General features: G+C 54.4%; 52 protein-coding genes, 1 tRNA gene and 1 pseudogene (2 of these 54 cut by a window edge). 36 read left to right on the top strand and 18 right to left on the bottom strand.

Features of this window, described 5'->3' with window-relative positions:
• From gcvT to G9X48_RS15200, 4 genes are all read left to right on the top strand, one after another.
• On the top strand, window positions 1–840 hold the 3' portion of the coding sequence (gene gcvT, locus G9X48_RS15185) for a glycine cleavage system aminomethyltransferase GcvT (RefSeq protein ID WP_105536293.1). Its footprint begins 258 nt before the window's first position; 840 of the gene's 1,098 nt are visible here — the last part of the coding sequence; the start codon falls outside the window, past its left edge; its stop codon occupies window positions 838–840.
• Between the two features lie 23 nt (window positions 841–863).
• A complete protein-coding gene (gene gcvH, locus G9X48_RS15190) occupies window positions 864–1,253 on the top strand; it encodes a glycine cleavage system protein GcvH (RefSeq protein ID WP_004385667.1) in 390 nt (129 codons plus the stop codon).
• A 129-nt stretch (window positions 1,254–1,382) separates the two neighbouring features.
• Window positions 1,383–4,256 carry an aminomethyl-transferring glycine dehydrogenase gene (gene gcvP, locus G9X48_RS15195; RefSeq protein ID WP_097647252.1) on the top strand — a complete coding sequence of 958 codons (2,874 nt, stop codon included), beginning with the start codon at window positions 1,383–1,385 and terminating at the stop codon, window positions 4,254–4,256.
• Window positions 4,257–4,424: 168 nt separating this feature from the next.
• A complete protein-coding gene (locus tag G9X48_RS15200; RefSeq protein ID WP_097647254.1) occupies window positions 4,425–5,168 on the top strand; it encodes an SDR family oxidoreductase in 744 nt (247 codons plus the stop codon).
• 141 nt (window positions 5,169–5,309) lie between these two features.
• On the opposite strand, the gene G9X48_RS15205 is transcribed toward G9X48_RS15200, so the two are convergent.
• Complete coding sequence (locus tag G9X48_RS15205; RefSeq protein ID WP_007892604.1) at window positions 5,310–6,743, bottom strand: 6-phospho-beta-glucosidase; 1,434 nt, start codon at window positions 6,741–6,743, stop codon at window positions 5,310–5,312.
• Between the two features lie 151 nt (window positions 6,744–6,894).
• On the bottom strand, window positions 6,895–7,623 hold the full coding sequence (locus G9X48_RS15210; protein WP_097641552.1) for a MurR/RpiR family transcriptional regulator: 729 nt from the start codon (window positions 7,621–7,623) through the stop codon (window positions 6,895–6,897).
• A gap of 176 nt (window positions 7,624–7,799) precedes the next feature.
• Here G9X48_RS15210 and yqfB point away from each other — a divergent pair, with 176 nt between their 5' ends.
• Both yqfB and G9X48_RS15220 read left to right on the top strand, forming a co-directional pair.
• On the top strand, window positions 7,800–8,114 hold the full coding sequence (yqfB, locus tag G9X48_RS15215) for a N(4)-acetylcytidine aminohydrolase (protein WP_097569878.1): 315 nt from the start codon (window positions 7,800–7,802) through the stop codon (window positions 8,112–8,114).
• Between the two features lie 142 nt (window positions 8,115–8,256).
• Window positions 8,257–8,910: a hemolysin III family protein gene (locus tag G9X48_RS15220; RefSeq protein WP_007777939.1), complete on the top strand. Its 654-nt coding sequence runs from the start codon at window positions 8,257–8,259 to the stop codon at window positions 8,908–8,910.
• 104 nt (window positions 8,911–9,014) lie between these two features.
• Here the strand turns inward: G9X48_RS15220 and ygfZ are convergent, their stop codons facing one another.
• Complete coding sequence (ygfZ, locus tag G9X48_RS15225; RefSeq protein ID WP_007892600.1) at window positions 9,015–10,004, bottom strand: tRNA-modifying protein YgfZ; 990 nt, start codon at window positions 10,002–10,004, stop codon at window positions 9,015–9,017.
• A gap of 277 nt (window positions 10,005–10,281) precedes the next feature.
• Here ygfZ and sdhE point away from each other — a divergent pair, with 277 nt between their 5' ends.
• Together sdhE and G9X48_RS15235 are read left to right on the top strand one after the other, a co-directional pair.
• Window positions 10,282–10,548 carry an FAD assembly factor SdhE gene (gene sdhE / locus G9X48_RS15230; RefSeq protein WP_007892598.1) on the top strand — a complete coding sequence of 89 codons (267 nt, stop codon included), beginning with the start codon at window positions 10,282–10,284 and terminating at the stop codon, window positions 10,546–10,548.
• Window positions 10,529–10,945 carry a protein YgfX gene (locus G9X48_RS15235; RefSeq protein ID WP_029039029.1) on the top strand — a complete coding sequence of 139 codons (417 nt, stop codon included), beginning with the start codon at window positions 10,529–10,531 and terminating at the stop codon, window positions 10,943–10,945. The genes sdhE and G9X48_RS15235 overlap by 20 nt, the downstream gene beginning before the upstream one ends.
• A gap of 13 nt (window positions 10,946–10,958) precedes the next feature.
• Here G9X48_RS15235 and fldB read toward each other — a convergent pair whose 3' ends face one another.
• The gene (gene fldB, locus G9X48_RS15240) at window positions 10,959–11,480 is read right to left on the bottom strand and encodes a flavodoxin FldB (protein ID WP_004385676.1); all 522 of its coding nucleotides are present in this window, start codon (window positions 11,478–11,480) and stop codon (window positions 10,959–10,961) included.
• A gap of 101 nt (window positions 11,481–11,581) precedes the next feature.
• Between fldB and xerD the strand changes: the two genes are divergently transcribed.
• The 9 genes from xerD to G9X48_RS15285 all read left to right on the top strand — a co-directional run bounded on the left by xerD (window position 11,582) and on the right by G9X48_RS15285 (window position 22,119).
• Entirely contained in the window at window positions 11,582–12,478 is an 897-nt protein-coding gene (gene xerD / locus G9X48_RS15245) for a site-specific tyrosine recombinase XerD (RefSeq protein WP_007892593.1), read from the top strand.
• Between the two features lie 22 nt (window positions 12,479–12,500).
• Entirely contained in the window at window positions 12,501–13,220 is a 720-nt protein-coding gene (gene dsbC, locus G9X48_RS15250) for a bifunctional protein-disulfide isomerase/oxidoreductase DsbC (RefSeq protein ID WP_004385678.1), read from the top strand.
• A 3-nt stretch (window positions 13,221–13,223) separates the two neighbouring features.
• Window positions 13,224–14,957 (top strand): single-stranded-DNA-specific exonuclease RecJ, encoded by a 1,734-nt coding sequence (gene recJ / locus G9X48_RS15255; RefSeq protein WP_097641553.1) that lies wholly within the window; start codon window positions 13,224–13,226, stop codon window positions 14,955–14,957.
• Window positions 14,958–15,053: 96 nt separating this feature from the next.
• Window positions 15,054–16,152 (top strand): peptide chain release factor 2 gene (prfB, locus tag G9X48_RS15260; protein WP_097564053.1). Its coding sequence is split into 2 segments (ribosomal slippage): window positions 15,054–15,128 and window positions 15,130–16,152, totalling 1,098 coding nucleotides; the frame shifts between segments, so codons are not numbered across the junction.
• A gap of 9 nt (window positions 16,153–16,161) precedes the next feature.
• On the top strand, window positions 16,162–17,679 hold the full coding sequence (lysS, locus tag G9X48_RS15265; RefSeq protein ID WP_007870695.1) for a lysine--tRNA ligase: 1,518 nt from the start codon (window positions 16,162–16,164) through the stop codon (window positions 17,677–17,679).
• 201 nt (window positions 17,680–17,880) lie between these two features.
• Window positions 17,881–18,579 carry an amidase activator ActS gene (gene actS / locus G9X48_RS15270; protein WP_234451457.1) on the top strand — a complete coding sequence of 233 codons (699 nt, stop codon included), beginning with the start codon at window positions 17,881–17,883 and terminating at the stop codon, window positions 18,577–18,579.
• Window positions 18,580–18,686: 107 nt separating this feature from the next.
• Window positions 18,687–18,760, top strand: a tRNA-Gly gene (locus tag G9X48_RS15275).
• A gap of 89 nt (window positions 18,761–18,849) precedes the next feature.
• Complete coding sequence (locus G9X48_RS15280; RefSeq protein WP_097641555.1) at window positions 18,850–20,799, top strand: site-specific integrase; 1,950 nt, start codon at window positions 18,850–18,852, stop codon at window positions 20,797–20,799.
• A 162-nt stretch (window positions 20,800–20,961) separates the two neighbouring features.
• The gene (locus G9X48_RS15285) at window positions 20,962–22,119 is read left to right on the top strand and encodes a Shedu immune nuclease family protein (RefSeq protein ID WP_097641556.1); all 1,158 of its coding nucleotides are present in this window, start codon (window positions 20,962–20,964) and stop codon (window positions 22,117–22,119) included.
• An 87-nt stretch (window positions 22,120–22,206) separates the two neighbouring features.
• Here G9X48_RS15285 and G9X48_RS15290 read toward each other — a convergent pair whose 3' ends face one another.
• On the bottom strand, window positions 22,207–22,533 hold the full coding sequence (locus G9X48_RS15290) for an NIPSNAP family protein (RefSeq protein WP_097641557.1): 327 nt from the start codon (window positions 22,531–22,533) through the stop codon (window positions 22,207–22,209).
• A 1,348-nt stretch (window positions 22,534–23,881) separates the two neighbouring features.
• Here G9X48_RS15290 and G9X48_RS15295 point away from each other — a divergent pair.
• Window positions 23,882–24,691 carry a DUF6602 domain-containing protein gene (locus G9X48_RS15295; RefSeq protein ID WP_097641560.1) on the top strand — a complete coding sequence of 270 codons (810 nt, stop codon included), beginning with the start codon at window positions 23,882–23,884 and terminating at the stop codon, window positions 24,689–24,691.
• A gap of 140 nt (window positions 24,692–24,831) precedes the next feature.
• Window positions 24,832–25,389 (top strand): recombinase family protein, encoded by a 558-nt coding sequence (locus G9X48_RS15300; RefSeq protein WP_097641582.1) that lies wholly within the window; start codon window positions 24,832–24,834, stop codon window positions 25,387–25,389.
• Between the two features lie 152 nt (window positions 25,390–25,541).
• Here the strand turns inward: G9X48_RS15300 and G9X48_RS21525 are convergent.
• Window positions 25,542–26,037 (bottom strand): annotated as a pseudogene (locus G9X48_RS21525) (hypothetical protein).
• A gap of 239 nt (window positions 26,038–26,276) precedes the next feature.
• Between G9X48_RS21525 and G9X48_RS15305 the strand changes: the two are divergent.
• The 6 genes from G9X48_RS15305 to G9X48_RS15330 all read left to right on the top strand — a co-directional run bounded on the left by G9X48_RS15305 (window position 26,277) and on the right by G9X48_RS15330 (window position 32,469).
• Window positions 26,277–26,741, top strand: a complete 465-nt coding sequence (locus tag G9X48_RS15305; RefSeq protein ID WP_097641561.1) for a helix-turn-helix transcriptional regulator — start codon at window positions 26,277–26,279, stop codon at window positions 26,739–26,741.
• A gap of 314 nt (window positions 26,742–27,055) precedes the next feature.
• A complete protein-coding gene (locus G9X48_RS15310) occupies window positions 27,056–27,973 on the top strand; it encodes a toll/interleukin-1 receptor domain-containing protein (protein ID WP_097641562.1) in 918 nt (305 codons plus the stop codon).
• A gap of 725 nt (window positions 27,974–28,698) precedes the next feature.
• Window positions 28,699–29,319 (top strand): LysE family translocator, encoded by a 621-nt coding sequence (locus G9X48_RS15315; RefSeq protein WP_097641563.1) that lies wholly within the window; start codon window positions 28,699–28,701, stop codon window positions 29,317–29,319.
• A 121-nt stretch (window positions 29,320–29,440) separates the two neighbouring features.
• On the top strand, window positions 29,441–30,100 hold the full coding sequence (locus G9X48_RS15320; protein ID WP_097641564.1) for a helix-turn-helix domain-containing protein: 660 nt from the start codon (window positions 29,441–29,443) through the stop codon (window positions 30,098–30,100).
• 147 nt (window positions 30,101–30,247) lie between these two features.
• On the top strand, window positions 30,248–31,426 hold the full coding sequence (locus tag G9X48_RS15325) for an acetyl-CoA C-acetyltransferase (protein WP_076726201.1): 1,179 nt from the start codon (window positions 30,248–30,250) through the stop codon (window positions 31,424–31,426).
• A 362-nt stretch (window positions 31,427–31,788) separates the two neighbouring features.
• On the top strand, window positions 31,789–32,469 hold the full coding sequence (locus G9X48_RS15330; protein WP_004385686.1) for an oligogalacturonate-specific porin KdgM family protein: 681 nt from the start codon (window positions 31,789–31,791) through the stop codon (window positions 32,467–32,469).
• 238 nt (window positions 32,470–32,707) lie between these two features.
• Here G9X48_RS15330 and G9X48_RS15335 read toward each other — a convergent pair whose 3' ends face one another.
• Window positions 32,708–33,886 carry an oligogalacturonate lyase family protein gene (locus G9X48_RS15335; RefSeq protein WP_014728119.1) on the bottom strand — a complete coding sequence of 393 codons (1,179 nt, stop codon included), beginning with the start codon at window positions 33,884–33,886 and terminating at the stop codon, window positions 32,708–32,710.
• Window positions 33,887–34,496: 610 nt separating this feature from the next.
• Here G9X48_RS15335 and kduD point away from each other — a divergent pair.
• Complete coding sequence (gene kduD / locus G9X48_RS15340; protein ID WP_097641565.1) at window positions 34,497–35,258, top strand: 2-dehydro-3-deoxy-D-gluconate 5-dehydrogenase KduD; 762 nt, start codon at window positions 34,497–34,499, stop codon at window positions 35,256–35,258.
• A gap of 252 nt (window positions 35,259–35,510) precedes the next feature.
• Here the strand turns inward: kduD and G9X48_RS15345 are convergent, their stop codons facing one another.
• The 4 genes from G9X48_RS15345 to G9X48_RS15360 are packed head-to-tail and all read right to left on the bottom strand — an operon-like array spanning window position 35,511 to window position 39,751.
• Window positions 35,511–36,800 (bottom strand): ABC transporter substrate-binding protein, encoded by a 1,290-nt coding sequence (locus tag G9X48_RS15345; protein ID WP_097641566.1) that lies wholly within the window; start codon window positions 36,798–36,800, stop codon window positions 35,511–35,513.
• Between the two features lie 13 nt (window positions 36,801–36,813).
• Window positions 36,814–37,941, bottom strand: coding sequence for an ABC transporter ATP-binding protein (locus tag G9X48_RS15350; RefSeq protein ID WP_014728122.1), 1,128 nt, complete (start codon window positions 37,939–37,941; stop codon window positions 36,814–36,816).
• A gap of 12 nt (window positions 37,942–37,953) precedes the next feature.
• Entirely contained in the window at window positions 37,954–38,868 is a 915-nt protein-coding gene (locus G9X48_RS15355) for a carbohydrate ABC transporter permease (protein ID WP_004385691.1), read from the bottom strand.
• Window positions 38,861–39,751: a sugar ABC transporter permease gene (locus tag G9X48_RS15360; RefSeq protein ID WP_004385692.1), complete on the bottom strand. Its 891-nt coding sequence runs from the start codon at window positions 39,749–39,751 to the stop codon at window positions 38,861–38,863. Before G9X48_RS15360 ends, G9X48_RS15355 begins: the two co-directional genes overlap by 8 nt.
• A 608-nt stretch (window positions 39,752–40,359) precedes the next feature.
• Here G9X48_RS15360 and wzz(fepE) point away from each other — a divergent pair.
• Entirely contained in the window at window positions 40,360–41,502 is a 1,143-nt protein-coding gene (gene wzz(fepE), locus G9X48_RS15365) for an LPS O-antigen length regulator Wzz(fepE) (protein WP_012123873.1), read from the top strand.
• A 56-nt stretch (window positions 41,503–41,558) separates the two neighbouring features.
• Here the strand turns inward: wzz(fepE) and G9X48_RS15370 are convergent, their stop codons facing one another.
• Window positions 41,559–41,882, bottom strand: a complete 324-nt coding sequence (locus G9X48_RS15370) for a cupin domain-containing protein (RefSeq protein ID WP_097641567.1) — start codon at window positions 41,880–41,882, stop codon at window positions 41,559–41,561.
• A 152-nt stretch (window positions 41,883–42,034) separates the two neighbouring features.
• Here G9X48_RS15370 and G9X48_RS15375 point away from each other — a divergent pair, with 152 nt between their 5' ends.
• A complete protein-coding gene (locus G9X48_RS15375) occupies window positions 42,035–42,736 on the top strand; it encodes an aspartate/glutamate racemase (protein WP_097641568.1) in 702 nt (233 codons plus the stop codon).
• Here the strand turns inward: G9X48_RS15375 and G9X48_RS15380 are convergent.
• A complete protein-coding gene (locus G9X48_RS15380) occupies window positions 42,714–43,652 on the bottom strand; it encodes a LysR family transcriptional regulator (protein ID WP_097641569.1) in 939 nt (312 codons plus the stop codon). The genes G9X48_RS15375 and G9X48_RS15380 overlap by 23 nt on opposite strands.
• Before the next feature lie 276 nt (window positions 43,653–43,928).
• On the opposite strand from G9X48_RS15380, the gene lysA reads away from it, so the two are divergent.
• Window positions 43,929–45,191, top strand: a complete 1,263-nt coding sequence (lysA, locus tag G9X48_RS15385) for a diaminopimelate decarboxylase (RefSeq protein ID WP_097641570.1) — start codon at window positions 43,929–43,931, stop codon at window positions 45,189–45,191.
• Here lysA and G9X48_RS15390 read toward each other — a convergent pair.
• Window positions 45,168–46,205 (bottom strand): LacI family DNA-binding transcriptional regulator, encoded by a 1,038-nt coding sequence (locus G9X48_RS15390; protein WP_029463832.1) that lies wholly within the window; start codon window positions 46,203–46,205, stop codon window positions 45,168–45,170. The two genes, lysA and G9X48_RS15390, sit on opposite strands and share 24 nt — an antisense overlap.
• Before the next feature lie 274 nt (window positions 46,206–46,479).
• On the opposite strand from G9X48_RS15390, the gene G9X48_RS15395 reads away from it, so the two are divergent.
• The 5 genes from G9X48_RS15395 to G9X48_RS15415 all read left to right on the top strand — a co-directional run bounded on the left by G9X48_RS15395 (window position 46,480) and on the right by G9X48_RS15415 (window position 50,887).
• Window positions 46,480–47,817 carry a PTS transporter subunit EIIC gene (locus G9X48_RS15395; RefSeq protein ID WP_007700846.1) on the top strand — a complete coding sequence of 446 codons (1,338 nt, stop codon included), beginning with the start codon at window positions 46,480–46,482 and terminating at the stop codon, window positions 47,815–47,817.
• 7 nt (window positions 47,818–47,824) lie between these two features.
• Window positions 47,825–49,252, top strand: coding sequence for a glycoside hydrolase family 1 protein (locus tag G9X48_RS15400; protein WP_097641583.1), 1,428 nt, complete (start codon window positions 47,825–47,827; stop codon window positions 49,250–49,252).
• Window positions 49,253–49,261: 9 nt separating this feature from the next.
• Window positions 49,262–49,579 carry a PTS sugar transporter subunit IIB gene (locus G9X48_RS15405; RefSeq protein ID WP_097641571.1) on the top strand — a complete coding sequence of 106 codons (318 nt, stop codon included), beginning with the start codon at window positions 49,262–49,264 and terminating at the stop codon, window positions 49,577–49,579.
• Window positions 49,580–49,640: 61 nt separating this feature from the next.
• Complete coding sequence (locus G9X48_RS15410; protein ID WP_004385941.1) at window positions 49,641–50,414, top strand: FCD domain-containing protein; 774 nt, start codon at window positions 49,641–49,643, stop codon at window positions 50,412–50,414.
• Window positions 50,411–50,887: a GNAT family N-acetyltransferase gene (locus tag G9X48_RS15415; protein ID WP_097641572.1), complete on the top strand. Its 477-nt coding sequence runs from the start codon at window positions 50,411–50,413 to the stop codon at window positions 50,885–50,887. The genes G9X48_RS15410 and G9X48_RS15415 overlap by 4 nt, the downstream gene beginning before the upstream one ends.
• Here G9X48_RS15415 and galR read toward each other — a convergent pair.
• Window positions 50,848–51,864, bottom strand: a complete 1,017-nt coding sequence (gene galR, locus G9X48_RS15420; RefSeq protein ID WP_007870557.1) for an HTH-type transcriptional regulator GalR — start codon at window positions 51,862–51,864, stop codon at window positions 50,848–50,850. The two genes, G9X48_RS15415 and galR, sit on opposite strands and share 40 nt — an antisense overlap.
• Before the next feature lie 493 nt (window positions 51,865–52,357).
• On the opposite strand from galR, the gene aas reads away from it, so the two are divergent.
• Entirely contained in the window at window positions 52,358–54,517 is a 2,160-nt protein-coding gene (gene aas, locus G9X48_RS15425; protein ID WP_014728131.1) for a bifunctional acyl-ACP--phospholipid O-acyltransferase/long-chain-fatty-acid--ACP ligase, read from the top strand.
• The gene (gene lplT / locus G9X48_RS15430) at window positions 54,510–55,703 is read left to right on the top strand and encodes a lysophospholipid transporter LplT (protein ID WP_004385946.1); all 1,194 of its coding nucleotides are present in this window, start codon (window positions 54,510–54,512) and stop codon (window positions 55,701–55,703) included. Before aas ends, lplT begins: the two co-directional genes overlap by 8 nt.
• 50 nt (window positions 55,704–55,753) lie before the next feature.
• Here the strand turns inward: lplT and G9X48_RS15435 are convergent, their stop codons facing one another.
• From G9X48_RS15435 to G9X48_RS15445, 3 genes are all read right to left on the bottom strand, one after another.
• Window positions 55,754–56,794 (bottom strand): NADP(H)-dependent aldo-keto reductase, encoded by a 1,041-nt coding sequence (locus tag G9X48_RS15435; protein ID WP_032971157.1) that lies wholly within the window; start codon window positions 56,792–56,794, stop codon window positions 55,754–55,756.
• 136 nt (window positions 56,795–56,930) lie between these two features.
• Window positions 56,931–57,149 carry a YgdI/YgdR family lipoprotein gene (locus G9X48_RS15440; protein ID WP_004385948.1) on the bottom strand — a complete coding sequence of 73 codons (219 nt, stop codon included), beginning with the start codon at window positions 57,147–57,149 and terminating at the stop codon, window positions 56,931–56,933.
• Window positions 57,150–57,277: 128 nt separating this feature from the next.
• Window positions 57,278–57,671, bottom strand: partial view of a TerC family protein gene (locus G9X48_RS15445; RefSeq protein ID WP_007894426.1) — the 3' portion only. The gene runs 320 nt beyond the window's last position; only the last 394 of its 714 coding nucleotides appear in the window; its start codon lies beyond the right edge, outside the window; it ends in the stop codon at window positions 57,278–57,280.

Raw genomic sequence — 57,671 nt, forward strand, 5'->3', positions numbered from 1 at the left:
GCCATGCTCAACGCCTCCGGCGGCGTGATTGACGACCTGATTGTCTACTTCATGACCGAAGACTATTTCCGCCTGGTCGTGAACTCCGCCACCCGTGAAAAAGACCTCGCCTGGATTAACGAGCACGGCGAGCCGTATGGCGTGTCCGTCACGGTGCGCGACGATCTTTCCCTTATCGCCGTCCAGGGGCCGAACGCGAAGGCGAAAGCCGCCACGCTCTTTACCGACGCGCAGCGTAAAGCCACAGAAGGCATGAAGCCGTTTTTCGGCGTGCAGGCGGATGACCTGTTTATCGCCACCACTGGCTACACCGGCGAGGCGGGCTATGAAATCGCGATGCCGAATGAAAAAGCGGCCGGGTTCTGGAGCCAGCTTGTGGAAGCGGGCGTCAAACCGTGCGGGCTTGGCGCGCGCGATACGCTGCGCCTTGAGGCGGGCATGAACCTTTATGGCCAGGAGATGGACGAAGGCGTTTCGCCGCTCGCCGCCAATATGGGCTGGACGATCGCCTGGCAGCCGGAAGACCGCGCGTTTATCGGTCGCGATGCGCTGGAAGCCCAGCGTGAGAACGGCACGGAACAGCTGGTTGGTCTGGTGATGACAGAAAAAGGCGTGCTGCGCGGCGAGCTGCCGGTGCGTTTTACCGATGATCAGGGCAACGCCCGCGAAGGCATCATTACCAGCGGCACCTTCTCGCCAACGCTTGGCTACAGCATTGCGCTGGCTCGCGTTCCTGCGGGTATCGGCGATACTGCCATTGTGCAGATCCGCAACCGCGAAATGCCTGTGAAAGTCACTAAACCTATTTTCGTGCGCGCCGGTAAGCCGGTCACGCAGTAAGTTTTGTTATCAGGAGAGAAGCAATGAGCAATGTGCCAAACGAACTGAAATACAGCAAAGAACACGAATGGCTGCGTAAAGAAGCTGACGGCACTTACACCGTCGGGATCACCGAGCACGCGCAGGAACTGCTGGGCGACATGGTGTTTGTCGATCTGCCGGACGTCGGCACGACCGTTAACGCGGGCGATGACTGCGCCGTCGCGGAATCCGTCAAAGCCGCCTCCGACATCTACGCGCCGGTCAGCGGCGAGATTGTGGCCGTCAACGACGCGCTGAGCGATTCACCGGAACTGGTTAACAGCGAGCCGTACGGCCAGGGCTGGATCTTCAAAATCAAAGCCAGTGACGAGGCCGAAGTGGCTGCGCTGCTGGATGCCAGCGCGTATGAAGCGCTGTTAGAAGACGAGTAATTCACGGACCTCGCCCCTGCGTAACGTCAGGGGCAGGCGCGGGCGCGCTTCGCCAGCGCCGCTCCCGCCGGGAGCACGACTGACCATCGCATTTATTTGCCTCACTGCACGTTTCAGGAAATATCGCCCATGACCCAGACCCTGAGCCACCTGGAAAATCGCGACGCTTTTATCGAGCGCCATATCGGACCGGGTGTTGACCAGCAGCAGGAGATGCTGCGCACCGTTGGCGCGGACTCGCTGGATGCGCTGATTTCGCAAATCGTTCCTGCGGATATCCAGCTTGCGACGCCGCCTGATGTCGGCGATGCCGCCACCGAATTCGCCGCGCTGGCGGAGCTCAAAGCCATCGCCGGGCGCAACAAGCGCTTTAAAAACTATATCGGCATGGGCTACACCGCAGTCCACACGCCGCCGGTTATTCTGCGCAATATGCTGGAGAATCCGGGCTGGTACACGGCCTATACGCCGTATCAGCCGGAGGTGTCGCAGGGGCGTCTGGAAGCGCTTTTGAACTTCCAGCAGGTGACGCTGGATCTGACCGGGCTTGATATCGCCTCCGCCTCGCTGCTCGATGAAGCCACCGCGGCGGCGGAAGCCATGGCGATGGCCAAACGCGTCAGCAAACTGAAAAACGCCAACCGTTTCTTCGTAGCCGCGGATGTGCATCCGCAGACGCTGGATGTGGTTCGCACCCGCGCAGAAACGTTCGGCTTTGAAGTGATCGTCGATGACGCGCCAAAGGCGCTCGATCATCAGGATCTCTTCGGCGTGCTGTTGCAGCAGGTCGGCACCACCGGCGAAGTGCATGACTACCGCGAACTGATTAGCGAGCTGAAATCCCGCAAAGTGATTGTGAGCGTGGCGGCCGATTTTATGGCGCTGGTGCTCCTGACCGCGCCTGGCAAACAGGGTGCGGATATCGTTTTCGGCTCCGCCCAGCGTTTTGGCGTGCCGATGGGCTACGGCGGCCCACACGCCGCGTTCTTTGCCGCCAGCGATGAATTTAAACGCTCTATGCCGGGGCGCATTATCGGCGTGTCGAAAGACGCCGCCGGGCGCACCGCGCTGCGTATGGCGATGCAGACCCGCGAGCAACACATTCGCCGCGAGAAAGCGAACTCCAATATTTGTACCTCTCAGGTGCTGCTGGCCAATATCGCAAGCCTCTACGCCGTGTTCCACGGCCCGGCAGGGCTGAAGCGCATCGCCAGCCGCATTCACCGCTTCGCCGATATTCTGGCGGCGGGCCTGCAACACAAAGGGCTGAAACTGCGTCACGCGACCTGGTTCGATACGCTGTGCGTCGAGGTGGCGGATAAAGCCACTGTTCTGGCGCGCGCCGAGGCCAGTGAAATCAACCTGCGCAGCGATATTCCGGGCGCAGTGGGCATCACCCTTGATGAAACCACAACCCGCGCCGATGTGCAGGCGCTGCTGCGCGTGGTCACGGGCGAGGACGCGACGTTTGATATCGACGCGCTGGATAAAGAGGTGGCGCATGACAGCCGCTCCATTCCGGCCGCAATGCTGCGTGATGACGCTATCCTGACGCATCCGGTCTTTAACCGCTATCACAGCGAAACCGAGATGATGCGCTATATGCACAGCCTCGAGCGTAAAGATCTGGCGCTGAACCAGGCAATGATCCCGCTTGGCTCCTGCACCATGAAACTCAACGCGGCGGCGGAAATGATCCCGATCACCTGGCCGGAATTCGCCGAACTGCATCCGTTCTGTCCAGCGGATCAGGCGGAAGGGTATCTGCAGATGATTGGGCAGCTCTCCGACTGGCTGGTGAAACTCACTGGTTATGACGCGCTCTGCATGCAGCCGAACTCCGGCGCGCAGGGGGAATACGCGGGCCTGCTGGCGATTCGCCATTATCACGAGAGCCGCAACGAAGGCCATCGCGATATCTGCCTTATCCCGAGCTCCGCCCACGGCACCAACCCGGCTTCTGCACAGATGGCGGGGATGCAGGTGGTAGTGGTCGCCTGTGATAAACAGGGCAACATCGATCTCGCCGATCTGCGTGCCAAAGCCGAAACGGCGGGCGATAAGCTCTCCTGCATTATGGTGACGTACCCGTCCACCCACGGCGTGTATGAAGAAACCATCCGCGAGGTGTGCGACATCGTGCATCAGTACGGCGGCCAGGTTTACCTCGACGGTGCCAACATGAACGCCCAGGTAGGCATTACTTCGCCGGGTTACATCGGGGCGGATGTGTCGCACCTTAACCTGCATAAAACGTTCTGCATTCCGCACGGCGGCGGCGGCCCGGGCATGGGCCCGATTGGCGTGAAAGCGCATCTGGCGCCGTTTGTGCCGGGCCACAGCGTGGTGCAGATTGAAGGCATGCTGACCTCGCAGGGCGCGGTTTCCGCCGCGCCTTTCGGCAGCGCGTCGATTCTGCCGATTAGCTGGATGTATATCCGCATGATGGGCTCGCAGGGGCTGAAAAAAGCGAGCCAGACGGCCATCCTCAACGCGAACTACATCGCAAGCCGCCTGAAAGACGCCTATCCGGTGCTCTACACCGGCCGTGATGGCCGCGTGGCGCACGAATGTATTCTGGATATTCGTCCGCTGAAAGAGGCGACCGGTATCAGCGAGCTCGATATTGCCAAGCGTCTTATCGACTACGGTTTCCACGCGCCGACCATGTCCTTCCCTGTCGCGGGTACGCTGATGGTTGAACCGACCGAATCGGAAAGCAAAGATGAGCTGGACCGCTTTATCGACGCGATGCTGGCTATTCGTGGCGAAATTGACCGCGTGGCGCAGGGCGAATGGCCGCAGGACGACAACCCGCTGGTGAACGCGCCGCACGTGCAGCGCGAACTGGCGCAGGAGTGGGAGCACGCCTATAGCCGCGAGCTGGCAGCTTTCCCGGCGGGCTTTGAGAATAAATACTGGCCGACCGTGAAGCGTCTTGATGACGTCTACGGCGACCGTAATCTGTTCTGCTCCTGCGTGCCGATGAGCGAGTATCAGTAACGTCAGGTATTAAAAAACAGACCACAGAGGGCGCTCCGGCGCCCTTTTTTATTCTGTAGCACCCGTTTTTATAGCCACACTACCTGATTGGTAGAGTGTTCCTGTGGCGCGCGGATGGGTAAGGTACCGCAAGCTTTCTGTATCCCATACCATGAAAAGGAGAGAAGTATGTCCGTTGCACTTATCACCGGCGCGAGCCGCGGCATTGGCAGAGCGACGGCGCTTCTGCTGGGCGCGCAGGGCTACACCGTGGCGGTCAATTATCTGCATAACGCCGCGGCGGCACAGGAGGTGGTTGAGCGCATCGTGGCGAGCGGCGGGCGTGCGTTTGCCATTCAGGCCGACATCAGCGACGAGCCGCAGGTGATGGCCATGTTCCGAGAGATTGATGAGCGGGGCGAGCCGCTGGGTGCCCTGGTCAATAACGCGGGCGTGCTGTTTACCCAGTGTATGACGGAGAACCTGACGGCGGAGCGTATCAACAAAGTGCTGACGACCAACGTAACGGGCTACTTTCTGTGCTGCCGTGAGGCCGTGAAGCGTATGGCGCATCATCACGGCGGGCAGGGCGGCGCGATTGTCAATGTGTCGTCCGCCGCCTCGCGGCTTGGCGCGCCCGGCGAATATGTCGATTACGCGGCATCAAAAGGGGCGGTGGATTCGCTGACCATCGGGTTGTCGCTGGAGGTGGCGGCGCAGGGTATCCGCGTCAACGGCGTGCGTCCGGGCCTTATTTATACCGATATTCATGCCAGCGGCGGCGAGCCGGGGCGCGTTGACCGTGTGAAATCCGCCCTGCCGATGCAGCGCGGCGGTCAACCGGAAGAGGTGGCGGAAGCGATCGCCTGGTTGTTGAGTGATAAAGCCTCGTACGTGACGGGGAGTTTTCTCGATCTCGCTGGCGGGAAATAGGGGCGTTTAAGGCGGGTGCGCTGCGCTTACCCGCCCTACGTTCGGCCAAACGCTATTGTAGGGTGGGTAAGCGCAGCGCACCCACCGGGATAGCTGTGCCACGGCTGCAAACCTGGCGCAACTCTCCGCGGTAACATCACATCAAAGCGTCTCGCCGTTGCTCGCAATCACCGCTTTATACCAGGCAAAACTCTTCTTGCGCGAGCGCGACATATCGCCCGTACCGTCGTCGTGCTTATTCACATAAATAAAGCCGTAGCGTTTGCTGTACTGTCCGGTGGTAAACGACACGCAGTCGATACAGCCCCACGGCGTATAGCCCATCAGATCGACGCCATCATACGTCACTGCTTTCATCATCTGCTCAATGTGGGCGCGCAGATAATCGATGCGGTAATCGTCATTAATGCTGCCATCCGCTTCCACGTTGTCATACGCGCCGAAGCCGTTCTCCACAATGAACAGCGGCTTCTGATAACGCTCGTAAAGCTCGCACAGCGCGTAGCGCAGGCCCACAGGGTCAATCTGCCAGCCCCAGTCGGAGGCTTTCACATGCGGGTTCGGCACGCTGCCCTGGAAACCGCTCAGCGCATCGCCGCTGCCGCCGTCGGCTTTCACTGCGTTGGTCATGTAATAGCTGAAACCCAGGTAATCGCAGCAGCCTTCGCGCAGGATTTGCGCGTCGCCTTCTTCCATTTTGATATTGAAACCACGGCGCTCCCACTCGTTCAGCACGTAAGAGGGGTAGTAACCGCGCAACTGAACGTCGGTAAACACATAACGCTCGCGCATCGATTCCTGCGCATACATCACGTCTTCCGGTTTGCAGGAGAACGGATAGAGCGGCACCATCGCCAGCATGCAGCCGATTTGCATCTCCGGGTTGATGCGATGGCCGATTTTCACCGCCATAGCGCTCGCCACGAACTGATGATGCAGCACCTGATACATTGTCTCTTCCGGGTTGTCGTGCTCGGTGTAAACGACGCCGGAACAGCAGTAGCCGAACAGCGGCGCGCGCCAGTTGCGCTGGTTGTTGATCTCGTTAAAGGTCATCCAGTATTTGACCTTATTCTTGTAGCGCTCAAACACCACTTCGGCGAAGCGGACAAAGAAATCCACCACTTTGCGGTTGGTCCAGCCGCCATACTGCTTCACCAGATGCAGCGGCATTTCAAAGTGAGAAAGCGTAATCACCGGTTCGATATTGTATTTCAACAGCTCATCGAACATGTCGTCGTAGAACTGAAGGCCCGCTTCGTTAGGCTGCGTCTCGTCGCCGTTGGGGAAAATGCGCGTCCAGGCGATCGATGTGCGGAAACACTTAAAACCCATTTCGGCGAAGAGCTTAATGTCTTCTTTGTAATGACCGTAAAAGTCGACGGCTTCATGGTTCGGATAATATTTGCCCGGTACAACCTCCTGCGTAATTTCACGCGGTACGCCATGCGCGCCGCCGGTCAGGACGTCACAGATACTTGGTCCTTTGCCGCCCTGATCCCAGCCGCCTTCTACCTGATGCGCCGCGACCGCGCCGCCCCATAAAAAGTCTTTCGGTAATTTAAGCTGTTTCATCGTGTCATCTCATTAACAGAAATAGTAAAAGGGAATAATAACGATAAAGTTATTGAGGCTGATTGCGAGTCTAACAAAGGAAAAAGAAATGTCACGCTATAACAAATAGCGTATGGCGTGATTTGTTACAAATGAAAAACAGTGTGTTTTTTTATGCGATTTTTTTCGCCAGCTTGCGGCCGAGCGTTTCGAGAATATAAATAACAGGGATTTGCGTCGTAATGTCATACACGCCCGCGATACGCGTTTGCGGAATATGCCAAGAGAGATTAAAGTCCGCGAGTTTCGCCAGCGATGAGTTCTCGTGGCTGGTCACAGAGAGCACTTTGCAGTGATGCAGGCTAAACTGGCTGGCAAAACGCAGGATCTCTTCTGTCTCGCCAGACACTGAAAGCACAATCGCCAGCGCATTTTTCGCCATATCACTGGTCACCGGGAAATAGGGATCATCGATATGGTTACTGAATTTACCCACGTTTGAGAAGAATCGTGCACCATATTTAGCAAGCGCGCCGGAGGTTCCTGCACCAACGAAAATAATACGCTCAGACTGTAAAATAATGTCGGTCGCCCGATCCAGTAGCGCGTCAAATTCATCATTATTTACGCTGCGGAAAAAGCTAATTATTTCGCTGGCACCAAAATTGGCCTGCTGCGGTTCATTTTGTTCCAGATATAATTTAAAGCGTACGCGGAATTCAGAATATCCATCGCAATTCATCTTGCGGCAAAAACGCAGCACGGTGGTGGTGGAGACGCCTGCCGCATCCGCCAGTTCGCGAATGGTCATGTACATGACCTTATCACGGTTTTTGACCACAAAATTGTAAACCATCATCTCAAGATTATTGAGGCTGGCGACAGCGGAATGGGTAAACATCGTCACGGCGCAACATCCTTTGGTCAAAGCGTTCGGGCTCCGGCACGGGCACTCTCAGCCGCATCGGTTCGCTTATGCTGCCATAATTTACGCAGGCGCGCGTCACTCTTTGCGCCGCGAATAGCGCCTGCGCGCCATCAGACTTATCATAGGCCGTTACTTTTGAGAGAGAGACAATGAAAAACGACATCACGTTTTATACCCGTTTCCAGCAGGACATCCTGGCGGGCACGAAGACCATTACCATCCGTGACGGGAGCGAAGCGCACTTCACGCCAGGCCAGCGGCTGCGCACCGGCCGTTATGAAGATAATGGCTACTTCTGCACGCTTGAGGTTCTGAGCGTGACGCCGGTCACGTTAGCACAGTTGGATGAGGAACACGCGCGGCAGGAGAACATGACGCTGGCTGAACTCAAAAAAGTTATCACTGACATTTATCCGGGAATAAATGAGCTGTATGTGATTGCTTTTAAAAAGGTTGAAGGGTAACGCCCGGCGTTGCGGCGAACGTTGAACAAGACGGTAACGGACTGTCACAGATTTATTTTAGCGAACAGGTGTTCACTGGAATCATTCTCAGTTAGGCTATGTGGGCTGCGTTTTTTTTATTCAGTTTTACCGGAGTCGCCACATGGTTCGTAAACCATTACTTGCGCAGGGATATTCACTGGCTGAGGAGATAGCCAACAGCATCAGTCACGGGATTGGACTGGTGTTCGGGATAGTCGGACTTGTTCTGTTACTTGTTCAGGCCGTGGACAGCAATGCCAGCGCCACCGCCATTACCAGTTACAGCCTCTATGGCGGCAGCATGATTTTGCTGTTTCTCGCCTCGACGCTGTACCACGCCATACCGCATGCGCGCGCCAAAACCTGGCTTAAAAAGTTTGACCACTGCGCGATTTATCTATTGATTGCAGGCACTTATACGCCGTTTTTGCTGGTAGGGCTGAAATCCTCACTGGCACACGGCCTGATGATTGTCATCTGGAGCCTGGCGCTGCTTGGCATCCTGTTTAAGCTCACAATCGCACATCGCTTCAAAGTGCTGTCGCTGGTCACTTATCTGACGATGGGCTGGCTGTCGTTGGTGGTGATTTATCAGATGGTGATGAAACTCGCGCCTGGCAGCGTCACGCTGCTCGCGGCAGGGGGCATTATCTATTCGCTGGGCGTCATTTTTTATGTCTGTAAGCGGATCCCGTACAATCACGCCATCTGGCACGGCTTCGTGCTGGGCGGCAGCGTTTGCCATTTTCTGGCCATTTACCTCTACATTCGCTGAGGATTGCGCGCTGCGCAAATCGCTTCACTCACTCCCTCGAAGACCCACCGCCAGGCGGCAGATGCCCCTGGCGGCGTGACTGCTTTTATAAAGCCATCAGACGGTTACGCTTCTTCAAGCGAGTAGGGCAGCGGTTCGATGTGCAACGTATGCGCACCGCTCTCTTCGCGAACGCGGAAGAGCGTACCGGCTTCCAGATCGTTATTCATCACTACCTGCGCCAGCAGACGCCCGTCATCCAGCTGTACAGCGGCAAGCACGGTGCCGGTGCGACGCCAGTTCTCACCCATCTGCATTTCGATATCTTCGCCAGGCTGCGGCACACGGCTGCCGTGGCCTGCCAGATACCAGAGCGCGCGTTTATTCGCACCGCGGAATTTTGCCCGTGCCACCATCTCCTGGCCTGCATAACAGCCTTTTTTGAAGCTGATGCCGCCCAGCGCCTGAATGTTGGTTGCCTGTGGAATAAACTGATTGCTGTTCGGCGCGTCGATCACCGGGAAACCGGCTTCGATATCAAGCGCCAGCCACTGCGCGCTGGCGTTGAGCTGCGCTTCGCCATGGAGTTTGTCACTCAGCTGGCTTGCGGTTTCAGCATCAGTAATCACCATAAAACGCTCTGCCGGCAGGCCGAACCACAAAAGTGTGGTGGCACCGTCCACGACACGCGGATTCTGCTCATCCGGTAGCGTAGCGAAATGGTTCGCCAGCGCCGCACGCGCCTGGAAACCGGCTACACCCAGCAGCACGGCGTCGTCGTTCGGCGCGATGGTGACTTTTGAGAACACCGCATATTTTTTCATTTCCGCGAGCTGCGTGTCACGCACGCTGCGGCGTTCAATCCAGGCGAAACCGTCGCCATGACGGAACAGGCGCAGGTTGCTCCACATTTTGCCTTTGGCATCGCAGTGCGCCACCAGCAGATGCTGATTCTCGCCAAGCTCGGTAACGTCCGCCGTCACCTGGCCCTGCAAATATTTTTCGCTGTCCGGGCCCGTTATCGTCGCCAGCGCCCAGTCTTCCAGCGAAATGAGCGTCAGCGGCAGGCGCGCGCTGGCGGCTGGCTGACGGGGAGGAAATGGAGTAAATGCCATAAATAAAGTCCCAGTGTGCTATCGCAATAATGCTCCACATGAGTGGAGAGATAGCTTCATATTGTTAAAGAGCGGGCGAAGTTTGCAAGCCTTTTAGCATTCCCTTTTGTGCCGTTAATGCATTCTTCGAGACGGCTCGAAAGAAAAAATGTCGATTGCATCAGAGACGTCATATTCAGGATAACGCCTCGCAAATACGCACATTCGGCTGAAGGATGGATGAAAAACGGGTTACACTAGCAGCCGTCATCCAATGGTGGTTTAGCAGGTAAAAGACATGGATATTAATAATAAAGCCCGTATTCACTGGGCATGTCGCAGAGGTATGCGCGAGCTGGATATTTCCATCATGCCTTTCTTTGAATATGACTATGACTCCCTGAGCGACGAAGACAAACGCGTTTTTGTCCGCCTGCTGGAGTGTGACGATCCTGATTTATTCAACTGGCTGATGAATCACGGCAAGCCAGCTGATTCGGAGCTGGCGCGAATGGTGGAATTAATCCAGCAGCGGAATCAGGCACGTGGTCCTGTGGCACTCTGATCTTCGCGTTTCATGGCGCTCGCAGTGGCTATCGCTGCTGCTGCACGGCGCCGTGGCCGTTATTATTTTGCTGCTCCCCTGGCCGCTGCGGTATCTGCCCGTGTGGATGCTGTTGCTGTCTCTGGTGGTGTTTGACTGCGTACGTAGCCAGCGGCGTATCAATGCGTTCCAGGGCGAGGTCAGCCTGACGGCTGATTATCACCTTCGCTGGCAGGGCGTTGACTGGCAGATTTGCGCCACGCCCTGGATGCTGCGCAGCGGAATGATGCTGCGGCTGGGTCATCCTAAAACGACACGCCGCCATCATGTCTGGCTGGCGGCGGATAGCATGACGGAAGCAGAGTGGCGCGATTTGCGTCGCCTTCTGTTGCAACAGCCCGTAGGCGACAAACGCTAATGAAGCCCTGAAATCAGGAGAAGTGCGCCGCCATTTCGCCGAGGATTTGCTCGCACCAGCTTTCGATACGGGCGTCGCTCAGGTCATACTGGTTGGTTTCATCCAGCGCGAGGCCGACGAAAAGCTCACCATCGGCGATAACGGGTTTGGCGCTCGTGAACTCATAGCCTTCTGTAGGCCAGTAGCCGACAAACTTCACGCCCTTAGGGCTCAGTTTGTCATGTAGCATGCCGAGCGCGTCGAGGAACCATTCGCCATAGCCTAACTGATCGCCCATGCCGTACAGCGCCACGATTTTTCCGTCGAGGTTTAGTGCGTCCAGCTGTTCCCAGATGGCTTCCCAGTCTTCCTGGAGTTCGCCGAAATCCCAGGTAGGAATGCCGAGGATCAGCACATCATACTGTTCCATGAGCGTCGGCGAGTCGTCTTTAAGGTTATGCAGCGTGACCAGTTCGGGACCAATAATATCGCGGATTTTCTCAGCCGCCATTTCGGTGTAACAGGTGCTGGAACCATAAAAAAGACCAATGTTCATAACGATAACGTCTCATTTCCTATTCTGCAGAAGCGTCAGTGTATCAGATCCCGCTTCCTGTCAGGCATAATGCAGCGACCGGGAGCGTAAGAGAGGTGGCAGTGGAACAGGATTTAGTCCGTATCGAACAATTTCTCGATGCGCTCTGGCTTGAGCGCAACCTGGCCGAGAACAGCCTGAGCGCGTACCGGCGGGATCTCAGCATGGTCGTGGAGTGGTTGCACCATCGCGGGTTATCCCTGGTAACGGCACAGAGCGGCGATCTCCAGACGCTGCTGGCAGAGCGCGTCGAAGGCGGTTATAAGGCGACCAGCACTGCGCGTATGCTCAGTGCAGTACGTCGGTTGTTTCAGCATCTCTACCGTGAAAAAATTCGCGACGACGATCCGAGCGCGTTGCTGGCGTCGCCTAAGCTGCCGCAGCGTCTGCCAAAAGATTTAAGCGAAGCGCAGGTGGAAAGACTCCTTCAGGCGCCGACGGTCGAAGAGCCGATTGAGCTGCGTGATAAAGCCATGCTGGAAGTGCTCTATGCCACCGGTTTGCGCGTCTCTGAACTGGTCGGGTTGACCATGAGCGATGTGAGCCTGCGCCAGGGCGTGGTACGCGTTATCGGTAAAGGCAACAAAGAGCGGCTGGTGCCGCTTGGCGAAGAGGCCGTTTACTGGCTTGAACAGTATCTCACGCACGGCCGCCCGTGGCTGCTTAACGGGCAATCGCTGGATATCCTCTTTCCAAGCAACCGCGCCCGGCAGATGACCCGTCAGACCTTCTGGCATCGCATCAAACATTATGCTCAACTGGCGGGCATTGATAGTGAAAAGCTTTCGCCGCACGTTCTACGCCATGCGTTCGCCACGCATCTGTTAAATCATGGCGCCGATTTGCGCGTGGTACAGATGCTTTTAGGCCATAGCGATCTTTCCACCACGCAGATCTATACGCACGTGGCGACGGAACGGTTGCGGCAACTTCATCAACAGCACCACCCCAGAGCGTGAGTGCCGAATTTAAGGACATGCTATGAAAAAAACTATTGCGCTGCTCTCCGTTACGCTGGCGGCTTTTTCAGGATTTGCCCAGGCGGATGACGCGGCCATCAAACAGTCACTCACCAAACTGGGTGTGGCAAATGCCGAAATTCAGCCCTCTCCGCTGGCAGGCATGAAAACCGTACTGACCGAAAGCGGCGTTATCTATGTCACCGAAGACGGCAAACATATCATTCAGGGCCCGCTGTATGACGTCAGCGGCGGCCAGCCGGTCAACGTGACCAATCAGATGCTGATGACCAAACTCAACGCGCTCGAAAAAGAGATGATTGTTTATAAAGCGCCGCAGGAAAAACATGTCATCACCGTCTTTACCGATATCACCTGTGGCTATTGCCATAAGCTGCACGAAGAGATGAAAGACTATAACGCGCTGGGCATCACGGTGCGCTACCTGGCTTTCCCGCGTCAGGGGCCGCGCAGCGAAACAGCGAAAGATATGCAGGCTATCTGGTGCGCGAAAGATCGCAATAAAGCCTTCGATAACGCGATGAGCGGCGGCAAAGTTGAAGCGGCAAGCTGCGACGTCGACACCGCGAAACATTACGAGCTTGGCGTACAGTTTGGCGTCCAGGGCACGCCGGCGATCGTGCTGAGCAACGGCGCGATGGTGCCGGGCTATCAGGGGCCAAAAGAGATGAAAGCGTTTCTTGATGAGCATCAGAAACAGCTTCAGGCGAGCGGAAAGTAACGGGTGAGCAGACAGACACAACTTCGCAGGCGTTCTCCGGATGAGTCTATAATGCTGCCGGATACCCTGCCGCCGCTGCTGCGCAGGCTCTATGCCAGCCGCGGCGTGCGCGGCGCGCAGGAGCTTGAGCGCAGCGTAAAAGGCATGCTCCCCTGGCAGCAACTCTGCGGCATTGATAAAGCCGTTGCGATGTTGCATGACGCGCTGCGCGAAGGGCTGCGCATTATTGTTGTCGGCGATTTCGATGCGGACGGTGCCACCAGTACCGCGCTCAGTGTGCTGGCGCTTCGCGCGCTTGGCGGCAGCAACGTGGCGTATCTGGTGCCTAACCGGTTCGATGACGGTTATGGCCTGAGCCCGGAAGTGGTCGATCAGGCCCACGCGCGGGGCGCGCAGATGATCCTGACCGTTGATAACGGCATTTCATCCCATGCGGGTGTCGCGCGCGCGCATGAACTGGGCATTCCGGTGCTGGTTACCGATCACCACTTACCCGGCGATACGCTTCCGGCGGCGGGCGCTATCATCAACCCGAACCTGGCGGAGTGTACGTTTCCGTCGAAATCGCTCGCAGGGGTTGGCGTCGCGTTTTACCTGATGCTGGCGCTGCGCGCGCATTTGCGAAGCGTCGGCTGGTTTACGGAAAAGGGTATTCCGGAGCCGAATCTCGCGGAGTTTCTCGATCTGGTGTCGCTTGGCACCGTCGCAGACGTGGTGCCGCTGGATGCCAACAACCGCATTCTTATCTGGCAGGGGCTGAGCCGCATCCGGGCAGGCAAATGCCGCCCAGGCATTCGCGCGCTGCTGGAGATAGCTAACCGCGAGGCGCACCGACTGACCGCAAGCGATCTCGGTTTTGCGCTGGGCCCGCGTCTTAACGCGGCAGGCAGGCTGGATGATATGTCTGTCGGCGTCGCGCTGCTTCTGTGCGACAACATCGGCGAAGCACGCATGCTGGCAAACGAGCTGGACGCGCTGAACCAGACCCGCAAAGAGATTGAGCAAGGGATGCAGGCGGAGGCGTTAACGCTCTGCCAGCAGCTTGAGCGCAGCGGGGAAACGCTGCCGAGCGGAATTGCGATTTTTCATCCTGAATGGCATCAGGGCGTGGTCGGCATTCTCGCCTCGCGTATCAAAGAGCGTTTTCACCGCCCGGTTATCGCGTTCGCGCCCGCGGGCGAGGGGATACTCAAAGGCTCAGGCCGTTCGGTGCAGGGGCTACATATGCGCGACGCGCTGGAGCGTCTCGACACGCTTTATCCCGGTATGATGCTTAAATTCGGCGGCCATGCGATGGCGGCAGGACTTTCGCTTGAAGAAGCGCGTTTCCCGGAGTTTCAGGCGCGTTTCGCACAGCTGGTTAACGACTGGTTAGATCCGGCGATGTTGCAGGGCGAAATATGGTCTGACGGCGCGCTCGCGCCACAGGAGATGACGCTGGAAGTGGCTGAGATGCTGCGCGACGCGGGCCCGTGGGGGCAGATGTTCCCGGAGCCGCTGTTTGACGGGCGTTTTCGCATTCTGCAGCAGCGTCTGGTCGGCGAGCGTCATCTCAAGCTGATGCTGGAGCCGGTCGGCGGTGGGCCATTGCTTGACGGCATCGCGTTTAACGTCGATACCACCTGTTGGCCCGACCCCGGCGTGCGTGAAGTAGAGCTTGCCTATAAGCTTGATGTGAATGAGTTTCGCGGCAACCGCAGCCTGCAATTAATTATCGACCATCTCTGGCCCGTTTAGCGCCAGGATAAACTATAAAAGGCGGCGTAAATCCGGTAAACTTTCCGTTTTACGACCGCATTTTGCCCATCTTCATCACTAAAAGATTCTACAGCCATGTTTGAAATTAACCCGGTAAAGAACCGCATTCAGGACCTCACGGAGCGCTCAGACGTTCTTAGGGGGTATCTTTGACTACGATGCTAAGAAAGAGCGTCTTGAAGAAGTAAACGCCGAGCTGGAACAGCCGGACGTCTGGAACGAGCCCGAGCGCGCACAAGCGCTGGGTAAAGAGCGTTCATCCCTTGAAGCTATCGTCGAGACGCTGGATCAAATGTCCCAGGGGCTCGATGACGTCGCGGGCCTGCTTGAGCTTGCCGTTGAAGCGGACGATGAAGAAACCTTCAATGAAGCGGTAGCCGAGCTGGATCAGCTTGAAGCCAAACTCGCGCAGCTCGAATTCCGCCGCATGTTCTCCGGCGAATATGACAGCGCCGACTGCTACCTGGATATTCAGGCTGGCTCCGGCGGCACCGAAGCGCAGGACTGGGCCAGCATGCTGCTGCGCATGTATCTGCGTTGGGCCGAAGCGCGCGGCTTTAAAACAGAAATCATTGAAGAGTCCGAAGGCGAAGTGGCTGGCCTTAAATCCGCCACCATTAAAATCTCCGGCGATTACGCCTTCGGCTGGTTGCGCACGGAAACCGGCGTACATCGTCTGGTGCGTAAGAGCCCGTTTGACTCCGGCGGTCGTCGCCACACCTCCTTCAGCTCCGCGTTTGTCTACCCGGAAGTGGAAGACGATATCGATATCGAAATCAACCCGGCGGATCTGCGTATCGACGTGTACCGCGCGTCAGGCGCGGGTGGTCAGCACGTTAACCGTACGGAATCCGCGGTGCGTATTACCCACATTCCGACCGGTACGGTCACACAGTGTCAGAACGACCGTTCGCAGCACAAAAACAAAGACCAGGCCATGAAGCAGATGAAGGCGAAGCTGTACGAGCTGGAAATGCAGAAGAAAAATGCTGAGAAGCAGGCGCTGGAAGATAACAAGTCCGACATCGGCTGGGGCAGCCAGATCCGCTCCTACGTGCTGGACGATTCCCGTATCAAAGATCTGCGCACCGGCGTTGAAACCCGCAACACACAGGCGGTGCTGGACGGCGATCTGGATAAATTCATCGAAGCAAGTCTGAAAGCAGGGTTATGAGGAACCAACATGTCTGAACAACAAGCACAAGGCGCAGAAGCGGCGGTCGATCTTAATAACGAACTGAAAACGCGCCGCGAGAAGCTGGCTGCGCTTCGCGAACATGGCGTCGCGTTTCCGAACGATTTTCGTCGCGACCATACCTCAGACCAACTGCACGCTGACTTCGATGGTAAAGAAAACGAAGAGCTGGAAGCGCTGAACATTGAGGTCTGCGTGGCAGGCCGTATGATGACCCGTCGTATTATGGGTAAAGCGTCCTTCGTTACGCTGCAGGATGTTGGCGGCCGTATTCAGCTGTATGTGGCGCGCGACGATCTGCCGGAAGGCGTCTACAACGAGCAGTTCAAAAAATGGGACCTCGGCGATATCCTGGGTGCCCGCGGTAAGCTGTTTAAAACCAAAACCGGCGAGCTTTCCATTCACTGCACCGAGCTGCGCCTGCTGACTAAAGCGCTGCGCCCGCTGCCGGATAAATTCCACGGTCTGCAGGATCAGGAAGCGCGCTACCGCCAGCGTTACCTCGATCTCATCGCGAACGATGAATCCCGCAAAACCTTTAAAGTGCGCTCGCAGATCCTGGCGGGTATCCGTCAGTTCATGGTTGGCCGCGGCTTTATGGAAGTGGAAACCCCGATGATGCAGGTGATCCCGGGTGGTGCGTCCGCGCGTCCGTTCGTGACGCACCACAACGCGCTGGATCTCGACATGTATCTGCGTATCGCGCCGGAGCTGTACCTCAAGCGTCTGGTGGTTGGCGGTTTCGAGCGTGTATTTGAGATCAACCGTAACTTCCGTAACGAAGGCATCTCTGTGCGCCATAACCCTGAGTTCACCATGATGGAACTCTACATGGCGTACGCGGATTACAAAGATCTGATCGAGCTGACCGAATCCCTGTTCCGTACTCTGGCGCAGGATGTGCTCGGCACCACGCAGGTGCCTTACGGCGAAGAGACGTTTGATTTCGGCAAGCCGTTTGAAAAACTGACCATGCGCGAAGCCATCAAGAAATACCGCCCGGAAACCGATTTGGCGGATCTGGATGATTTCGAGAAGGCCAAAGGCATTGCGCAGGCAGTCGGCATTAAAGTTGAGAAAAGCTGGGGTCTCGGCCGCGTTGTGACCGAAATCTTCGAGGAAGTGGCCGAAGCGCACCTGATTCAGCCGACCTTCATCACCGAATACCCGGCAGAAGTCTCTCCGCTGGCGCGTCGTAATGATGAAAATCCGGAAATCACCGACCGCTTTGAATTCTTCATCGGCGGCCGCGAAATCGGCAACGGCTTTAGCGAGCTGAACGACGCGGAAGATCAGGCGCAACGCTTCCAGGATCAGGTTGCCGCGAAAGACGCTGGCGATGACGAAGCGATGTTCTACGACGAAGACTACGTCACCGCGCTGGAGCACGGCTTGCCGCCGACGGCGGGTCTCGGCATCGGGATCGACCGTATGGTGATGCTGTTTACTAACAGCCACACCATACGCGACGTTATCCTGTTCCCGGCGATGCGTCCGGTGAAATAAGCCATCCGGCTTCATCGTGAAAGCCGCGCGCTCCTTCGGGACGCGCGGCTTTTCTTTTAGGGTTACGGGTTTGGGTCATCCGGGCGTAGCTGCTAAGATAACCGCCGTTATTTCAAGGTGTCACTGAATTAAGGAGCCGTTTTGAACACGGACTGGCTGGCCGCCCGCACAATTCTGAAAACGCTGTGTTTACTGTTTTGCCTGTTTCTGACTGCCTGTTCCAGCAACAAAGCGGGCGTCTCAGATGCGACAAAAGGCGGCTATAGCGGCTCTGTCTATACGGTCAAACGAGGCGACACTCTCTATCGCATTTCCCGCATTACCGGATCCAGCGTCAGCGAACTGGCGCGCCTGAACGGCCTCTCTGCGCCTTACACGATTGAGGTTGGGCAGCGGCTGCGCGTGAGCAGCGCTTCTGGTTCAGCCTCTTCACGGAAGACCGCCTCCCGCCAGACAACGGCCGCACGCAAAACCGCCTCATTAACGAAAGTGGATGCGCCACCGCCGGGTCAACGCTGCTGGCGCTGGCCGACCAGCGGTAAAGTAGTCATGGGGTATTCAACCGCCGATGGCGGCAATAAAGGCATTGATATCGCCGGCCGCCGCGGACAGCCGATTTACGCCTCGGCAGCAGGCAGGGTGGTCTATGTCGGCAATCAACTGCGCGGTTACGGGAATCTCATCATGATTAAACATAATGAAGAGTACATCACCGCCTACGCGCACAACGACACGATGCTGGTGAACAATGGCCAGCAGGTGAAAGCGGGGCAGAAAATCGCGACGATGGGCAGCACCGGCTCCGATTCCGTCGGCCTGCATTTCCAGTTGCGCTATCGTGCGACGGCCATCGACCCACTGCGCTACCTGCCGCCGCAGGGCAAATCGCCTTCCTGTTAACGTTATACCGCCCGCCTGCGCGGGCGGTTGCTTATAAATCCGTCAGTTAACGTGCCGGGGGCTTGTCAGCCATGGGTGAAGGCCTATAATGCTTATCGCACCTCATCGCGGGCGTAGTTCAATGGTAGAACGAGAGCTTCCCAAGCTCTATACGAGGGTTCGATTCCCTTCGCCCGCTCCAAAAACTACCTAACGTATTCATTCCTAAGCTTTTTTCTGATTCATACGTGACGGCGCTCGTGATGCTCCTACAAAGAGGTCATACAGCCGATGGCGCAGCGTGATAATCTTTATCGACGTCCAAGCGGTATCTATGTTCTGCGGATCACCGTTCCGGTTCGTTATCGCGCCCTGATAGGGCAGCGTGAAATTCATGCATCTACCCGCACAACCCACCTTGCAGATGCCAGAGCTATTGCCGCGCGTTTGCTGGATAAGTGGTATGCGTCTCTGGAAGAGTTCAGGCAAGTGGATAAAGAGAAGATCAGGGGCAATGCCCCATTGTTGACTGGCGCAGGCAAAATCAGCCTGACGCTATTTTGCGAGTCATTTGGGGTTGGGGTTGAGACTGTCATCCAGCATCTTCTGACAGACAATGTGCCGCTGTATGCCCTTGTGTCGAACCAGCGTGGCTTTCTGATTAATGATTTCAGCACGCTTGAGCGTGATCCTGATACCCATGGGTTCGTTTTGAATAACATTGCGTATGACGGTGCTGAGGCTGCTGTGAACGGCTATATGCAGCTTTACCAGCCGCAGTTTGCCCTTATTGAATTGCTGAACGGGCGAGAGGTTGAGGTTACGGCATTCAGGGCTAACAACGGCAATCCACTTTCTCTCTGGTTGTTGGATTTGCCCGGGGTGACGCTGGATGCAAGCTCTTTGTTCATCAACAACGTGCAGGCTGAAAAACTACGTAGCGTCTGGGATAGAGCGCTTGCGAAATCGGAACCGTCAACCACCCCACCAACATCGCCGACAGTGCTAACAGCGGCGCTTTCTTCGGCCGCTATCATGAACCCGTATTGCAATCCGATGCATGCAAGCATGACGGTTTCAGCAGTGCTGGAAGAGTTTCTGGCCTATAAAAATACGGGCGATATCAAGTTAGCCAGTGAGGAGAAAATTCGTTCCAGAATCGAGCACTTTACGGAAATTATGGGTGACATATCCTTAGGTGAGCTGGATCGTGAGGTCGTGAAGGATTACGTCACCAGAATGCAAAGTATGCCCGGCAACTTGTATCTGATGCGGCGGAAATACAAGATCTCTGACACGCACAAGTTGATTGAAAAGGCGCTGGCTGATGGTCAGCCAGTAATGAGCCGAGATGCGATTGGCAGACATATTGAGTCTCTGGGTTCAATGCTTAAATGGGCAAAGAGCGAGCGTTACCTTCTTGATAACCCAGCCGAGAATATACTTGCCCAGAGCCGTCCTACGGTGCGGGAGCAGGATCGCCGCGACCTCTTCACCGAGGATGAGCTATTGCGTATTTTCTCTGCTGACTGGTTCAAAAACGGTGCAGGGACACCTAATCAATACGGACGTTATACGAATTTTCGCCCGTTTCACTACTGGTTGCCCCTGCTGGCATTATATGTAGGCGGGCGCATTAATGAGCTTTGCCAGCTTTATCTGGCGGATATTCGCGTGGATAAAAACGGCGTTGCCTACATTGATTTTAACCTTGATGCGCCAGATAAGATGATGGATGAAGAGGCGCTGGCTGGCGGCGATAAATCCTTGAAAACGGTGAATGCGATCCGTCAGGTTCCAATTCATCCACGACTTATCGAATTAGGGCTGCTGAAGTATGTAGATGCATTGGAAGCTGCCGGGTATGATCGTCTTTTCCCTGAGTTGAAGCATAATAAAATCAAAGGATATCGCGCCGCAGCCTCCAAATGGTTCAACGAAAACTACTTTGGCAAAGTCCTCGGTTTTCCCCGTGACGGTAAGAAAACGTTCCATTCGCTGCGGCATACTTTCATCAATGCCGTAGACGAGTTTGAGAGCAACAAACGCACGATTGCGCAGCTTGTTGGACATGTTCGGGGCAGCACCACCGCGATGACAACCTATCGTAAGGATGCTGATGTGGGAGAGCAATTGGGCGTGATTGCGCAGCTTCGCTACAGTTTGCCTGATATTGCGCAGTTCGACTCGCAAGCGGGTATCAAGGCGGTCATCGACGCACGGCGCAGACATAAATCATAGGATGTGCCAAACGCGCCAGGAAGCTCTGTGGCGCGTTTTTATCAGAGATAGTGTCTATCAGAGCAAAAGTTACATTAGCCCTCGCTTGTGCAATCAGTATCTGTAACCAACCAAATCGGCTAAAATAATTTTATTAGATAACTTTATATAGAGGATGAATTAATGGACAGCTACATGGAGCCAGATCCGGAGAAAACTTATATAAGCCCCAGCTTGCCATCTTTTGGTAACAAAGATTTGAAAATACGAATTGCCTCAAAAGCGATAGTTAGTAATGAAGGATATGAGTTCGCAAAAATTAAGGATGAAATTATACTCAGGCACAAGCTAGATGCATCAACTTATATAACAGCGAAGTTTTTTGAAAGTAGTAAGAAAATATTTGTTCTATCTATTCAAAAGTTCTCCACGCAAACTGGACAGCCTTATGGTTCTGGTTTTTCTTTTATAGGTGATGAGATTGGTAAGTTTATTGAATTTCTAGCTAACATTAATTCAATGGGCTTTAACGGCAATGGTCCCATGAAAATTACGGATGAGGAGCTTAGGGAAATCGTTTTAACTAATAACCAAGCTTCACAACTTTTAAATGGGAATGAGGTGGCTATCGCTGAGGCGCTTAAAACACATGTAACTAAAAAGGATATTATATCAATAGCATACCGTAAAAAACAACTTGATACATTTAATAGGCTTCTTAATGATGAAGCATTTTTTGAATATGCTAAGAAAGAAAAAAACTGCTCGAATGAGGCTTTGTGGCAAAAGTTTTTTGAAAAAAATCCTTGGATCTTTGGATATGGATTAAGTTATATCTACTTATCAAGTTTGAACGATAAGAAAATAGAGCAGGTTGTTCAGGGAGCGCAGATTGGTCAACATGGAAAACGAGTTGATGGATTGCTGAAAACAAGAGGTGCAATTTCTAATCTATGTTTCGTTGAAATAAAAACAAATACAACTGGCTTACTAGCTAATACTCCATATCGCTCAGGTTGTTGGGCCCCATCAAGTGAATTAACTGGTGCTGTGGCACAAATTCAAGGGACAGTTTCTTATGCTATGGATTCAATAAAAAGGAATTTAAATTTAACAGATTCTTATGGGGATCCAACGGGAGAGGAGCTATTTAATTTTAATCCAAAATCATTTTTGGTTGTAGGTAATCTCTCTCAGTTTTCATCTGATAATGGTATCAATCATGATAAATTGCGGTCGTTTGAAAATTTTAGAAGCAATTTGATCCGTCCAGAAGTTATCACTTTTGATGAGCTGTATGAAAGAGCTCGATTTATTGTTGCATTTAGCGAAAACATATGATCTATTTTTTATATGAAAACTATAAATAGCCCATAATGATCAATGGGATACAAGTATTGTAGCGCCTTGAATCGTATCCCTAATTATTTATTTTCGAAGCCCGTCCACGCTTTCCAGTGGTAGGTTCATCACTGTTTTGCTGGCGGTTTCGATGTTGCCAACGATGTCTTCGCGCGGGCCGCTGCGCCAGTCATCGCTTGCGTAAAAAGCGTCGAGAATCGTAGCCATGCTTTCAGGACTGACAAAGGCGCGAATGAGGTAATAGCAGTCCGGGTCATGCAGCGAGTTACCAAACGACACGACATCGATCCCGTGGCGTTGGTGTAGAGGAACACTGATTTCCTGCATAATGGCGTGAAAAGCGGCACCGCTGCCTTTGCGTAAGGTGTATTGCAGTATCTCGACAGTTTTCAAGCGTTATCTCCGTGTCGCTTCTGGGCGGCTCCTGGTTGATAGCAATAAAGTAAACCGGACTGGACCATGAAGCTACCACTAATCAGACAATCATCCGTAAGCAGAAGCCGCGATATGCGGTTCAAACGCGCTGTAAGGCTCTCTGGCGAGTTTTTTAAAGCAGGTAGTGAAATCATGGTGCAGAATTCACTGCGTTCTCATAGAGGGGCTGACGAAGCTAGTTCAAACAAGCGTAGCCTTGCCACTGGCTGAATATGCAGGCTCATACAGAAAAATATGAACCAGAGGAGCAAGGACATCTATGGCGACCTACCGACAAATTGCCGATGATGTTAAATCCCGGACGGGGAAAGCTGTCAAAACATGCTGGATCGCTCATGTTAAGTCATTGCATGGGCTAACCCGCGGCGTATCACTGAACCGGATCAGCGCCGAAAGCCGGGTTTATCCTTGCCCTGATCAATGGGTTGCGGAGATCGAGCAATCAATGAGAAATCTGGGCGAGCTTTAGCTTTGCCGCGCCGCTTAACTTTGGAGGCTGTTTGCCTCTATAAGGAAAAGCCTACAGCCGAGGAGATTTTCGGATGCAATGCCTGAGAGGGGCACTTGCCGATCTAGGACATCCACTTTTTCGCGCCCAACTTATCCGGCTGCATTTACACCGCGAACACGTTGAAGGTTAACAGCTTCTGGTTTGTGTTTGGTTGTTGCAAAAGTGAGGCAAAAACGGCAGGTTTACTTTTGATGGGAAAGGCTTAATACAACGAGCATGAGAAAAGCGTAATTGTTAAAAATGTTAAAACAATAGTTGTTCTTTAAGATGTTAACCCTTCCTCGGGGGGGAAGCCGGACATATCAACCCTAAAGCCATCTGAGAAGATAGCCTGTAGGTTTGCTCGGTTCCCCTTGCCAGATGAAGATTAAGTCTTCCTCGTGGTGTGACGACCTTTCTTGAAAGATGCATTATGCGCAAAAGAAGCTACTCAAGAATCCGCCGATAGCTACTCTCACCCTCTGCTTGGCTGCATCAAACGCTTGAGCGCCCTACCTACCACAATCAACGTTACGCAGAGTTCCCATCCTGACGTTTTCCGCAAAAGAGCGGTAATGCTCCACCTATCCGGACCGGTTTACCGCATGAGATAGATGTCACGACCAAAATAGCATAGGCTTAACTTCAATAAAAGTGTTATATATCAGTGAAGTGCGTTCATATTTTGAAAGCACTTCACTGATGTAGAACAACACATAGCATCAGTATCGGTATAATTGATTGTCGACACCGTAGTCGGTTTGGCTTGCCATTATAATTAATTAACATTAATACAACAGGTTAACAGGTGGCTCAATGTTATTAGCTCATATGTCGGCAGTGGAAGAACAACTTCTTGCCACTTCTAAAATCCCTGCAAACTCTGGTCACTCTTTGCACAAAGGAACGCCGAGAGAAGCTTTCATCAGAGAATTTTTAGAGGCCCACTTACCTTCGACACTTGCCATTGGCACAGGTGAAATAATCGACAGTGAGTCCTCGCCAAATTCGGCACGACGGCAGTTTGATATTGTGATTTATAAACGTAACCTTCCTAAGCTTGATTTTGGTGGTGGTGTGAGTGGCTTTCTTGTGGAGTCAGTGATCGCAACGATAGAAGTTAAGTCCACCCTTGATAAAGCGGGAATGGAGCAAGCTATTACTGCTGCCTACCAGGCGAAGAAGCTTAAAAAAAATGAACAGTGGTCTTTCAGTAGTGGTTATATCCCTCCAGCCATTCTCAACTTTGTTGTAGCTTATGATGGGCCTCAGCAGATGGATACGGTTCTTGGTTGGATTATCGAAATAGAGAATAAATTAGGTTTTGCTGGAAACGATTTACCTCTAGGAGAGCAGAGAATACGCGTCCCAAGTGAATCGATTGATGGAGTATTTTTACTAGATAGAGGCTTTGTTACATTCGATAATTTTCCAATCGGATTTTTGAATGATGAAGCTCGAGGAAAGATGCCGAAAGCTAAGTGGGTCGCTGCAACTGTGCAGAGAGGAAGCTTGCTATGGCTTTTCCAAATGTTGACTCAAGCTTCTATGAATATCAGCGGAACTTTTTTGAATTTAGTTCCGTATATGGAAAAGCTGAAAGTTGATATCCGCATTGGTGGGTAAGTTAGTGCCAACAAACGACCGTTTTCTGGCATCCTCCAACCGCACGCTTTCTCACTGGTGGAAAATTAGCCTTGGCTTTTCTGGCAGGCCATCCTATTTTCATCACCGTTTTCTGGCAGGGGCCGGATGAGGAGATGACTATGGCGATTTTTGGCTACGCACGTGTTTCGACATCGCAGCAGGATACTGAGAACCAGCGTCTGGAGCTTGGGCAGGCTGGGTGGCAAATTGACTACTGGTTTGCCGATGTTGTTAGCGGGAAGGTTCCAGCAATGCAACGTAAAGCGTTTTCCGAAATGCTCAGCAAAATCCGCGATGGTGAAACGCTGGTGGTGGCAAAACTCGACCGTCTGGGACGTGATGCGATTGATGTTCTCCAGACGGTCAGGGCACTGGCAGAGCGTAATATCAAGGTAATTGTCCACCAGCTTGGCACGACTGATCTCACCTCCGCAGCGGGTAAACTTCTGTTATCGATGCTAGCAGCAGTTGCGGAAATGGAGCGTGACCTACTTATTGAACGCACTCAGGCGGGGCTGTCACGAGCAAAAGCTGAAGGCAAGAAGCTGGGCAGACCGTCGAAAATTGCCCCTGAAGCCCGTAGGGCGATTATAGAGAAAAAGAATAGTGGAACCAGTGTCAGTGCTTTAGCGCGTGAATACGGCGTTTCCAGAGCTACTATAACCGCGTTGCTTTAAACGTTTCTGGCCTTTCATTGCAACCTCGAGCTGGGGGGAGCGTGGGAGATTTAAAGCATGAAAAAGATCGTGACACCGTTTCCGGTTAGAGCAGCAAAGAAGATCGACGAGGTTGAATGCCCCCACTTATGAGTTTGGGGAGCTTATGGTGGTTACTCAAATGAGGCCGCGATGACTTCCCCTGTGTTGGTGTTGAATTCACAAAAATATTGGAGTGGTGTTTGCATCCCAAGGCTATTAATCGCCTTAGCTTGTTGTCCGAACATTTGAATAGTTTGTTTGTTCGTCGTGCCAGAGGTAAGTGCTGAAAACTGGTTGCGCTTCGCTATTTAGCCACACATGGCGAAACGTCGCTTTCTCATCCATTACCTGTGTGCACTTTTTGACGGGGTTATGATGTGCTTTTGCATAGCATTCTGGGTCGCTAATCGAGCATAAGGTATTTTGTTTTTCTGCCGGGAGTGCAGCGCTAACAGCTGAAAATGCACTTACTCCCAGCACTAACGAGAGCGTTCCCAGAACACCTCATGAGATTGCTCGTAGACTGCTGATCTGCCGTTTTGATGTAACGTGAGCGACCACGCTGTAACTGGCCCAGCTAAGCACGGCTCCTGCTATCATCGGTAATATAAAATCTGATCCCGCCATGATTCCCTCATTTGCCAAACAACATCATGTCTTGTAGTGAGTGCTTGAGACACACAACCAGTGACGACCATCATACGGAATTGATTTTATTTGTCACTTTTGGTGTTTATTTTGAATCTTTCTAATTGTAGTTATACAGGCTTCTTGTGAGGGGGCGTGTGCTAACAATTGAAGTCTGTGATTCAAAATGTCTCATATAGAGCGTGGCCTTATAGTGGTCAAAATTGCACATTCAATGCATGAAAAAGACCTTGAGAATACAGTTTGGCGAGCGGGTAAAAGAACTGCGTATAGCCACCGGGTTGAGCCAGGAAGCCTTTGCCGATCGGTGTGGGTTTGCACGTAGCTATATGAGCCGCATTGAGCGCGGTGGCTCTAATGCGTCCCTTGATGCCATTGAGGTGCTGGCTAGCGCCCTGAGCGTTGAGCCGTGGCGGTTGTTAGCGTCTGATTCATCCGAAGATAACGATCCGGAACTGTTGGTTCCATACGCGGCCGATGGCTCGTGTTTTCACCCCGGTCTGGCTAGCTCGCGAGATGGTTCATTTGCAGTAGGTGATAAAGCTGCTCAGAAGCGTTTTGGCTCATTTTCAGAAGCATTAGAGTATCTACGTAGCATGAAGACAGCAAAATGGCGCAGGCCCAATCCTAGCGGCAACTGGGGTATCGTATCTGCGGTTCGTTGGGACAAGCTGAAAAAGTAACGTTACTATAAGGTTATGAATTTGCTGGCTGTATGAATAGATAGTGATTATAGCCACGAGACGGCCCTTTTTCTATGCAAGCAATTGGTCTCTGCACAATTGATTAACACACTGAAATCTAGGTGCGTTACATGGGCGTTACAGTGGCGTTTTAACTTAATGATGAAAAGTTGTGGTCAGCGATTCAGGAGTATCAACTACAACACGCTATCTAGTGACGAGGATTTCGATTTTAAAATTTTGAAAAAATTGAGATGGTGTGTTTTTGGAATAATGTCTATTTATTGGTTAACTATCTAATCTAAAGGAAAAAAATGAAAGTTTTTATTAGTTGGTCAAAAGATTTTAGTAAGGATGTTGCGATTGCCTTAAGGGATTGGTTACCAAAAACTCTGCAAAGTGTTGAGCCTTATGTGTCCTCAGAAGATATTGAGAAAGGTAGTCGTTGGCATATGGATATATCTAAAAGGCTTGATGAAACAGCTTTTGGAATCATTTGCTTAACTAAAGAAAATGCTTCAAGCCCATGGATTAACTTTGAAGCTGGAGCATTAGGTAAGTGTGTCGATAATAGCAAGGTATGCCCTCTTTTAATTGATATGGTTCCATCTGATGTTCAGGGTCCAATATCGAGTTTTCAAACAACAAATGTTGGCGATAAAGAGGATTTCTTTAAATTGCTGTCATCGATAAATGCATCTTCTCCAAGTCCTGTAAAAGAAGATGTATTGACAGATGTGTTTGATGTTTGGTGGCCTAAGCTGAGTGAGAAAATCTCTGAAATTGTTACTCGATATGAGTCAGCTAAACCTAAGAAAGGTAGTGGGAAAGCGGTAGCTGAAAATAGCACAGAAAAAGAATCTAAGATTTTGGAGGAACTCTTAGCTATAAGTAGAAATAATTTCCAACTGCTTAGAGATCCAAGAAATATTTTACCTGAAGAATACGTGTCAGTAGTTTTGGAAAGATTTTCCTCAAAGGAGAATAAGGAACATGCGCTTTCTGCTATGCCTGCAGTGATCTCTGATTTGAGCAGGGTTAACAGAAGGTTGGTATCTTTAAGGCGCCGTATAAGTAGGGATAGCGATGGGGTGATAGTAGGCTTTGAGTCTATTTCCGAGCGTCAAGATGAATATGTCCCGACTGATGTCCAAGCAGAACTGGAGTCGATCATAAGCCAATTGCGTGATCCATTGGGCTTCCTCAGACGTCATTTCGATAGTGACAAGTAATGATTGATTGCATTAGATAATATATGATTTTGGCCCTCAAAACAGAGGGCCGACATTTTCGCAACTAGGTAACGCTGTAGCTCCTCCTACAAAATCGTCCTACAATGCATCAAGTTTTTGTTAAAAAATCCATGGGATTACGAGATCTTTGGAGTGGGGTGATTTCCCTTCGCCCGCTCCAGAATCCTTCCTGGCGCTCCTTGATTTCTGTGTAATAACCCATACACATTTATGTTATGACACTGCACAGGTGCTTAAGACAGGCTGAACATGCCCTGTTCTCACAAATCCTGTTAAGTAATTCATTATGTATGGTGTCCTGACCTTTCAGGATAATGGCTCTGCTGCCTGGCGTTGTTCCATTTTCATTGCGCCAATCCTCCCTGACAAAAATTTAAGCCCTGCAACTGTCTGTCATCACGCTATTCAGTGAGCCAGCAAACAAAAAAACGCCTGATAATATTTTTCTGTGAAGCGGTGGGGAGCCACATGAATCATGCTGACGCATTAATAAGTCATCACAGATCTCAGGTAAAACTTTAAATGCGGTGAACCTGCCAATGACTTTTATCATGGTGCTAATCTTTCTGGAGCGTTAAACATCAAGTCTGCTTTCTGGTCACGGCATCCGATTTGCCCATACTGTTAATATCCCCCTGCGTAACTAACTCCCGATTGCCGGGCCTGTTTTTCTTCTATAAGATTTTTCTTTTCGGAGGATAAACATGTCGGTTACTGATGCTCTGCTTGCGTATACCCTTGCGGCTACGCTGTTAACGTTGACGCCGGGGCTGGATACGGCGCTCATATTGCGAACCGCGGCGGCGGACGGGGGTAAGAAAGCCGTTCAGGCGGCGCTTGGCATCGATGTTGGCTGTTTTATCTGGGGCGCGCTGGTGGCGTTTGGCCTGGGGGCGCTGTTCGCTGTGTCTGAAATGGCGTACTCCATTCTGAAATGGTGCGGCGCAGGCTATCTCTGCTGGCTAGGCATCCAGATGCTGCTGCGCCCGCGCGCCACGTTTGATACCCGCGTGGGAAATGAAACGCGCGCCAGCAACAGTTTTCTGCGCGGTATGCTGGGCAACGTACTGAACCCGAAAATGGGCGTGTTCTATGTCTCCTTTCTGCCGCAGTTTATCCCGGCCGGGCATTCGCCAATGGTCTGGACATTCCTCCTGGTGGCGATTCATGCGCTGATAGGCACCCTCTGGTCGCTAACGTTGATTGTCGCAACCCGCTACGCGTCAGGCGTACTAAAAAAACCAGGCGTGGTGAAATGGATGGATCGCGTCACAGGTGGGGTGTTCCTGCTGTTTGCCGTAAAGCTGGCCTTAAGTAAACGCTAATGCGGTACTGGCGCCTGCGCGTTTAAGAATATTAAACGTAAATAAGCTCTTTCTTTAGTGGTTTTATTAATGCGCCGTCTCATTGTGAAAAAATAAGGCGGCGCGCAATCAAGTTTTTACTATGCTGATCGTAACGTTATCTCTGGTGCGTGTTATCAGCATGGAAACATATCCGCTTCCTGAAAGGCCCGAAGAGGCCATCAATCAGCTTATCGACGCCCTGAAAAATAGCGGTGAACTGCGTCGTTTCACCAGTGGTGCGCATATTCCTGTGCAGCCTGATCATATTATTGTGATAGAGCAGGGCGCACTGTCGATGCACCGCATGATGGATGGCCTGATGATGATCGAGTCGACGCGGCCTCAGTTGCTCGGCATCACCTACAATAATCAGTTCAGCCACCATTTCACGATTAGAGCCGAATCAGTTTGTGAGGCGCGTATGGTGCCGCGTAGCGATTTTGAAGCCATTATTGAGACGCGCCAGCTATGGCGCGAACTGCTGCTGGTCGTCTCCTGGTACTACGATGTGCTGTACTGGAAGAGTTACCACTATCTTGGGCGGCAATCCTATACGCTTATTCGCAACTGCTTAATAGAGCTGGCAGCCAAAAACGAGCAGGAGCGAGAGGAGATTAACGCCTGTGATTTTATTCGTGGTAAAACCAATCTTTCTCAAAGTTATATTCTCAAAGTCTTTAGCGATTTAAGAAAAGGCGACTACATCGATATTTCACGCGGACGCCTTAAATCAATTAATAAACTGCCAGAACGCTATTAGCTCTGCGTCACTCCCTTAAACCTGTGCCGACGCCCGATGGGGTGCGGCGCAGATTCCTTGTGATACCCCTCACCAATTTTTAAACATTTACGAAATGATTTTATAACAAGCGGCTACTATGTCCCGGTTCACTTCCCGGAGATAACAATGAAAGATGTGGTAATTGTCGGGGCCGCTCGCACGCCCATTGGCTGCTTTCAGGGCCAGCTTGCGCGTCGCTCGGCGGTCGAGCTCGGCGCGGTGGTCATTGAGGCACTGCTGACGCGCACCGGGCTTAACCCTCAGGATGTCGATGAAGTTATCCTGGGCCAGGTGCTGACGGCAGGCGCAGGCCAGAATCCGGCGCGGCAGACTGCGCTCAACAGTGGCCTGCCGTGGTCGGTTTCGGCGATTACCATCAATGATGTGTGCGGCTCTGGCCTGAAGGCGCTGCATCTGGCGACGCAGGCGATCCAGTGCGGTGAGGCGGATGTGGTGATTGCTGGCGGTCAGGAAAATATGAGTCGCGCGCCGCATGTGCTGACCGAAGGGCGCACCGGCGAGCCCGGCGACAGCCATATTATCGACAGCCTGGTGCATGACGGGCTGTGGGATGCGTTTAACGATTACCATATGGGCGTCACGGCGGAAAATCTGGCGCGCGAATATAACATCAGCCGCGAACATCAGGATGCATACGCGCTTGCATCACAGCATAAGGCGCGGGTCGCTATCGACAGCGGGCGCTTTCGTGACGAAATCGTGCCCGTCGTGATCGAACAGATGCAGGGCGCGCCGCTGGTGGTCGATACCGACGAGCAGCCACGCGCCGATACCAGCGCGGAAGGGCTGGCGCGCCTGTCGCCCGCCTTTGACCGGCTGGGAAGCGTTACTGCGGGCAACGCCTCGTCAATGAATGATGGCGCGGCGGCGGTGCTGATGATGAGCGCCAGCAAGGCGCAGGAAATGGGGCTGCCGGTGCTCGCGCGCATACGCGCTTTCGCAAGCGTGGGCGTCGATCCGGCGCTGATGGGTATCGCGCCGGTCTACGCTACGCGGCGCTGTCTGGAGCGCGCGGGCTGGCAGCTCAATGATGTCGATCTTATCGAGGCCAATGAGGCATTCGCGGCACAGACGTTGTCGGTCGGTAAGCTACTGGAGTGGGACGAGCACAAGGTGAACGTTAACGGCGGCGCGATTGCCCTGGGTCATCCGATTGGCGCGTCCGGCTGCCGCATTCTGGTTTCTCTGGTCCATGAGATGGTGAAACGTCAGGCTCGCAAAGGGCTCGCCACGCTTTGCATTGGTGGCGGCCAGGGCGTGGCGCTGGCGATTGAACGCGATTAATCCTTTCCTTTCTTATTAAGAAATGTGCCGTCACTTCACGGCGCACTTTCTTTGTCAGCTAATAGTATTGAAAGAGCAATTATATCCCTGATATCAGTTGCTCTGTTTACTATTTCCTTTATTTAAGTTAATTCTCAGATTGCAGTCACTATCGCCGCTTTTCATGGGTGAATTTAAAAGCAAACTGTGATTCAAAACATCATTTAATGGCCGTTTGTTGATTTTTTATTGAGCGCAATCACGGGCTTTCTTTTCGTTATTTTTGAAACAAAGTATTGCGATCCGGATCGCTAAAATAACCCATATTAAAAAATAAAATGCAGTTTCATAAAAAAGAAACGATATTTCATTGAGGTTATTTTATGTTTAAGAAAGCTCTGGTACTGGCTGTCCTCTGTGGTTCATCATTCGCGGCGCAAGCCGTAACCGTTGATTTACGTCACGAGTACATTGATAGCGGAATCAATGCCGATCGCGTTGCGGTTTCACATCGTTTTGATAATGGATTTGGTTTTTCCGTGGAGGCGAAATGGAAAACCGGCGGAGACGATCAGTCGCGTCCATTTAATGAAGTCGTGGGTAACGGTCATGAAGATCAGATAAGCTGGCGCTGGAAAGCAACCGACGCTATCGCTATCACGCCAGCATTTACTATTGAAAGTGTTGATAGTAAAACCATTTATAAGCCAAACATCCATGTGCAGTACAGCTTTGAGAATGGCTTCTATGTCGCGGCCCGTTATCGTTATGAGTATACCCGCGTCCCGGACGGTAAAGATGATGACGATAAAGTTAACCGTGGTGATGCCTGGGTGGGATTTGCGCTCGGCGACTGGCGCACTGAGCTGAACTATGTGTATGCCCAGAGCGAAGAAGGCTTTACCCGTAATAACGGGAAAAACTATTCCAACGAATATAACGCCAAAGTGGCTTATAAAATTGATAAGAACTGGGCACCATATTTTGAAGTGGGGAATATTGGCGTAAAAGAATCTGACGAGCGCCAGACGCGTTTACGTGTCGGCGTGGCATACAGCTTCTGATGAAATTAGCCTCCGCCAGTGCGGGGGCGTTAAATTTTTTGCTGTTTCCTGATAGCGTGCTCCTGAGAATAAGCACACCGCCCATGCAGGGGCGGTTTTTTTATGCCCGCTGTAAATTATTTTTTTCCGCATGCGCTCATTCTTATTAAGCTGCCGGGTTTACCTTAAACATGAAAAAATAAAAAAGCCCTCCAGGAGAGGAGGGCAAAGATCAGTAATGGAAACAGGACGCTTATTATTATGACACGCTCAGCATTTCACGCTGTTCGGGTAATTTTGCAAGATAGACCGCCGGTTTGCCGTCTTTATCGGTACTGAAAAGAATGGCGTTGCCGTCCGGCGTGAAAGAAGGGTGTGGATGCGTCACCTGACGGCTGCCGGCAAACGTCTCCCAGGACGTATCGTGACGCGCCACACGGTAATAGGATTTATTATTTACATCAAACACATAGAGATAAGGATCGTTGTCAATGGTATAGCCGCCGGTGTCTTTCACATCGACCGGCGTGCCAGAGCCGTCGCCCACCAGCAGCGTGCCGTCGAAGTTGCTCATCAGGTGGGAGCATGCCGGGATCGGCATGATTTTTTCATTAACGCCGCGCTCCGGCAGGTAGCGGTAAACCGTGCGGCCCTGCTGGCCCTTGAGATAAGAGACATAAACCAGCGCTGAGCCGTCCGGCACCCAGAATTCGTGAGTGCAGCTTTCACCCTCGGCGTGTTCCTTCACTTTGCGCACATTGCTGCCGTCTTCATTCACCATCCACATACGGGCATCGATCAGATCGTGCGGGCCTTCATGACAGAACGCGACGGTATTGTCGTCGAACGGGCGATAAATCGGGTGCCCCAGCCAGATTTTCTCTTCGTGGATCGTCTGGCTGGCGCCGGTTTGCAGGTCAATGCGCAGCAGGCGGCAATGCGGCCCTTTGTGGAAGAAATCATGGAAGATTTTCCAGTCGCTCAACGGCACATAGTCGCTTTTTGCGATTTCGATCCCGACCAGTTTGGTGCAGTCGCTGTTCGCCACCCAGGTGCCGTAGCCGACCCACGCTTCCGGCACGCGATAGACGTCGCGCTCGGCAAGTGTGGTGAGGTTAACTTCGCGCAGGACGCGATCGTTTTTCACATAGTAAAGATAGTTGTCGTCCGGCGAGAGAAAACCGCCAAAGGTATTGTCGCCCGCGCCTTCGGTGAGCTGTACCGCTTCGGCGTTTTCCAGATCCAGCAGATAGTAGTTCCAGTGCCCGTCGAATTCGCCGGCAAACAGCAGGTGGCTGCCATCGTTAAAAAAGCATTTCTGGTAGAAATAATTGCGGTGACATGTCACTTCCGGTGGGGTTAAACGCGTGACTTCCGCCCCGGTATCCGGGTCAATGCTTACCTGATACTGAAGTTTCACCCGCATGCCTTTGGCCATACTCTGCTCCTTACGTTACCGGCTGGCGTTCGCTGATTAAATTTCGAAAACAGTAATATAAATTATCAAAACACTGTTTCAATGTGTGTGACTGTGGGCGCATTTCTGCGCAACTGTTCTAATGGAAAGAGTATTTTTGGACAAAATCAGCGCGAAAGCAGTATCGACGGATGCCGGGCGACGGACGGTAGACTTTTCATAAAAACCGTGCCATAAAATTTTATTTAACTGATTTTAAAAGGAAAATTTGCAGATTGTGTAAAGGCTGTCTGTCGGGCCAACGCGATAAACGTGACCGCATCATCAAATTCGGCAAGATGTAACCATAAAAATGAAACAATGTTTTATTTATAATTGAAAACACGTTTCGCTACGTTTAAGATGGATGTCATCCCAAAAAACGAAACGCTGTTTCGCTGTTTTATTTCCTTCTGCGGTCTCTCTTTTAATGCGCGGTGAGTGGCAGATGTCATAACGCGATACGTGCCGGGCTGCCTGTTACCTGGCGTTTTATGGCATCGATATCCGTGATGAAGAGAGGGCGTAAGCGGCGGACAGCCTTATTACGGTCACGCCTGTCACAGACAGGCCTGATAACAAGGAAACACACATGATTCTCGATGCATTCTCTCTTCAGGGTAAAGTCGCGATCGTTACCGGTTGTGATACCGGTCTTGGTCAGGGTATGGCGCTGGGCCTCGCAGAAGCAGGCTGCGATATCGTGGGCATTAATATTGTCGAACCGGCGGAAACCATCGAACGTGTGATTGCGCTGGGCCGCCGTTTTCTGAGCCTGACGGCTGACCTGCGTAAAATCGACGCGATCCCGGCGCTTATCGGACGCGCGGTGGCAGAGTTCGGGCATATCGACGTGCTGGTCAATAACGCAGGGCTTATCCGCCGCGAAGACGCAATTAACTTCAGCGAGCAGGACTGGGACGACGTGATGAACCTGAATATTAAGAGCGTGTTTTTTATGTCCCAGACCGTGGCGAAGCAGTTCATCGCTCAGGGCAACGGCGGCAAAATTATTAATATCGCGTCGATGCTCTCCTTCCAGGGCGGCATTCGCGTGCCGTCTTACACGGCGTCTAAAAGCGGCGTGATGGGTATTACGCGCCTGATGGCGAACGAGTGGGCGAAGCACAATATCAACGTGAACGCCATCGCGCCCGGGTATATGGCGACCAACAACACCCAGCAGTTGCGCGCCGATGAGCAGCGCAGCGCCGAGATCCTTGACCGCATTCCGGCAGGCCGCTGGGGTCTGCCGAGCGATCTGATGGGGCCGGTGGTGTTCCTGGCGTCCAGCGCGTCGGATTACATTAACGGTTATACCGTTGCGGTTGATGGCGGCTGGCTGGCGCGGTAAGCGTGATGTGCAGATAAAAAAACCTCCCGCGTGGAGGTTTTTTATGGGAGGGCGCGGTGGGTGCGCTTTGCTTACCCACCCTACAGGGAGATGGTGCCGGATGTGGTGGGTGCGCTACGCTTACCCACCCTACAAAGTAGGTAATCCTGATGTTAGCGTAGGGCGGGTAAGCGAAGCGCACCCGCCGGACAACATCTTTACCACGTTTACCTAACCCCGCCCACACCGGCGGGGTTGCAACAGAAACTGCTCTTAGCGCATCGCGCGTTTCAGAATACGCTCTGCCTGGCGCTGGAATTCCGCCGCGGCGTCTTCAACGGATTTCTGGCCGTAATCGATATACTGCAACGCGGTGCCGAACTGCGACACGATCTGCGGATCGTCAAAATAGGGCGAAACGGCAAGCGTGGTCGGCAGCGACTGCGCCAGCTTCAGGCCAGACACCGACGGATCGTCATCTTTAATCACGCCCGCTTCGGTAAGCTGCGCCACCGCGGCCTTACTGAGCGGCACGCCGCGTTCAAGCCCCAGCGCCGCCACACCCTCTTTGCTGTTCAGCAGGAAGTTAATCAACTGCGCGGCCTCTTTCGGGTGTGTAGTGGATTTACCGATTGAGAGCATCTGTGCCGGTTTAAAGAACAGGCCCGCATCTTTGGCGCCCGGCAGCATCGGGTAAGCACCCAGCTCAAGCTTCGCGGGCGGCTTTAAGTTGTCGGAGTATTTGGTAATGGTGGAGTTCCACATATAGGTGCCCGCCCATTCGCCCTGGATCCACGGCTTCATCTCATACATGTTGCTCTTGCCGAACGAGGCATAATATTTGGTGTCCGGCATTACATGGCTGTCGATAAGCTTTTTATACATGCCGAAAAACTCAACCCACTGCGCTTTGCTGTAGGCAAATTTTTTGGTTTTCTCATCCACCGCCGGAATATTGTATTTCTGCACCATGTACGAGTTGAGCAGGGCCAGCACATCCTGATGCTCCAGCACGACCGGGTAATACTGTTTGCCGAGTTTCGACTCGAACGTTTTACCGGCGGCCATCAGCTCATCCCAGGTTTTCGGGTAGTCGACGCCCGCTTTCTTCCAGGTTTCATTGTTGTAGTAGAACACGCGCGCGGTGACGGAGATCGGAATACCGTTGAGCTTGCCGTTGACAGTAGTGGACTTCAGCTCTTTCGGGTCGAACTGGCTCAGGTCGATGACATCTTTTACCTGATTTAAATCGTAAAACCCGTCGCCGTTTTTGGAGAAGATCGGCAGCCAGTTCCAGTTGGTCTGCATCACATCCGGCTCGGTGCCGCCCGCAATTTGCGTGGTAAGACGCGAAAGATGTCCGTCCCAGCCGGTGTATTCCGGCTTAACGCTAATTTCCGGGTGCCGTTTGTGAAATTCCTCCAGCGCTTTCAGCGTGACCTGGTGACGGCCATTGCCGCCCCACCAGGACATACGCAGCTCGACGTTTTCCGCCGAGTGCGACGGCAGCGCGCAAAGGGTGAGGGTAGACGCTAATGCTGTGCTAACGAGGGCTTTTTTCATTATAAGACTCCTGTCAGAGAGTGAGGTTTTGTTCTGTTTTGGCGTCAAAAAGATGACACTTATTCATGTCGAACTTAAAAAACACCTTGCGGTGAAGGCCCTTTTCAATCATCGGCTTAGCTTCATCGGAAGGGATGCGGCAGGTCATTTCGAAATCCGCGACCTTGAGATAGACGAAAAACTCGTGACCCATATTCTCCACGCGCACCAGTTCACCGGTGCCACAGGGTTCGACGTAGGGCGTGTCGGAAATTGAGACATATTCCGGACGAATGCCGAAGAAAACCTGTTGCCCGGCGTATGCGGTCACTTTCTCCTGCTGGCGTGGCGTCAGCGCCAGGCGGTCATCGCCGATGCAAATTCGCAGCTCGCCTGCCTCTTCTACCAGTTTGCCGGGCTTGATGTTCATCTCCGGCGCGCCAATAAAGCCCGCCACAAACATGTTTTTCGGGTAGTGATAGAGATTATCTGGCGTGTCCACCTGCATAATATGACCAAGCTTCATCACGCAGATGCGATCGCCCATAGTCATTGCCTCGGTCTGATCGTGCGTGACGTAGACCGTGGTGGCCGGTTTGCCGCTCTTTTTCAGCTGCTTATGCAAATCGGAAATACGGATGCGCATCGAGGCGCGCAGTTTGGCGTCGAGGTTAGAGAGCGGCTCATCGAAGAGAAAGACATCCGGCTTTTTCACAATCGCGCGGCCCACCGCCACGCGCTGGGCCTGGCCGCCGGAGAGCTGACGCGGCAGACGGTCGAGCAGCTCTTCCAGCTCAAGGATTTTCGCGGCTTCATCCACCTGGCGGTTAATCTGATCTTTCGGCAGTTTGCTGAGCTTCAGGCCGAACGCCAGATTTTCGCGCACCGTCATATGCGGATAGAGCGCGTAGTTCTGGAACACCATCGCGATGCCGCGCTCTTTTGGCGCCAGGTTATTCACCAGCTTCTCGCCGATGCGCACTTCGCCGCCGCTGATGGTTTCAAGGCCGGCGAGCATACGCAGCGTGGTGGATTTGGCGCAGCCGGAAGGACCGACAATCACCATAAATTCACCGTCGGCGATTTTCAGGTCGATACCATGAACCGCTTTAAAGCCGTTGGAATAGACTTTTTCTAACTTATTGAAAATAACTTCAGCCATGATATTCCCCTGTTAACCTTTGATTCCGCTGCTGGCCACGCCCTGCACGAAGTAACGCTGAGCCAGGAAAAAGACGATGATGGACGGCAGAATGGAAATACTCGCCATTGCCAGAATTTCGTTCCACGGCGCGCCTTCGGTCACGTCGATGGACATCTTGAGCGCCAGCGCTATCGGGTACTTATCAACGCTATAGACGTAAATCAGCGGGCCGATAAAGTCGTTCATCGACCACATAAACTGGAACAGCGCGACCGAGATCATGGCGGGCTTGAGAATAGGCACCACCACATACCACAGCACCTGGAAGGAGTTGCAGCCGTCGATTTGCGCCGCTTCTTCCATGTCGCGCGGCACGCCGCGCAGGAACTGAATCAGCATAAAGACGAAGAACCCCTGGGTGGCGAAGGCCATCGGCAGCCAGAGCGGCAGATAGCTGTTGAGCATCCCCATTTCGCGGAACATCAGGTATTGCGGGATAAGCAACACGGTGCTCGGCAGCAGCATGGTGGCGATAAGCGTGGCGAACCAGAATTTCTTCCACGGGATCTCAAAGCGCGCGAAACCGTACGCCACGATGGTGGAGGAGATAACCGTCAGCACGACTTTTGGGATCACATACTTAAACGTGTTCATCATGTAGTGGCCGAAATTATATTCGGTGCCGGTTTTCCAGCCGTTAATAAAGCCATCCCAGGTCGCGTGCGTCGGCCACAGGCCGAGCGTGGTGAAAATCTCGTGGTTGGGCTTAAACGACGCTGAGAACATCCACGCCAGCGGGTAGAGCATCAGCAGGCCGACGAACAGCAAAATCACGTAACGGATGGCGCGGCTTGCTTTTTCGCGCCGTAGCGTGCGCGCCACTTCGCGATCGCCCGCGCTCATGGCCGGGCGGCGAGCCAGTGGTTCCTGTTGAATATCAGCCATTTTTGCCTCCCTTATCGGCGGAGTAGAAGACCCAGTATTTCGAGGATTTGAAGGCGATGGAGGCGAAGAGCGCCACCACCAGGAACAGCACCCACGCGAGCGCCGCGCCGTAGCCCATGTCGAAATATTTAAAGGCGGTGTCGTAGATATAGAGCGAGAAGAGATAGGTGTAATAAGTCGGGCCGCCGCCGGTAATCACATACGGGCCGGTAAATTCCTGGAACGCCTGAGTGGTCTGCATAATGAAGTTAAAGAAAATGACCGGTGTGATCAGCGGGACTGTCACTTTCATAAACATCTGCCACTTCGAGGCACCGTCGATCATCGCCGCCTCATACTGCGACTGCGGCACGTTTTGCAGCGCGGCCAGGAAAATCACCATCGCGGAGCCAAACTGCCAGACGCGCAGCAGCGTGACGGACATCAGCGCCAGCGACGGTTCGCCAAGCCAGTTCACCGGATCGAGCCCGAACACGCCGATAAAACTGTTCAGCAGGCCATCAATGGCAAACAGCGCGCGCCACAGCACGGCGATGGCAACAGAGCTGCCGAGGATCGACGGGATGTAATAGGCCGTGCGGAAAAAGCCGATGCCGCGCAGTTTAAAATTGAGCACAAACGCAATGCCAAGCGCGAAGGCGAGCTTCAGAGGGATAGTCAGAAATACATAAGCGAACGTCACGCCCATCGATTTCCAGAACAGATCGTCATCCATCAGCATATAACGGTAGTTTTCAATGCCGTTAAACACCGGCGGATTCATCAGGTCGTACTCGGTAAAGCTGAGCGCGAAAGAGGAAACAAACGGGAAGGCCGTAAAGACTATCAACCCGATGATATAGGGCGATATCCAGGCCAGACCCAGGAGCTTGTTTTCATTCATACATACCTACCTGGCATTCAAGGGTTCGTTAATCGGATGTGAGATGGTGTTTAAAGCGTGACAGCGAATGCGCCAGGCTCGTAAGGGCGTGGCTGGACTGCCATGCCATCGCGATGCCAGCAACGTATCGCCATGGAAACCGGCGGGCGTAACGTAATGAATATCGCGATTTTTATAATTTATTGAACCGTCGTTTCTTGTTTCTAAAACAGCGTTTTAATTTATTTTATTGCTATTTGTTTCGCCGTCATTCGATAAATAGTGGAAATGTGATCGTGGTCGAAACGCTGTTCTGGTTTTTTGAAGCAGCGCCGTTTTCGGGGCAAGGGCGGTGATACAACTTTTGGTAGGCACGCAAATTAGTGTTTGCTCTCAATTAGGATTATTCGTAATAATGATGATTACGGACGTAATACCTCTCCTCACAACAAGGATATGTTTCTTTGTTTTGCATAGTTTTTCCTTTTTTGTCAAAGAGATAGTTGTGTGCGCCCGTTCACTTTCTCAAAACAATACATTTGACCGGTGAAACAATTCGCACGCATATTGTTTTTGGCGGAAATAATTTCGACTTCATCAGCAGCTTAATTAAACGTAACGCACTCACTATGTCATCGATAGATATCAAAAATAATCCGCTCACCTCGTCTGCGGATTATCCGCTCCTGGGGCAGCCGCGCGCCGAGTTAGATCTGTTTGCGCTGGTCGACGTGCTTTTCAAATCCCGTAAGGTGATCCTCTCCATTACGGCATTGTTTATCGTGATGGGTCTGGCGCTGGCCTTTTTGCTCCCGCAAAAATGGACCAGTGACGCCGTGGTGTCCATTCCTGAAACGCCGCAACTTATTGAATTAAAACGCGTGCTGGTTGATCTCCAGGTGCTGGATGTGGATGCCGCTATCGATGCCGCGTCGCTTGAAAATATGTTCCTGAAAAAATTCGATTCGCGCGCGCTTCAGGAAAAATTTCTGCGCACCTCGCCGTGGGTGCAGGCGCAGGTGAAGGAAGCGCAGGGGGATACTGAAAGCCTGCAGCGCGCGATTACGCTTGTGGCGCAGCGGATAAAAATGGTTTCTAACGACAACCCGAAAGCGGCGTCAGCCTCGCCTTACAGCTCCTGGACGCTGAGCTTCACTGCGCCGAAAGCGCAAGATGCGCAGCGCGTGCTGAAGGAATACATCAATTATGCGGCGCTGGCGGTACAGCGAGAGGTGCTTGAGAACCTGCGCTCGACCATTGAGCTTAAAGTGAAATCGGAAGAGAGCCGTCTGATTCTTGACCGTAACACGCTGGCTAACGAGCATAAAATCGCGATTCAGCGACTGAACTATTCATTGCAGGTTGCCAATGCCGCGGGCATTAAAAAGCCGGTGTACAGCAATGGACAGGCGGTGAAAGACGACCCGGATTACTCCATTGCGCTTGGCGCGGATGGGCTTGCGCAGAAGCTGGCTATCGAGCGCTCCATTACCGACGTGACGGCGCTGAATGCGGCCATCCAGAACCGCGAATATCGTCTGGCAGAGCTGAAAAAGCTCAACCTGGCGGACGTGGATTTCCAGCCGTTCCACTATCAGATGGCACCTTCGCTGCCGATGAAAAGCGACGGGCCGGGAAAAGCACTGGTACTTATCCTTGCCGCGATGCTGGGCTTTATCATTGCCTGCGCGACGGTGCTGGTGCGTGATGTCTTCACGAAGCGTCAGGTTATGACGCAGCACGCAAGCGACGTCGACGCGCTGCTCTCCTGATACCGTTCGTATGACAAAAAAGCCGCCTGATGAGGCGGCTTTTTTATGGGCGCGATTTACTTAAGAAAATCTTCCCGTACCGGCGTAAAGGTATCAAGCAGCGTGCCGGGCGTAATACAGACGCAGCCATGCATAATATTCGGCTGTTTATAAAGCGTATCGCCTGCGCTCACGCGGCGGGTTTCTTCGCCGATGGTGAATTCAAATTCACCAGAGAGCACATACGTCAGTTGCTCATGCGGGTGGCAGTGCATCGGGCCGACCGCACCAGCGGCAAAACTCACTTCCACCGCCATCATTTTGCCGCCATGGGCCAGAATGCGACGCGTGACGCCATTGCCTAAATCTTCAAGCGTCGTCTCTTTGTGATAGATAAACATGCCGCGCCTCTGATTTGTGAAACGTTGTTTCAATTAATCTATCCTGGCAGGAAAAAGATGAGAACGCGCCGGTGTGTGAAATGGCGGGCAGATCACATTTGTTCCGCTCTGTGAGCATGTTATAACCGGGGAAGCGCAAACAGGAGGCAACGATGAAAACAGTAGGCTTGCTCGGCGGCATGAGCTGGGAATCGACCATTCCTTATTACCGGTTAATTAATGAAGGCGTACGCGACCGGCTCGGCGGGCTGCACTCCGCGCAGTTACTGCTGCACAGCGTCGATTTTCACGATATCGAAGCCTGCCAGGCGAGCGGTGAATGGGAAAAGGCGGGCGAGATGCTGGCGCAGGCGGCGCTCGGTTTAGAACGCGCCGGTGCGCAGGCCATCGTGCTCTGTACCAATACGATGCATAAAGTAGCGCACCAGATTGAAGCGCGCTGCGCGCTGCCGTTTTTGCATATCGCCGACGCGACGGGCCGCGCCATCGAACAGGCGGGGCTGCACCAGGTTGCGCTGCTCGGCACCCGGTACACCATGGAGCAGGATTTCTATCGCGCGCGGCTGGAAGAGGGGTTTGGCGTCACCTCGATTATCCCGGATGCGCCCGCCCGTTTGCGCATCAATCAGATTATTTTCGATGAGCTGTGTCTCGGGAAAATCACCGCGGAATCAAAACGCTACTATCAGCAGCAGGTAGAAATTCTGGCAGAGCGGGGCGCGCAGGGCGTGATTTTCGGCTGTACCGAAATCGGCCTGTTGCTCGGTGCGCAGGATTGCCCGCTGCCGGTGTTCGACACCGCCGCGCTGCACGCCGCCGATGCGGTGAACTTTATGCTGGGCGACCAGGACTGACCAGCATCGTCTCCAGCGTGTCGCTAAGCCCTTTCATCTGCTGCTGTAGATGCTGGCTGAACGCCTCAACCAGCGCCGAAGCGGGGCGGTGCAAAGGGCGGATGAGGCTCACCGTGAACGGCACCGCCACGCTGAAGCGGCGCACCACAATACCCGTCGCCGCGTAATCCAGCGCGGTGAGCGGGTTTACTATCGATACCCCGACGCCTGCACGTACCATCGCGCAGACCGACGCGGCGCTGTGCGTTTCCAGTACCATGCGGCGCTGCACGTTATGCTCCTGAAAGAGCGAATCAAGCAGTTGCCGGTAGCTGTCGGTACGCGACAGGCTGATGTAGTTTTCGCCCGCAAAATCCTGCGGCGTCAGCTGCGGTTTATCGGCCAGCGTATGGCCTGTGGGCAATACGCACACCTCATTTAACGTCAGCAGTGTCAGCCGCTCGGTGCCGGCGGGCGTGGCGGTATTTTCCGTAATGCCTAAGTCGTGACGCTGCGCGGAGAGCCACTCTTCAAGCAACGGCGACTCCTGCGGCACGATGTTCAGGCTCACGTCCGGGTAGCTATCCAGAAAGGGTTTTAACACCAGTGGCAGTAGCGACTGTGAGAAAACCGGCAGGCAGGCGATGGAAAGCTCGCCCTGGCGGAACTGGCGCAGGCTTTCGGCGGCGCTGATGATGCGGTCAAGCCCGTACCAGGAGCGCTGGACTTCTTCAAACAGGCGCAGCCCCTGGACGGTGGGATGCAGCCGTCCGCGGCTACGGGTAAAGAGCGACAGGCCAATGAGTTTTTCAAAGCGCGCCAGCTCGCGGCTGACGGTGGGCTGCGAGGTGCGCAGCAATGCCGCCGCCTCCGTGAGATTGCCTGCGGTCATGACCGCATGAAAGATTTCGATATGGCGAAGCGTGACGCCAGGCATTAAGGTTTCCTTGTTGATTGAAGTTGTGTGCGCCAGGCAAACCGCTTACGGGGAAAGATCCGCCGCCGCTGGCGGGTGCGCTTTGCTTACCCGCCCTACGGGTAAAGCGCGCGGCAAGTGGCGGGTGCGCTCTGCTTACCCGTCCTACAACAACTACGGGTTAATCTGCGGACTCCAAAATCCATATCATTTTTGCATAGACTCACGAGAAAACGATATTTTTTCTTCGCTAACGGCTGTGGCGTAATAAAGGCATCAGCTTAAAGGAGTCTCGCCATGCCACGTTCGCTTTATCACACCGACAGTGCCCTTAACGCCGACATGCTTCTGCCGCTGCCTGCGCAGTACGGCGGCCCGGTCTGGGTTTATGACGCGCAGATCATCCGCGCGCAAATCGACCGTCTGCGCCAGTTCGACGTTATTCGTTTTGCGCAGAAAGCCTGCTCGAATATTCATATTTTGCGCCTGATGCGCGAGGCGGGCGTGAAAGTGGATTCCGTGTCGCTCGGCGAGATCGAACGCGCTATCGCCGCGGGCTACGATCCGCGCCAGAACCCGGATGACATCGTATTTACGGCGGATGTGCTGGACGACGCTACCATCGCCCGCGTGCATGAACTGGGCGTGCCGGTCAACGCAGGCTCAGTGGATATGCTGGCGCAGCTCGGCGCGGTATCGCCGGGCCATCGCGTCTGGCTGCGCATTAATCCGGGCTTTGGCCACGGCCACAGCCAGAAAACCAACACCGGCGGCGAGAACAGCAAGCACGGTATCTGGTACAGCGATCTCCCGGCGGCGCTGGCGGTGATGCAGCGCTATCAGCTGAAGCTGGTTGGCATGCACATGCATATCGGCTCTGGCGTCGATTACGGGCATCTGGAGCGGGTATGCGGCGCGATGGTAAGCCAGGTGATCGAGTTCGGTCAGGATCTGGAGGCGATCTCCGCTGGCGGCGGGCTCTCGATTCCTTACCGCGAAGGCGACGAAACCATCGATACCGACCACTATTTCGGCCTGTGGAACCGCGCCCGCGAGCAGATCGCCGCGCACTTTGGCCACCCGATCAAGCTTGAGATCGAGCCTGGGCGTTTTCTGGTGGCGGAAGCGGGCGTGCTGGTAGCGCAGGTGCGCAGCGTGAAAGAGATGGGATCGCGCCACTTTGTGCTGATCGACGCGGGCTTCAACGATCTGATGCGCCCGTCGATGTACGGCAGCTATCACCATATTTCCGCGCTGGCGGCGGATGGGCGCGATCTGCGCGACGCGCCGCTGCTGGAAACGGTGATAGCCGGGCCGCTGTGTGAATCGGGCGATGTGTTTACGCAGCAGGAGGGCGGCAAAGTGGAAACCCGCGCGCTGCCGGCGGTGCGTCCGGGCGATTATCTGGTGCTGCACGATACCGGCGCGTATGGCGCGTCGATGTCGTCTAACTACAACAGCCGCCCGCTGTTGCCGGAAGTGCTGCTGGAAAACGGCGAGGCGCGCACCATTCGTCGCCGTCAGACGATCGACGAATTACTGGCGCTTGAGCGCTTTTAACGGCGCGACGGCGTAAGGGCCGGGTGCGACGGAATCCCGCAATACCAGCGTGCCGGTAAATGGCGGGATCGCGGCGAGCGGTTCGTCGCGCGCCAGCCGCACCGCGCTCTCAATGGCGGTGGTTATCATATCTTCAATCGGCAGACAGACCGTCGAGAGCCCCGGCTCCAGCCAGGCGGCGCTCGGCGCGTCGTCGAAGCCGAACAGCGACACATCTTCAGGAATACGCAGGCCCGCCTGGTAGAGCGCCTTTGACGCCCCGAGCGCCATATCGTCGTTGCAGGCGAACAGCGCGGTGAAGCGCACGCCGCGCTCCAGCAGCTCTTTACAGCGCGCGTGGCCGCCGCTCATGCTTGAATCGCCGTTTTTAATCAGCGCCTCGTTCCCTGCGATGCCGTGCTTTTCCAGCGCGCGGCGATAGCCCAGCAGACGCGCCTGGCCGGTAGGCGTGGCGAGCGATACCGTGATGCAGGCGATTTCCCTGTGCCCCTGTTCAATCAGATATTCCACCGCCTGAAAAGCCGCATCCTGCTGTTCGAAAAAGACGCAGCGTTCGCGCGCCTGGCTGACGTCGCGGTTGATGATCACCAGCGGTACGGCGGTGTTATCGATAAGCTCCATAATTGCGGTTTCGCTCATATGGCGGGTATAGAGGACGATGGCGTCGCACTGTCTGTCCGCCAGCATTTGCACGGCTTCCAGCTCGCGCGCGGGCGTGTCGTGGCCGTCGGTGACGATAAGCTGTTTGCCGTGCGCCTCGGTCTGGCGCGACGCCTGCTGCAACAGACGCCCGAAGTAAAAGCCGTTAAAGCTCGACACCACGAGGCCAATGCTGTTACTGGTGCGGTGCGCCAGCGAACGAGCCAGCAGGTTAGGGCGGTATCCCAGTTCTTCCATCGCCCGGAACACCTGCGCGCGGGTGCTCTCTTTCACCTGGCCCGTGTTGTTCAGCACGCGTGAAACGGTCGCTTTGGAAACGCCTGCCCGAACTGAAACATCCCGCATTGTCACCATTCCCTTCGCTCCCGTTGTCGTCGTGATTCGATGGAGTTTAACACACAAGCCCGGCGGCTACGGGAACGCCCGCGCACGCTGTCGACTCGTTCACACCTGTTATTTTTCTGGTATACCAAATTTTAGAGAATTCATTATTTGGAATACCAATGGCCGTTTGTGGGAGAAGCGTCACAGATAATTGTGCCAGTCGATCCTATTTTTGGCATACCAAAAAAGGTGTTCAGCGGTAACCTTTCCATTAAAAAAGCCACATTCAAAGAGGGCACACCCTATGGCGTTCCAGGAAAAGTTGATCGATTCTCTGGGCAGTTTCGCGACTAAATTCAACAGTTACCGCTATATCATGGCGATCAAAGCGTCGTTTATTACGCTGATGCCGGTGATTATCGTCGGCGCGTTTTCGGTGCTGATTTCCAATATGGTGCTGGATCCGAAAAACGGGCTGGCGAGCTTTCAGGCGCTGTCGTTCCTGGCGGCGCTCAAGCCCATCACCAGCGCCATTAACTACGCGACGCTGAACTTCTTAAACATCGGCGCGGTGTTTTTGATTGGCATTGAGCTTGGACGTATCAACGGCATCAAGACGCTTTTCCCCGGCCTGCTGGCGGTGATCTGTTTTATCTGCGTGACGCCAACCACGGTCGAAATGCTGGTGGATGGCGAAATGCATGTGGTGAAAGATGTGCTGCTGCGCCAGTTCTCTGACACCCGCAGTCTGTTCCTCGGGATGTTTATCGCCATTCTCTCCGTTGAGATCTACACCTGGCTTGAGCACCGCGACGGGCTGAAAATCAAAATGCCTGATACCGTGCCGCCAAACGTCTCGGCGTCGTTTTCGGCGCTGATCCCGGCGATCATTACCACTACCGCAATCGCCACATTCGGTTTTGTGTTCCATCAGGTGACCGGCATGTATCTCTACGACGCGGTCTATCAGGTGGTGCAGCAGCCGCTGGAGCGGGTGGTGCAAAGCCTGCCGGGTATTCTGCTGCTGATGTTCGTCGCCCAGCTTTTCTGGGTTATCGGCATTCACGGTAACCAGATGATTAAGCCGATTCGCGAACCGCTGCTACTCGGCGCGATTACCGTCAACATGAGCGCGTTCGAACAGGGTAAAGAGGTGCCGAACATCATCACGATGCCGTTCTGGGATGTCTATATGAGCATCGGCGGCTCTGGGCTGACCATCGGCCTGCTGATCGCGGTGATGATCGCCACCAAACGCAAAGAGATGAAAGAGATAGCCAAGCTCTCGTTCGGCCCCGGCATTTTCAATATTAATGAACCGGTGATTTTCGGGATGCCGATTATGCTCAACCCGATCCTCGCGGTGCCGTTTATCATCACGCCGCTGGTGACCGGCACGATAGGCTATTTCGCAACGGTCATGGGCTTTGCCGGGAAAGCCGTGGTGATGGTGCCCTGGACCACGCCGCCGCTGATTAACGCTTGGCTCTCCACCGCAGGCTCAATGGGCGCGGTCGTCACGCAGCTGGTCTGCATTCTGGTCTCCATTCTTATCTATCTGCCGTTTGTGAAGATTGCGTCGCGCCGTGCCGAACAGGCGCAGGCAGAAGCCACCCGCGTTGAAACCGCGAAAAATGTATGAGGACCGCATGAGCGAAAAAACTCTCGCCATCCCGCAGGATTTCATTCTCGGCGCGGCGTCGTCCGCCTGGCAGACCGAAGGGTGGAGCGGCAAAAAACCGGGCCAGGATTCGTGGCTCGATCTCTGGTATCAAAACGATCGCCACGTCTGGCACGAGGGCTACGGCCCGGCGGGCGCGACGGATCTTATCAATCGCTACGAAGAAGATGTGGCGCTGATGAAACAGGCGGGGCTGACGCACTATCGCACGTCGATCAACTGGTCGCGCTTTTTCACCGACTATGAAAACGGTGTTGTCGATGAAGAGTACGCGGCGTATTACGACCGCTTTCTGGATGCGATCAGGGCGGCGGGCGTCGAACCGATGATCTGCCTGGAGCATTACGAGCTGCCGGGCTATCTCTTTGACACTTATGGCGGCTGGTCGTCCAAAAAGGTGGTCGAGCTGTATGTGCGCTACGCCGAAAAAGTCTTTGAGCGCTACCACCACAAAGTCTCGCGCTGGTTTACCTTTAACGAACCGATTGTGGTGCAGACGCGCGTCTATCTTGATGCGCTGCGCTGGCCCTATGAGCAGAACACCGCGACTTGGATGCAGTGGAACCACCATAAAACGCTCGCCACTGCGAAAGTGGTGCGATTGTTTCGCGAGAAGGGCTACGCGGGCAGCGTGGGGGTGATTCTGAACCCGGAAGTGACCTATCCGCGATCGCGCGCGCCGCACGATGTCAGCGCCGCCGAACGCTACGATCTCTTCTATAACCGTGTGTTTCTCGACCCGTTAGTCAAGGGTGTCTATCCGCCTGAACTTATGGAACTGCTGGGGAAACATGGCGTCACGTGGGAATACAGCGAAGAGGAGCTTGCGATTATTCGCGACAATACCGTGGATGAGCTTGGCATCAATCTTTATTACCCGCATCGCGTCAAAGCGCCGTCGCGCGCCTGGCACCCGGAGACGCCGTTCCATCCGGCGTATTACTACGAGCCGTTTGAACTGCCGGGGCGGCGAATGAACAAATCGCGCGGCTGGGAGATCTACCCGCGCATTATTTACGACATGGCGATGCGGCTTAAAAACGATTACGGCAACATCCCGTGGTTTGTGGCGGAGAGCGGAATGGGTGTCGAAAACGAAGCGCAGTTTCGCAACGCCGACGGCGTGATTGAAGATGACTACCGCATCGGGTTTATCGGCGAGCACCTGTACCAGACGCTGCTGGCGCGCGAGGCGGGAGCCAATTGCCAGGGTTATATGCTGTGGGCGTTTACCGATAACGTCTCGCCCATGAACGCATTTAAAAACCGTTACGGTCTGGTCGAAATTGACTTAGCAAACCAGCGCGCGCGGCGGCCGAAAAAATCCCTGCACTGGTACAGGCGGCTGCGCGAGTCGCGCACGCTGACGCTTACGATTGATGATGAATGGAAATAAGGACCGCTGATGAAACGTATCGTACTGTGTTGTTCCGCTGGCATGTCCACGTCGCTTGTGGTCACGAAAATGGAAAAAAATGCCGTCGAACGCGGGCTTGAACTGAACATCTACGCTATTCCCGAGCAGAATCTGCGCGATGAACTGGAACTCCACGGCGGCGATATTCAGGCGGTGCTGCTGGGGCCGCAGGTACGCTTTAAGCTTGCCGAAAATAAAAAACTCACCGACGAGCATCAGATCCCGATCGCGGTCATTGATTCTGTCGCTTATGGCACGCTTAACGGCGCGAAAGTTCTCGATCAGGCGTTATCTCTGGTAATCTAACGCGCCGCGAAGCCCGCTTGCGGCACGCGAAATTGGGTCCATTCAGAGCACAGGTGATCACGTGGAGAAGGCAGTCGTTCCGCCGGAGAAAAAGCAGTATCAGGAGATTGGTGAGGATCTGCGCGCGCAAATTATCCAGGGCCACTACCCGGTCGGCTCCCGTCTTCCGCCGGAGCGCAATATCGCCGAGAAATATGGCGTCAGCCGCACCATCGTGCGCGAGGCGCTGCTGATGCTGGAGCTACAGGGCACCGTGGATATTCGCCAGGGGTCCGGCGTCTATGTGATGCGTATTCCGGCGGAGCACGAAGCCGAAGAGGAGCGCTTTTTCTCAAGCGATATCGGCCCGTTTGAAATGCTGCAGGCGCGGCAACTGCTGGAGAGCAATATCGCGGCGTTCGCGGCGAAAATGGCCACCAAAGCGGATATCGACAACCTGCGGCGCATTCTGGAGCAGGAACAGCGCGCTATCGCCATGAATGACACCACGCAGGACAACAATAAGCTGTTTCATCTGGTGCTGGCGGGCGCGTCGCAAAACCAGATGCTGCTGGCGACGGTGGAAAGCATCTGGCACCACATGGACAGCAGCCCGCTCTGGCAGCAGCTGCGCGCCCATATCGAAACCCGCGCGCATCGCCTGAAATGGCTTGGCGATTACCAGACCATTCTCGCGGCGCTGCGTCGTCGCGACGTCATGGGGGCCTGGCAGGCGATGTGGCAGCATCTGGAAAATGTGAAAAACAGCCTGATGGAGCTGTCTGATGCCGACGCGCCCGACTTTGACGGTTATCTGTTTGAATCGGTGCCCATTTTCCAGGGAAAACTGCAATGAACATAGTGCCGCTCTATGAAGCGCCGCAACATGCGGAGCAGGTGACCGACTGGCTGTGGCAGGCGTTTGGTACATCGCTGCCGCGCGCGTTTTTTGAAAGTATCGTCACGCACAGCCAGCGGCCGGGTCAGTTGCCACTTACTTTTGTGGCGATTGATGGCGAACGAGTGCTCGGTACTGTCGGGCTGTGGCGCTGTGATTTAATCAGCCGTCAGGATCTGTTTCCGTGGCTGGCAGCGCTTTACATCGATGAGGCGCAGCGCGGCAGAGGGCTTGGCGGGGCGTTACAGCGCGCGGTGATGGACTACGCGCGCGAGCAGGGGTTTCACGAACTCTTTCTCTACTCCGCCTGCCGGGATTACTACGAGCGGTTTGGCTGGGCGTATATCGGCGACGGTCTGGACTATCCGGACCAGACCGTGCATCTGTATCGTTACGATTTATCCGGCTCGGCGGGTGCCACCACGGAGTGACGGCGCACCAGCGTCGGGGTAAAGATATTGGTGATTTCCGGCGCCGGGCGGTTATCCGCGAGCGCTAAAGCGAGTTCCGCCGCCTGGGTCGCCATCGTGACGATCGGGTAGCGGATAGTTGTCAGCCGCGGGCGCACGTAGCGCGACACCAGCACGTCATCAAACCCTATCAGCGAAATCTCCTGCGGCACCGCGATGCCGTTATCGTTCAGCACGCCCATCGCGCCCGCCGCCATCGAGTCGTTATAACAGGCCACGGCGGTAAACTGTTTTCCCTGCCCGAGCAGCTCGGTCATCGCCTGCTCGCCGCCGCTCTCGTCCGGTTCCGCCCAGGCGACCAGACGGTCGTTACACGGCAGACTGTGCTCGCGCAGCGCATCGTAGTAACCCTGCAAACGGTCCTCGGCGTCTGAAATCGCATGGTTTGAACAGAGATATCCGATGCGCGTATGGCCTTGCTGAATCAAATGGCGAGTGGCAAGCCAGGCACCGTAACGGTCATCAAGCGCCACGCAGCGTGATTCAAACCCCGGCAGAATGCGGTTAATCAGCACCATGCCTGGGATCTGTTTCATCAGCGGGATCAGGTCTTCATCAGGAATCGTTTTGGCATGTACCACCAGCGCCGCGCAGCGGTGGCGAATCAGCTGTTCAATCGCCTGGCGCTCTTTTTGCTCACTGTGGTAGCCGTTACCGATAAGCAGAAAATTCCCGGTGTGGTAGGCCACCTGTTCCACCGCTTTGACCATCGCCCCGAAGAACGGATCGGAGACATCACCTACCACCAGACCAATGGTTTCCGTGGTCTGCTGGGCCAGCGCCCGGGCATTGGCGTTAGGGTGGTAATTGAGCTGTTCCATGGCGCTCAGCACCGCCTGGCGGGAGGCGTCACTGGCTTTGGGGGAGTCGTTAATAACGCGGGAGACTGTCGCAACAGAGACTCCCGCAAGCCGCGCAACATCCTTAATAGTCGGCATTCAGTACCTTCAGGGGTAAGCGTTTACACTGCGGTAAGTGTTACGGAAAAGCGCAGTCACTTCAAGCCGAATGCCGGTCGGGCGGGCGCTTGCTCACAAAAGACCGGGAGAAAAATAAGAAGAAGACCCTGCGGATGTAACCAGAAAAAGCCAAATAATTTCAGGTAAAACCTTTAGTTACACTTTGCGATGGGCTGTTGCGATTGCTGGCTGGCGGGGAGTGTGGACGGGTTGCTACATTTGAGATCCCAGAGGTATTGATAGGTGAAGTCAGCGACTTAGCTGATCACAACACTTACACCAACCTGCGCGGATGCGCAGGTTTTTTTTTGCCTGCTTTCCGCCTCGCTATAGCCCTCCCGCTGCCTGAATCATTCACCACATTATTTATCGCGCTGGCGTGACAATTTCTCCTGTCGCCCCTGTTCGCCGAGTCGTGTAATCTGCGATAACTATACTTAACCCTCGCTAAAGGAAAACAAAGGGCGTTGATATGGTTTTAAAATTTTTTCGTTGGCTGTTCCGTTTGCTCTTTCGCATTCAGGTATACGGAGATACCGGGCCGCTGACTCAGCAGCGCGTGCTCATCACGCCAAACCACGTATCGTTTCTGGACGGCGCGCTGATGGCGCTGTTCCTGCCTGTCCGCCCGGTGTTCGCGGTCTACACTTCTATCAGCCAGCAGTGGTATATGCGCGCGCTGAAGCCGCTGATTGATTTCGTTCCGCTCGACCCGACCAAACCGATGTCGGTCAAACAGCTGGTGCGTCTGGTGGGCGAGGGGCGTCCGGTGGTGATTTTCCCGGAAGGGCGCATCTCTATCAGCGGCTCTCTGATGAAAATCTACGAAGGCGCGGGCTTTGTGGCGGCGAAATCGCAGGCCACGGTGATCCCGGTGCGTATCGAAGGCGCGGAGCTGACCTTCTTTAGCCGCCTGAAAGGGCTGGTGAAACGCCGTCTCTTCCCGCGTATTTCCATTCACATCCTGCCGCCGACCAGTATCCCGATGCCTGACGCGCCGAAAGCGCGCGACCGCCGCAAAATGGCGGGCGAAATGCTGCATCAGGTAATGATGGAAGCGCGCATGGCGGCGCGCCCGCGCGAGACGTTGTTTGAGGCGCTCATTAATGCGCAAAAGCGCTACGGCGAGAGCAAAAACTGCCTGGAAGATATCAACTTCACGCCGGACACCTACCGCAGCCTGATGATGAAAACGCTGTTTGTGGGGCGCATTCTCGATAAATACAGCGCGCCACGCGAGGCCATCGGCCTGATGTTGCCGAACGCCAGCATCAGCGCCGCGGTGATTTTCGGCGCGGTGATGCGCGGGCGAATTCCGGCGATGATGAACTACACGGCGGGCGTGCAGGGGCTGACCAGCGCCATTACGGCGGCGCAGATCAAAACCATTTTTACCTCGCGCCAGTTCCTGGATAAAGGCAAGCTCTGGCATCTGCCTGAGCAAATCACCTCTGTGCGCTGGGTCTTCCTGGAAGATCTGAAAGGCGAAGTGACGGCGAAAGACAAAGCGTGGATCTTCGCGCATCTGTTAATGCCGCGCCTCGCGCAGGTGGAGCAGCAGCCGGAAGACGCGGCGCTGATCCTCTTTACCTCAGGGTCAGAAGGCAACCCGAAAGGCGTTGTGCACAGCCACAAGAGCCTGCTCGCGAACGTGGAGCAGATCCGCACCATCGCGGATTTCACCGCCGACGATAAATTTATGTCGGCGCTGCCGCTGTTCCACTCTTTTGGTTTAACGGTCGGGCTGTTCACGCCGCTGCTGACCGGCGCGGAAGTCTTCCTCTACCCAAGCCCGCTGCATTACCGCGTGGTGCCGGAGCTGGTGTATGACCGCAACTGTACGGTGATTTTCGGCACATCCACTTTCCTTGGCCACTACGCACGCTTCGCGCATCCGTACGATTTCCACCTGGTGCGCTATGTCGTGGCCGGTGCCGAGAAGCTGCAAGAGAGCACCAAACAGATCTGGCAGGATAAATTTGGCCTGCGCATTCTGGAAGGCTACGGCGTGACCGAGTGCGCGCCGGTGGTGTCCATTAACGTGCCGATGGCGGCGAAGCCGGGCACCGTCGGGCGTATTCTGCCGGCGATGGACGCGCGGCTCGTTGAAGTGCCGGGCATTGAGCAGGGCGGACGTTTGCAGTTAAAAGGCCCGAACATCATGAAAGGCTATCTGCGCGTGGAAAACCCTGGCGTGCTGGAAGCCCCGGCGGCGGAAAATCCGCAGGGCGTCAGCGAGCCGGGCTGGTATGACACCGGCGATATCGTCGCCTTTGACGAGCAGGGCTTTGTCCAGATCCAGGGGCGCGCCAAACGCTTTGCCAAAATCGCAGGTGAAATGGTGTCGCTTGAGATGGTGGAAAGCCTGGCGCTCGCCGTCTCGCCGGAGAAAATGCACGCCACGGCGATTAAACACGATGCCGCGAAAGGCGAGGCGCTGGTGCTGTTCACCACCGACCCGGAACTGACCCGCGAAAAACTGGCGCAGCAGGCCCGCAGTAAAGGCGTGCCGGAACTCGCGGTGCCGCGTGATATCCGCTTCCTCAAGCAACTGCCGTTACTTGGCAGCGGCAAGCCGGATTTCGTGTCGCTGAAAAAACTCGTCGACCAGGAAGAGACGCATCATGCCTGATTCGCAAAGCCCGAACGGCTCGCTGTTTTCGCGGGGAATGATGGCGGTTATCGTCGCGCAGTTTCTCTCGGCGTTTGGCGATAACGCGCTGCTGTTTGCCACCCTCGCGCTGCTTAAACAGCAGTTCTACCCGGAATGGAGCCAGCCGGTGCTGCAGATGGTGTTCGTCTGCGCTTACATTCTGCTGGCGCCATTTGTAGGCCAGGTGGCGGACAGCTTCTCCAAAGGCCGGGTGATGATGGTCGCCAACGGTCTGAAGCTGCTCGGCGCGGTGGTCATCGTCTTTGGCGGCAACCCGTTTGTCGGGTATACGCTGGTGGGCGTCGGCGCGGCGGCGTATTCGCCCGCCAAGTACGGCATTCTCGGCGAAATCACCACCGGCGATCGTCTGGTGAAAGCGAACGGGCTGATGGAATCGTCGACGATCGCGGCGATCCTGATTGGCTCTATGGCAGGGGGCATGCTGGCGGACTGGCACGTGGGCGCGGCGCTTGGTGTCTGTGCGCTGGCCTACGCCGGCGCAGTTGGCGCGAACCTGTTGATCCCGAAACTGGGCGCAGCGCGGCCTGGCCAGTCGTGGCGCTTTGGCCCGATGACGCGCAGTTTCTTCACGGCCTGCCGCACGCTGTGGCATAACGACGAAACCCGCTTCTCGCTGGTCGGCACCAGTATGTTCTGGGGCGCGGGCGTGACGCTGCGTTTCTTGCTGGTGCTGTGGGTGCCGGTGGCGCTTGGCATTACCGATAACGCCACGCCGACCTACCTGAACGCGATGGTGGCGGTCGGCATTGTGGCGGGCGCGGGGGCAGCGGCGAAGCTGGTGACGCTGGAGCGTGTGTCGCGCTGTATGCCGGCGGGCATTCTGATTGGCGTTGCGGTTATCTTCTTCTCCCTGCAGCAGGCGGCGCTGCCCGCTTATCTGTTGCTGCTGCTGATAGGTTTTTTCGGCGGGTTCTTCGTGGTGCCGCTCAATGCGCTGTTGCAGGAGCGCGGCAAGCGCTCCGTTGGCGCGGGCAACGCGATTGCGGTGCAAAACCTCGGCGAAAATACCGCGATGCTGCTGATGCTGGGGCTCTATTCGCTGGCGGTGAAACTCTCGCTGCCGGTGGTGGGAATTGGCGTCGGCTTCGGGGCGATTTTCGCGCTGGCCATCGCTGGCCTGTGGCTGTGGCGACGTAAACAATAAAAAAAGACCCGCTCCGGCGGGTCTTTTTGTATCACCAGTAAGCACCGCGCTTACGGTGCCGGGTAGGTATAGACCTGATGCACTGCTTCCAGCTCCGCCAGCACGTCTTCACTGAGCGTCAGATGCAGGCTTTCGACGTTGGTTTTCAGCTGTTCCATCGTCGTGGCACCGAGCAGCGTGCTCGCCACAAACGGCTGCTGGCGCACAAACGCCAGCGCCATCTGCGCCGGATCCAGCCCGTGGCGCTTCGCCACCTCAACATACGCCGCCACCGCTTTTTGCGACTGCTCGCTGCTGTAGCGCGTAAAGCGGCTGAAAAGCGTATTGCGCGCGCCTGCGGGTTTCGCGCCGTTCAGGTATTTGCCGGTCAACGTGCCGAACGCCAGCGCGGAATAGGCCAGTAGCTCCACGCCCTCAAACTGGCTCACTTCGGCAAGCCCTACCTCAAAACTACGGTTCAGCAGGCTGTACGGGTTCTGGATGGTGACGATGCGCGGCAGATCGTGTTTATCCGCCAGATGCAGATAGCGCATTACGCCAAAAGCCGTTTCATTCGAGACGCCGATATAGCGGATTTTCCCCGCGCGCTGGAATTCCGCGAGCGCTTCCAGGGTTTCCAGCAGCGTGACGACCGGCGCGCTGTCGGTCCAGGTGTAGCCGAGCTTGCCAAAGCAGTTGGTCGGGCGCTGCGGCCAGTGCACCTGGTAGAGATCGAGATAATCGGTCTGTAAACGCTTCAGGCTGGCGTCGAGCGCGTCGCGGATATTTTTGCGATCCAGCGCCTGATTGGGGCGAATGCCGCTGTCGTTGTTGCGGCTCGGTCCGCTGACTTTGGAGGCGATCACCAGCTTTTCGCGATTGGCGCGTTTTTTCAGCCAGTTGCCAACATAGGTTTCCGTCAGGCCCTGCGTTTCCGGGCGCGGAGGCACGGGATACATTTCGGCGACATCAATCAGGTTTATGCCCTGGCTTACGGCGTAATCGAGCTGTTCGTGGGCGTCGGCCTCGCTGTTTTGTTCACCAAAGGTCATGGTTCCCAGCCCCAGCGTGCTGACTTCAAGTGAGCTATGAGGAATACGGTGATAATGCATAGCCGGCCTACCTTCTGTTGTTCAGTCCGCGTCAGGCCATTCCTGACAAAGGAATATAAACATGGCAGAGGGGAGACAAAAGGAAAAGAGGCAAGGGAGAAAAAACCAAAAGGTCAGCGTGACGCTGACCTTTTATTTAACGCTCAATGATTTGCGAAACCTGATCGCGGTTTATCTGCATCTCGTTACCCTGTGGGTCGCGATAACTGACCAGACCGGTTTCGTCATCAACCTGCGGTTTGCCTTCAGTCAGGATCATCCGGCCATCTTTGGTCGCCATGACGTAATCACTGCTACAGCCTGAAACCGCGAAGGCCAATCCGACGGCAGAAATTGCTACAGCCCATTTATTCATTGTTTTTCGCCTCATCAGGAAGGGGTCCACGTAGAGTCTAGTAAAAAGCAGCGAGGCGGCGCGAAAAAGCAGCAAATTCTTAAAAGTTCAGGGGAATAAACAAAAACGCTCCCGAAGGAGCGTTCTGATTACAGCGGTCTTTTCTTGTTGCGCAGCAGATTGAGGCTTTCCACGGCGATGGAGAAAAACATCGCGAAGTAAATGTAGCCTTTCGGCACGTGAATATCGAAGCTCTCCAGCATCAGGGTAAAACCCACCAGGATCAGGAACGAAAGCGCCAGCATTTTCACGGACGGATGGCGCTCGACAAACTCGCCGATAGGGCGCGCGGCGAACATCATCACGCCCACAGCAATCACCACCGCCGCCATCATAATAAACAGATGATCGGAGAGACCCACCGCGGTGATAACCGAATCCAGACTGAAGATAATATCCAGCAGCATGATCTGAATAATGGCGCCGAAGAAAGAGTGCACGTTGGTTTTCAGGCCTTCTTCTTCGCCTTCGATAGTCTCGTGG

The sequence above is a fragment of the Cronobacter sp. HA18006 genome (assembly GCF_011605445.1).
Taxonomy (GTDB): domain Bacteria; phylum Pseudomonadota; class Gammaproteobacteria; order Enterobacterales; family Enterobacteriaceae; genus Cronobacter; species Cronobacter sakazakii.

Bases quoted from the DNA above. Each gene is read 5' to 3' on its own strand.
- G9X48_RS15285 (WP_097641556.1), top strand. From the start codon at position 20,962: ATGGACAGCTACATGGAGCCAGATCCGGAGAAAACTTATATAAGCCCC.
- fldB (WP_004385676.1), bottom strand. From the start codon at position 11,480: ATGAACATTGGTCTTTTTTATGGTTCCAGCACCTGTTACACCGAAATG.
- G9X48_RS15300 (WP_097641582.1), top strand. From the start codon at position 24,832: ATGGCGATTTTTGGCTACGCACGTGTTTCGACATCGCAGCAGGATACT.
- G9X48_RS15280 (WP_097641555.1), top strand. From the start codon at position 18,850: ATGGCGCAGCGTGATAATCTTTATCGACGTCCAAGCGGTATCTATGTT.
- G9X48_RS15305 (WP_097641561.1), top strand. From the start codon at position 26,277: ATGAAAAAGACCTTGAGAATACAGTTTGGCGAGCGGGTAAAAGAACTG.
- G9X48_RS15200 (WP_097647254.1), top strand. From the start codon at position 4,425: ATGTCCGTTGCACTTATCACCGGCGCGAGCCGCGGCATTGGCAGAGCG.
- G9X48_RS15350 (WP_014728122.1), bottom strand. From the start codon at position 37,941: ATGGCTGAAGTTATTTTCAATAAGTTAGAAAAAGTCTATTCCAACGGC.
- G9X48_RS15360 (WP_004385692.1), bottom strand. From the start codon at position 39,751: ATGAATGAAAACAAGCTCCTGGGTCTGGCCTGGATATCGCCCTATATC.
- galR (WP_007870557.1), bottom strand. From the start codon at position 51,864: ATGCCGACTATTAAGGATGTTGCGCGGCTTGCGGGAGTCTCTGTTGCG.
- ygfZ (WP_007892600.1), bottom strand. From the start codon at position 10,004: ATGGCATTTACTCCATTTCCTCCCCGTCAGCCAGCCGCCAGCGCGCGC.
- G9X48_RS15405 (WP_097641571.1), top strand. From the start codon at position 49,262: ATGAAACGTATCGTACTGTGTTGTTCCGCTGGCATGTCCACGTCGCTT.
- dsbC (WP_004385678.1), top strand. From the start codon at position 12,501: ATGAAAAAAACTATTGCGCTGCTCTCCGTTACGCTGGCGGCTTTTTCA.
- G9X48_RS15205 (WP_007892604.1), bottom strand. From the start codon at position 6,743: ATGAAACAGCTTAAATTACCGAAAGACTTTTTATGGGGCGGCGCGGTC.
- G9X48_RS15210 (WP_097641552.1), bottom strand. From the start codon at position 7,623: ATGTTTACCCATTCCGCTGTCGCCAGCCTCAATAATCTTGAGATGATG.
- lysS (WP_007870695.1), top strand. From the start codon at position 16,162: ATGTCTGAACAACAAGCACAAGGCGCAGAAGCGGCGGTCGATCTTAAT.
- G9X48_RS15330 (WP_004385686.1), top strand. From the start codon at position 31,789: ATGTTTAAGAAAGCTCTGGTACTGGCTGTCCTCTGTGGTTCATCATTC.
- G9X48_RS15435 (WP_032971157.1), bottom strand. From the start codon at position 56,794: ATGCATTATCACCGTATTCCTCATAGCTCACTTGAAGTCAGCACGCTG.
- G9X48_RS15220 (WP_007777939.1), top strand. From the start codon at position 8,257: ATGGTTCGTAAACCATTACTTGCGCAGGGATATTCACTGGCTGAGGAG.
- G9X48_RS15335 (WP_014728119.1), bottom strand. From the start codon at position 33,886: ATGGCCAAAGGCATGCGGGTGAAACTTCAGTATCAGGTAAGCATTGAC.
- G9X48_RS15295 (WP_097641560.1), top strand. From the start codon at position 23,882: ATGTTATTAGCTCATATGTCGGCAGTGGAAGAACAACTTCTTGCCACT.
- G9X48_RS15440 (WP_004385948.1), bottom strand. From the start codon at position 57,149: ATGAATAAATGGGCTGTAGCAATTTCTGCCGTCGGATTGGCCTTCGCG.
- G9X48_RS15375 (WP_097641568.1), top strand. From the start codon at position 42,035: ATGAAAACAGTAGGCTTGCTCGGCGGCATGAGCTGGGAATCGACCATT.
- lplT (WP_004385946.1), top strand. From the start codon at position 54,510: ATGCCTGATTCGCAAAGCCCGAACGGCTCGCTGTTTTCGCGGGGAATG.
- G9X48_RS15395 (WP_007700846.1), top strand. From the start codon at position 46,480: ATGGCGTTCCAGGAAAAGTTGATCGATTCTCTGGGCAGTTTCGCGACT.
- G9X48_RS15415 (WP_097641572.1), top strand. From the start codon at position 50,411: ATGAACATAGTGCCGCTCTATGAAGCGCCGCAACATGCGGAGCAGGTG.
- G9X48_RS15320 (WP_097641564.1), top strand. From the start codon at position 29,441: ATGCTGATCGTAACGTTATCTCTGGTGCGTGTTATCAGCATGGAAACA.
- G9X48_RS15310 (WP_097641562.1), top strand. From the start codon at position 27,056: ATGAAAGTTTTTATTAGTTGGTCAAAAGATTTTAGTAAGGATGTTGCG.
- G9X48_RS15390 (WP_029463832.1), bottom strand. From the start codon at position 46,205: ATGGTGACAATGCGGGATGTTTCAGTTCGGGCAGGCGTTTCCAAAGCG.
- sdhE (WP_007892598.1), top strand. From the start codon at position 10,282: ATGGATATTAATAATAAAGCCCGTATTCACTGGGCATGTCGCAGAGGT.
- gcvP (WP_097647252.1), top strand. From the start codon at position 1,383: ATGACCCAGACCCTGAGCCACCTGGAAAATCGCGACGCTTTTATCGAG.
- G9X48_RS15380 (WP_097641569.1), bottom strand. From the start codon at position 43,652: ATGCCTGGCGTCACGCTTCGCCATATCGAAATCTTTCATGCGGTCATG.
- G9X48_RS15355 (WP_004385691.1), bottom strand. From the start codon at position 38,868: ATGGCTGATATTCAACAGGAACCACTGGCTCGCCGCCCGGCCATGAGC.
- kduD (WP_097641565.1), top strand. From the start codon at position 34,497: ATGATTCTCGATGCATTCTCTCTTCAGGGTAAAGTCGCGATCGTTACC.
- lysA (WP_097641570.1), top strand. From the start codon at position 43,929: ATGCCACGTTCGCTTTATCACACCGACAGTGCCCTTAACGCCGACATG.
- gcvH (WP_004385667.1), top strand. From the start codon at position 864: ATGAGCAATGTGCCAAACGAACTGAAATACAGCAAAGAACACGAATGG.
- G9X48_RS15370 (WP_097641567.1), bottom strand. From the start codon at position 41,882: ATGTTTATCTATCACAAAGAGACGACGCTTGAAGATTTAGGCAATGGC.
- yqfB (WP_097569878.1), top strand. From the start codon at position 7,800: ATGAAAAACGACATCACGTTTTATACCCGTTTCCAGCAGGACATCCTG.
- G9X48_RS15315 (WP_097641563.1), top strand. From the start codon at position 28,699: ATGTCGGTTACTGATGCTCTGCTTGCGTATACCCTTGCGGCTACGCTG.
- G9X48_RS15400 (WP_097641583.1), top strand. From the start codon at position 47,825: ATGAGCGAAAAAACTCTCGCCATCCCGCAGGATTTCATTCTCGGCGCG.
- G9X48_RS15345 (WP_097641566.1), bottom strand. From the start codon at position 36,800: ATGAAAAAAGCCCTCGTTAGCACAGCATTAGCGTCTACCCTCACCCTT.
- aas (WP_014728131.1), top strand. From the start codon at position 52,358: ATGGTTTTAAAATTTTTTCGTTGGCTGTTCCGTTTGCTCTTTCGCATT.
- G9X48_RS15325 (WP_076726201.1), top strand. From the start codon at position 30,248: ATGAAAGATGTGGTAATTGTCGGGGCCGCTCGCACGCCCATTGGCTGC.